Source organism: Nonomuraea sp. NPDC023979, assembly GCF_040639085.1.
Classification (GTDB): domain Bacteria; phylum Actinomycetota; class Actinomycetes; order Streptosporangiales; family Streptosporangiaceae; genus Nonomuraea; species Nonomuraea ceibae.
Genome location: NZ_JBEZZG010000003.1, coordinates 1 through 54184 on the forward strand (window position 1 = coordinate 1; position 54184 = coordinate 54184).

At 73.1% G+C, this 54184-nt stretch carries 60 protein-coding genes (1 of these 60 cut by a window edge); 24 read left to right on the forward strand and 36 right to left on the reverse strand.

Annotated features, from left to right (window positions below; translation table 11 throughout):
* Positions 1-235 precede the first annotated feature (235 nt).
* The 4 genes from AB0G11_RS06285 to mshA are packed head-to-tail and all read right to left on the reverse strand — an operon-like array spanning position 236 to position 3475.
* Positions 236-979 (reverse strand): phosphoglyceromutase, encoded by a 744-nt coding sequence (locus AB0G11_RS06285; RefSeq protein WP_219517858.1) that lies wholly within the window; start codon positions 977-979, stop codon positions 236-238.
* 10 nt (positions 980-989) lie between these two features.
* A complete protein-coding gene (locus AB0G11_RS06290; protein ID WP_357584333.1) occupies positions 990-1682 on the reverse strand; it encodes an SAM-dependent methyltransferase in 693 nt (230 codons plus the stop codon).
* 11 nt (positions 1683-1693) lie between these two features.
* Positions 1694-2176: a YbjN domain-containing protein gene (locus AB0G11_RS06295; protein WP_219517856.1), complete on the reverse strand. Its 483-nt coding sequence runs from the start codon at positions 2174-2176 to the stop codon at positions 1694-1696.
* A gap of 21 nt (positions 2177-2197) precedes the next feature.
* A complete protein-coding gene (gene mshA / locus AB0G11_RS06300) occupies positions 2198-3475 on the reverse strand; it encodes a D-inositol-3-phosphate glycosyltransferase (RefSeq protein ID WP_308126190.1) in 1278 nt (425 codons plus the stop codon).
* A 93-nt stretch (positions 3476-3568) separates the two neighbouring features.
* On the opposite strand from mshA, the gene AB0G11_RS06305 reads away from it, so the two are divergent.
* Both AB0G11_RS06305 and AB0G11_RS06310 read left to right on the forward strand, forming a co-directional pair.
* The gene (locus tag AB0G11_RS06305) at positions 3569-4312 is read left to right on the forward strand and encodes an SDR family NAD(P)-dependent oxidoreductase (RefSeq protein ID WP_357584335.1); all 744 of its coding nucleotides are present in this window, start codon (positions 3569-3571) and stop codon (positions 4310-4312) included.
* Entirely contained in the window at positions 4305-5090 is a 786-nt protein-coding gene (locus AB0G11_RS06310) for a class I SAM-dependent methyltransferase (RefSeq protein WP_357584337.1), read from the forward strand. The genes AB0G11_RS06305 and AB0G11_RS06310 overlap by 8 nt, the downstream gene beginning before the upstream one ends.
* 7 nt (positions 5091-5097) lie before the next feature.
* On the opposite strand, the gene AB0G11_RS06315 is transcribed toward AB0G11_RS06310, so the two are convergent.
* Positions 5098-5607 carry an O-acetyl-ADP-ribose deacetylase gene (locus tag AB0G11_RS06315; RefSeq protein ID WP_357584339.1) on the reverse strand — a complete coding sequence of 170 codons (510 nt, stop codon included), beginning with the start codon at positions 5605-5607 and terminating at the stop codon, positions 5098-5100.
* A gap of 54 nt (positions 5608-5661) precedes the next feature.
* On the opposite strand from AB0G11_RS06315, the gene AB0G11_RS06320 reads away from it, so the two are divergent.
* From AB0G11_RS06320 to AB0G11_RS06340, 5 genes are all read left to right on the forward strand, one after another.
* Entirely contained in the window at positions 5662-6018 is a 357-nt protein-coding gene (locus tag AB0G11_RS06320) for a BlaI/MecI/CopY family transcriptional regulator (protein ID WP_219517847.1), read from the forward strand.
* A complete protein-coding gene (locus AB0G11_RS06325) occupies positions 6015-6920 on the forward strand; it encodes a M56 family metallopeptidase (RefSeq protein ID WP_357584341.1) in 906 nt (301 codons plus the stop codon). The genes AB0G11_RS06320 and AB0G11_RS06325 overlap by 4 nt, the downstream gene beginning before the upstream one ends.
* Positions 6921-6980: 60 nt before the next feature.
* Positions 6981-7466 carry a helix-turn-helix transcriptional regulator gene (locus AB0G11_RS06330; protein ID WP_219517844.1) on the forward strand — a complete coding sequence of 162 codons (486 nt, stop codon included), beginning with the start codon at positions 6981-6983 and terminating at the stop codon, positions 7464-7466.
* A gap of 3 nt (positions 7467-7469) precedes the next feature.
* The gene (locus tag AB0G11_RS06335) at positions 7470-7889 is read left to right on the forward strand and encodes a hypothetical protein (protein WP_219517842.1); all 420 of its coding nucleotides are present in this window, start codon (positions 7470-7472) and stop codon (positions 7887-7889) included.
* Positions 7890-8002: 113 nt separating this feature from the next.
* Entirely contained in the window at positions 8003-8371 is a 369-nt protein-coding gene (locus AB0G11_RS06340) for a DUF2516 family protein (RefSeq protein WP_219517841.1), read from the forward strand.
* Here the strand turns inward: AB0G11_RS06340 and AB0G11_RS06345 are convergent.
* Positions 8356-8976, reverse strand: coding sequence for an SGNH/GDSL hydrolase family protein (locus AB0G11_RS06345; RefSeq protein ID WP_219517840.1), 621 nt, complete (start codon positions 8974-8976; stop codon positions 8356-8358). The genes AB0G11_RS06340 and AB0G11_RS06345 overlap by 16 nt on opposite strands.
* Positions 8977-9105: 129 nt before the next feature.
* On the opposite strand from AB0G11_RS06345, the gene AB0G11_RS06350 reads away from it, so the two are divergent.
* Positions 9106-9840: an alanyl-tRNA editing protein gene (locus tag AB0G11_RS06350; RefSeq protein ID WP_357584343.1), complete on the forward strand. Its 735-nt coding sequence runs from the start codon at positions 9106-9108 to the stop codon at positions 9838-9840.
* Here AB0G11_RS06350 and AB0G11_RS06355 read toward each other — a convergent pair.
* A complete protein-coding gene (locus tag AB0G11_RS06355; protein ID WP_357584345.1) occupies positions 9824-10486 on the reverse strand; it encodes an ankyrin repeat domain-containing protein in 663 nt (220 codons plus the stop codon). The two genes, AB0G11_RS06350 and AB0G11_RS06355, sit on opposite strands and share 17 nt — an antisense overlap.
* A gap of 40 nt (positions 10487-10526) precedes the next feature.
* On the opposite strand from AB0G11_RS06355, the gene AB0G11_RS06360 reads away from it, so the two are divergent.
* Complete coding sequence (locus AB0G11_RS06360) at positions 10527-12134, forward strand: DUF2207 domain-containing protein (RefSeq protein WP_357584347.1); 1608 nt, start codon at positions 10527-10529, stop codon at positions 12132-12134.
* Here AB0G11_RS06360 and AB0G11_RS06365 read toward each other — a convergent pair.
* Positions 12131-13033, reverse strand: coding sequence for an asparaginase (locus AB0G11_RS06365; RefSeq protein WP_219517836.1), 903 nt, complete (start codon positions 13031-13033; stop codon positions 12131-12133). The genes AB0G11_RS06360 and AB0G11_RS06365 overlap by 4 nt on opposite strands.
* 49 nt (positions 13034-13082) lie before the next feature.
* Here AB0G11_RS06365 and dtd point away from each other — a divergent pair, with 49 nt between their 5' ends.
* Positions 13083-13508 (forward strand): D-aminoacyl-tRNA deacylase, encoded by a 426-nt coding sequence (gene dtd, locus AB0G11_RS06370; RefSeq protein WP_219517835.1) that lies wholly within the window; start codon positions 13083-13085, stop codon positions 13506-13508.
* Here the strand turns inward: dtd and AB0G11_RS06375 are convergent, their stop codons facing one another.
* The 4 genes from AB0G11_RS06375 to AB0G11_RS06390 form a co-directional block, all read right to left on the reverse strand.
* Complete coding sequence (locus AB0G11_RS06375) at positions 13509-14447, reverse strand: glycine cleavage T C-terminal barrel domain-containing protein (protein WP_357584349.1); 939 nt, start codon at positions 14445-14447, stop codon at positions 13509-13511.
* 10 nt (positions 14448-14457) lie between these two features.
* Positions 14458-14871, reverse strand: coding sequence for a Fur family transcriptional regulator (locus tag AB0G11_RS06380; RefSeq protein WP_219517831.1), 414 nt, complete (start codon positions 14869-14871; stop codon positions 14458-14460).
* A 288-nt stretch (positions 14872-15159) separates the two neighbouring features.
* A complete protein-coding gene (locus tag AB0G11_RS06385) occupies positions 15160-15456 on the reverse strand; it encodes a DUF2470 domain-containing protein (RefSeq protein ID WP_357584351.1) in 297 nt (98 codons plus the stop codon).
* On the reverse strand, positions 15456-15944 hold the full coding sequence (locus AB0G11_RS06390) for an FABP family protein (RefSeq protein WP_219517829.1): 489 nt from the start codon (positions 15942-15944) through the stop codon (positions 15456-15458). Before AB0G11_RS06390 ends, AB0G11_RS06385 begins: the two co-directional genes overlap by 1 nt.
* A 44-nt stretch (positions 15945-15988) precedes the next feature.
* Here AB0G11_RS06390 and AB0G11_RS06395 point away from each other — a divergent pair, with 44 nt between their 5' ends.
* Entirely contained in the window at positions 15989-16351 is a 363-nt protein-coding gene (locus AB0G11_RS06395) for a DsrE family protein (protein ID WP_219517828.1), read from the forward strand.
* Positions 16352-16370: 19 nt separating this feature from the next.
* Here AB0G11_RS06395 and AB0G11_RS06400 read toward each other — a convergent pair whose 3' ends face one another.
* From AB0G11_RS06400 to AB0G11_RS06420, 5 genes are all read right to left on the reverse strand, one after another.
* Positions 16371-19631, reverse strand: a complete 3261-nt coding sequence (locus tag AB0G11_RS06400; protein WP_357584353.1) for a protein kinase — start codon at positions 19629-19631, stop codon at positions 16371-16373.
* A 55-nt stretch (positions 19632-19686) separates the two neighbouring features.
* Entirely contained in the window at positions 19687-20400 is a 714-nt protein-coding gene (locus AB0G11_RS06405; RefSeq protein WP_219519238.1) for a glutamine amidotransferase, read from the reverse strand.
* Positions 20390-21619 carry a MurT ligase domain-containing protein gene (locus AB0G11_RS06410; protein WP_219519248.1) on the reverse strand — a complete coding sequence of 410 codons (1230 nt, stop codon included), beginning with the start codon at positions 21617-21619 and terminating at the stop codon, positions 20390-20392. Before AB0G11_RS06410 ends, AB0G11_RS06405 begins: the two co-directional genes overlap by 11 nt.
* 40 nt (positions 21620-21659) lie before the next feature.
* Positions 21660-24635 carry an ATP-binding protein gene (locus AB0G11_RS06415; protein ID WP_357584355.1) on the reverse strand — a complete coding sequence of 992 codons (2976 nt, stop codon included), beginning with the start codon at positions 24633-24635 and terminating at the stop codon, positions 21660-21662.
* 72 nt (positions 24636-24707) lie between these two features.
* Positions 24708-26645: a hypothetical protein gene (locus tag AB0G11_RS06420; RefSeq protein ID WP_357584357.1), complete on the reverse strand. Its 1938-nt coding sequence runs from the start codon at positions 26643-26645 to the stop codon at positions 24708-24710.
* A gap of 139 nt (positions 26646-26784) precedes the next feature.
* Between AB0G11_RS06420 and AB0G11_RS06425 the strand changes: the two genes are divergently transcribed.
* From AB0G11_RS06425 to AB0G11_RS06435, 3 genes are read left to right on the forward strand one after another with little or no spacing between them, the layout of a single operon-like run.
* Positions 26785-27441 (forward strand): hypothetical protein, encoded by a 657-nt coding sequence (locus tag AB0G11_RS06425; RefSeq protein ID WP_357584359.1) that lies wholly within the window; start codon positions 26785-26787, stop codon positions 27439-27441.
* Positions 27441-28079 carry a hypothetical protein gene (locus tag AB0G11_RS06430; protein ID WP_219519258.1) on the forward strand — a complete coding sequence of 213 codons (639 nt, stop codon included), beginning with the start codon at positions 27441-27443 and terminating at the stop codon, positions 28077-28079. The genes AB0G11_RS06425 and AB0G11_RS06430 overlap by 1 nt, the downstream gene beginning before the upstream one ends.
* A 3-nt stretch (positions 28080-28082) precedes the next feature.
* Complete coding sequence (locus tag AB0G11_RS06435) at positions 28083-29231, forward strand: hypothetical protein (RefSeq protein WP_357584361.1); 1149 nt, start codon at positions 28083-28085, stop codon at positions 29229-29231.
* On the opposite strand, the gene AB0G11_RS06440 is transcribed toward AB0G11_RS06435, so the two are convergent.
* The 12 genes from AB0G11_RS06440 to AB0G11_RS06495 all read right to left on the reverse strand — a co-directional run bounded on the left by AB0G11_RS06440 (position 29221) and on the right by AB0G11_RS06495 (position 37274).
* Positions 29221-30480: a hypothetical protein gene (locus AB0G11_RS06440; protein WP_219518541.1), complete on the reverse strand. Its 1260-nt coding sequence runs from the start codon at positions 30478-30480 to the stop codon at positions 29221-29223. The genes AB0G11_RS06435 and AB0G11_RS06440 overlap by 11 nt on opposite strands.
* Positions 30481-30597: 117 nt before the next feature.
* Positions 30598-31533: an ADP-ribosylglycohydrolase family protein gene (locus tag AB0G11_RS06445; RefSeq protein ID WP_357584363.1), complete on the reverse strand. Its 936-nt coding sequence runs from the start codon at positions 31531-31533 to the stop codon at positions 30598-30600.
* Positions 31534-31627: 94 nt separating this feature from the next.
* Positions 31628-32374 (reverse strand): methylated-DNA--[protein]-cysteine S-methyltransferase, encoded by a 747-nt coding sequence (locus AB0G11_RS06450; RefSeq protein WP_357584365.1) that lies wholly within the window; start codon positions 32372-32374, stop codon positions 31628-31630.
* Positions 32371-32931: an RNA polymerase sigma factor gene (locus AB0G11_RS06455; RefSeq protein ID WP_308126233.1), complete on the reverse strand. Its 561-nt coding sequence runs from the start codon at positions 32929-32931 to the stop codon at positions 32371-32373. The genes AB0G11_RS06450 and AB0G11_RS06455 overlap by 4 nt, the downstream gene beginning before the upstream one ends.
* 88 nt (positions 32932-33019) lie before the next feature.
* Positions 33020-33322: a DUF1416 domain-containing protein gene (locus tag AB0G11_RS06460; RefSeq protein WP_219518549.1), complete on the reverse strand. Its 303-nt coding sequence runs from the start codon at positions 33320-33322 to the stop codon at positions 33020-33022.
* The gene (locus AB0G11_RS06465) at positions 33322-34161 is read right to left on the reverse strand and encodes a sulfurtransferase (protein ID WP_219518553.1); all 840 of its coding nucleotides are present in this window, start codon (positions 34159-34161) and stop codon (positions 33322-33324) included. Before AB0G11_RS06465 ends, AB0G11_RS06460 begins: the two co-directional genes overlap by 1 nt.
* A 225-nt stretch (positions 34162-34386) precedes the next feature.
* On the reverse strand, positions 34387-34500 hold the full coding sequence (locus tag AB0G11_RS06470; protein WP_357584367.1) for a putative leader peptide: 114 nt from the start codon (positions 34498-34500) through the stop codon (positions 34387-34389).
* Positions 34501-34503: 3 nt separating this feature from the next.
* Positions 34504-34836, reverse strand: coding sequence for a thioredoxin family protein (locus AB0G11_RS06475; protein ID WP_246646931.1), 333 nt, complete (start codon positions 34834-34836; stop codon positions 34504-34506).
* 34 nt (positions 34837-34870) lie between these two features.
* Positions 34871-35731: a zf-HC2 domain-containing protein gene (locus AB0G11_RS06480; protein WP_357584944.1), complete on the reverse strand. Its 861-nt coding sequence runs from the start codon at positions 35729-35731 to the stop codon at positions 34871-34873.
* Entirely contained in the window at positions 35731-36243 is a 513-nt protein-coding gene (locus AB0G11_RS06485; protein ID WP_219518558.1) for a sigma-70 family RNA polymerase sigma factor, read from the reverse strand. Before AB0G11_RS06485 ends, AB0G11_RS06480 begins: the two co-directional genes overlap by 1 nt.
* A 49-nt stretch (positions 36244-36292) precedes the next feature.
* Positions 36293-36958 carry a DUF2993 domain-containing protein gene (locus tag AB0G11_RS06490; RefSeq protein WP_219518561.1) on the reverse strand — a complete coding sequence of 222 codons (666 nt, stop codon included), beginning with the start codon at positions 36956-36958 and terminating at the stop codon, positions 36293-36295.
* 64 nt (positions 36959-37022) lie between these two features.
* Positions 37023-37274, reverse strand: coding sequence for a MoaD/ThiS family protein (locus AB0G11_RS06495; RefSeq protein WP_219518564.1), 252 nt, complete (start codon positions 37272-37274; stop codon positions 37023-37025).
* Between the two features lie 174 nt (positions 37275-37448).
* Between AB0G11_RS06495 and AB0G11_RS06500 the strand changes: the two genes are divergently transcribed.
* From AB0G11_RS06500 to AB0G11_RS06510, 3 genes are all read left to right on the forward strand, one after another.
* Entirely contained in the window at positions 37449-38141 is a 693-nt protein-coding gene (locus tag AB0G11_RS06500; RefSeq protein ID WP_219518567.1) for a response regulator transcription factor, read from the forward strand.
* A gap of 87 nt (positions 38142-38228) precedes the next feature.
* Positions 38229-41666: a tetratricopeptide repeat protein gene (locus AB0G11_RS06505; protein ID WP_357584369.1), complete on the forward strand. Its 3438-nt coding sequence runs from the start codon at positions 38229-38231 to the stop codon at positions 41664-41666.
* 84 nt (positions 41667-41750) lie between these two features.
* On the forward strand, positions 41751-42122 hold the full coding sequence (locus AB0G11_RS06510; RefSeq protein ID WP_219518574.1) for a hypothetical protein: 372 nt from the start codon (positions 41751-41753) through the stop codon (positions 42120-42122).
* Position 42123: 1 nt separating this feature from the next.
* On the opposite strand, the gene AB0G11_RS06515 is transcribed toward AB0G11_RS06510, so the two are convergent.
* Positions 42124-43317 (reverse strand): aromatic acid exporter family protein, encoded by a 1194-nt coding sequence (locus tag AB0G11_RS06515; RefSeq protein ID WP_219518577.1) that lies wholly within the window; start codon positions 43315-43317, stop codon positions 42124-42126.
* Between the two features lie 58 nt (positions 43318-43375).
* Between AB0G11_RS06515 and AB0G11_RS06520 the strand changes: the two genes are divergently transcribed.
* The gene (locus tag AB0G11_RS06520) at positions 43376-43984 is read left to right on the forward strand and encodes a dienelactone hydrolase family protein (RefSeq protein WP_357584371.1); all 609 of its coding nucleotides are present in this window, start codon (positions 43376-43378) and stop codon (positions 43982-43984) included.
* Here AB0G11_RS06520 and AB0G11_RS06525 read toward each other — a convergent pair.
* Entirely contained in the window at positions 43971-44495 is a 525-nt protein-coding gene (locus tag AB0G11_RS06525) for a GNAT family N-acetyltransferase (RefSeq protein ID WP_357584373.1), read from the reverse strand. The genes AB0G11_RS06520 and AB0G11_RS06525 overlap by 14 nt on opposite strands.
* An 11-nt stretch (positions 44496-44506) precedes the next feature.
* A complete protein-coding gene (locus AB0G11_RS06530) occupies positions 44507-45124 on the reverse strand; it encodes a DedA family protein (RefSeq protein ID WP_246646405.1) in 618 nt (205 codons plus the stop codon).
* Positions 45125-45262: 138 nt separating this feature from the next.
* On the opposite strand from AB0G11_RS06530, the gene AB0G11_RS06535 reads away from it, so the two are divergent.
* From AB0G11_RS06535 to AB0G11_RS06555, 5 genes are read left to right on the forward strand one after another with little or no spacing between them, the layout of a single operon-like run.
* Entirely contained in the window at positions 45263-45856 is a 594-nt protein-coding gene (locus AB0G11_RS06535; RefSeq protein ID WP_357584375.1) for a biotin transporter BioY, read from the forward strand.
* Positions 45857-45863: 7 nt separating this feature from the next.
* Positions 45864-47216, forward strand: coding sequence for an AMP-binding protein (locus AB0G11_RS06540; RefSeq protein WP_357584377.1), 1353 nt, complete (start codon positions 45864-45866; stop codon positions 47214-47216).
* The gene (locus AB0G11_RS06545; protein ID WP_357584379.1) at positions 47216-48349 is read left to right on the forward strand and encodes a thiolase family protein; all 1134 of its coding nucleotides are present in this window, start codon (positions 47216-47218) and stop codon (positions 48347-48349) included. Before AB0G11_RS06540 ends, AB0G11_RS06545 begins: the two co-directional genes overlap by 1 nt.
* A complete protein-coding gene (locus tag AB0G11_RS06550) occupies positions 48350-49024 on the forward strand; it encodes an ABC transporter ATP-binding protein (protein WP_357584381.1) in 675 nt (224 codons plus the stop codon).
* A complete protein-coding gene (locus tag AB0G11_RS06555; RefSeq protein ID WP_357584383.1) occupies positions 49021-49635 on the forward strand; it encodes an energy-coupling factor transporter transmembrane protein EcfT in 615 nt (204 codons plus the stop codon). Before AB0G11_RS06550 ends, AB0G11_RS06555 begins: the two co-directional genes overlap by 4 nt.
* Here the strand turns inward: AB0G11_RS06555 and AB0G11_RS06560 are convergent, their stop codons facing one another.
* Complete coding sequence (locus tag AB0G11_RS06560) at positions 49636-50136, reverse strand: MarR family transcriptional regulator (RefSeq protein ID WP_219512509.1); 501 nt, start codon at positions 50134-50136, stop codon at positions 49636-49638.
* 91 nt (positions 50137-50227) lie between these two features.
* Between AB0G11_RS06560 and AB0G11_RS06565 the strand changes: the two genes are divergently transcribed.
* Positions 50228-51112 carry an EamA family transporter gene (locus AB0G11_RS06565; RefSeq protein WP_357584385.1) on the forward strand — a complete coding sequence of 295 codons (885 nt, stop codon included), beginning with the start codon at positions 50228-50230 and terminating at the stop codon, positions 51110-51112.
* A 6-nt stretch (positions 51113-51118) separates the two neighbouring features.
* Here the strand turns inward: AB0G11_RS06565 and cpt are convergent, their stop codons facing one another.
* The 3 genes from cpt to AB0G11_RS06580 form a co-directional block, all read right to left on the reverse strand.
* Positions 51119-51691, reverse strand: coding sequence for a chloramphenicol phosphotransferase CPT (gene cpt / locus AB0G11_RS06570; RefSeq protein WP_357584387.1), 573 nt, complete (start codon positions 51689-51691; stop codon positions 51119-51121).
* 37 nt (positions 51692-51728) lie between these two features.
* Positions 51729-53909, reverse strand: a complete 2181-nt coding sequence (locus AB0G11_RS06575; RefSeq protein WP_357584389.1) for a cellulose binding domain-containing protein — start codon at positions 53907-53909, stop codon at positions 51729-51731.
* A 101-nt stretch (positions 53910-54010) separates the two neighbouring features.
* Positions 54011-54184, reverse strand: partial view of a carboxylesterase family protein gene (locus AB0G11_RS06580; RefSeq protein WP_357584391.1) — the final stretch only. The gene runs 1302 nt beyond the window's last position; the window shows 174 of its 1476 coding nt (coding positions 1303-1476); the start codon falls outside the window, past its right edge — the gene reads right to left on this strand; the stop codon is at positions 54011-54013.

Consider the following 54184-nt stretch of genomic DNA (forward strand, 5'->3'; position numbering starts at 1 on the left):
TTTCCCCCCCCCCCCAAAAACCCCCCCCCCCCCAACCCCCCCCCCCCCCCCCGGGGGGGGGGGGGGGGGGGGGCCCCCCCCCCCCGGGGGGGGGGGGGGGGGGCCCCCCCCCCCCTGAACACAGCCCGAGTGCCGGAGGCGCGAAGCGCCTGACAACGAGGACCACGCCGTTGGGCGCGGGACGCGCCCCGCAAAACAGCACAGCCCAAAGCCGACAACGAGGACCGAACGCGCGTCAGCGTCCCTGGTTGGCCACGGCCTCGATGGCCGCCTTGGCCGCGTCCGGGTCCAGGTACTCGCCTCCACGCCGCACCGGCCGGAACTCGGCGTCGAGCTCGTACCGGAGCGGAATCCCCGTGGGGATGTTCAGCCCCGCGATCTCCTCGTCCCCGATGCCGTCGAGGTGCTTGACCAGGGCGCGGAGCGAGTTGCCGTGGGCGGCCACGAGGACGGTCCGCCCGGCGGACAGGTCGGGCACGATCGCGTCGTACCAGTAGGGCAGCATCCGGTCCACGACGTCCTTGAGGCACTCGGTGCGCGGCATCAGCTCGGGCGGGAGCAGGGCGTAGCGCCGGTCGCCGGCCTGGGAGTACTCGTCGTCGTCGGCGATGGGCGGCGGGGGCGTGTCGTAGGAGCGGCGCCACAGCATGAACTGCTCGTCGCCGAACTCTTCGCGCGTCTGGGCCTTGTTCTTGCCCTGGAGGGCGCCGTAGTGGCGTTCGTTGAGCCGCCAGGAGCGCTTGACGGGGAGCCAGAGCAGGTCGGCCTCGCCGAGGGCGTACTGGGCCGTCTGGATGGCCCTGGTCAGCAGGCTCGTGTGGACGACGTCGGGGTAGACGCCGGCTTCGGTGAGGAGTTTGCCGCCGCGGCGGGCCTCGTCCTCGCCCTTCGCCGACAGGGAGACGTCCACCCAGCCGGTGAACAGGCCCTTCGCGTTCCAGTCGCTTTCGCCATGCCGTAGCAGCACCAATGTCGCCATGCGGCCAATCCTATGGTTTGCGGGCGACCCCGCAGAGAAAGTGGGGGGTGGGCGGCCGGACGAGGTCTTCGGGGCGCCATTCGGGCACGGTGACGACGCCGGGTGGCAGCAGGTCGAGGCCGGCGAAGAGGGGGCGCGGGTCGGTGGTGCCGTCGGAGACGTGGGAGAGGACGAGGTGGCTGCCGGGGGCGAGGGGGGCCATGAGTTCGGTGATGAGCGGCTGGGGGTCGTCGGCGACGTAGTGGGCGATGGCGAGCAGGAGGACGGCGACGGGCCGGTCGAGGTCGAGGTGCTGGCCGACGGCCGGGTTGTTCAGGATGTCGCTGGGTTTGCGCAGGTCGCCGCGGACGGCGAGGGCTTCGGGGACGCCGTCGAGGAGGGTGCGGGCGTGGCTGACGACCTGGGCGTCGGAGTCGACGTACACGGTGGTGCGGCCGGGGACGACCTCGTGGACGCTGCGGCAGGTGGGCAGGCCGGAGCCGATGTCGAGGAACTGGCCGATGCCGTCGTCGGCGAGTGCCCGTACGGCGCGGCCGAGGAAGGCGCGGTTGGCCCGGGCGTCCTCGCGGATGCCGGGCACGATCTCGAGGACGTGGGCGGCGGCCTCGCGGTCGACGCGGTAGTTGTCGTGGCCGCCGAGGAAGTAGTCGTACATGCGCGCGACGTGCGGAACGTGCGGCTCCATACCTCCTGTGTCACTCACGCCCCAGGATCTTACGCGCGTTCCGGGTCGGCGAACCGGGCGAACGCCTGCAGGTTGGCCAGCGATTCGCCGCGTTTGGCGCGCCATTCCCATTCGCGCCTGATGGAGGAGGCGAAGCCGAGTTCCAGGGCGCGGTCGAACCAGTCGTCGGCGTAGGTGAGCACGCAGCCGAGCAGGCGGTCGATCTCGTCGGCGGTGACGGCGGCGAGGGGGATGCGGCCGACGAGGTAGACGTCGCCGACGGGGTCGACGGAGAAGTGGACGCCGTACATGGCGCCGTTCTTGCCGAGCAGCCATTTGTAGAACTCGGCGTGGTTCTCGTCGGGCTGGCGGCAGAAGAACGCCTCCACGTGGAGGACCCGGTCACCGACGATGAGCCAGGTCATGGTGGCGAGCTTGTGCTGTCCGGGCAGTTTGACCAGGAACGCTCCGGGCCGCGGCTCGTCGTAGGTGACGTCCGCGGCCTTGAGCGCGGCTTCGACAACGTCGCGCATCAGTACACCCTAGGAGACGGCCTACGAGTTGACCGCCACCGGCACCCGGTGCAGGTTGGCGATGGCGGCGGCGTAGACCTCGGTGAGGCGGGAGGCGGTGGCCTGCCAGCCGAAGGCGGCGGCGTGCTCGCGGGCGCCGGCCGACAGCATCTCGCGCCATCGGGGTTCGGTGACGAGGCGGCGCAGGGCGGCGGCCCACTGGTGCGGGTCGTGGCCGTCGACGAGGAGGCCGGAGACGCCGTCGCGGACGGCGGTGCGCAGCCCGCCGACGGCGGCGGCGACGACGGGGGTGCCGCACGCCTGCGATTCGAGGGCGACCAGGCCGAACGACTCGCTGTGCGAGGGCACCACGGTGACGTCGGCGGCGCGGTACCAGTCGGCGAGCTCGTGCTGCGGCGCGGGCGGCACGAGGCGGACGACGTCGGCGATGCCGAGTTCGGCGGCCAGGTCGGTGAGCAGGGACGGGCGGGCCAGGCCGTTGCCGGAGGGGCCGCCGACGCAGGCGACGACGAGCCGGCCGCGCAGGGAGGGGTCGTCGATGAGCATCCGGGAGGCGGCGCGCAGCAGCACGTCGGGGGCCTTCAGCGGCTGGATGCGGCCCACGAACAGCAGCACGTGGGCGTCCTGCGGCAGGCCGAGCCGCTGCCGGGCGGCGCCCTGTGAGGCGGGCTGGAAGACGGTCAGGTTGACGCCGGGGTTCACCACGGCGACGCGTTCGCGGGGCGCCCCGTACAGCTCCATGAGCTCGCCGGCCTCGTCGGCGGTGTTGGCGACGAGGCGGTCGGCGATGCCCACGACCTGTTCCTCGCCGACCTCGCGGGCGGGCGGCTCGGGCTTGTCGTCGGCGGCCAGGAAGCGGTTCTTGACCTTGGCCATGGTGTGCATGGTGTGCACGAGCGGCACGCCCCAGCGTTCCTTGGCGAGCCAGCCGACCTGGCCGGACAGCCAGTAGTGCGAGTGGATGACGTCGTAGCGGCCGGGTTCGTACATGGCCTCGGTGCGCAGCACCTCCGACAGGAACGCGCAGAGCTGGCCGGGCAGGTCGGCCCGGTCCATCTCCTCGTACGGCCCGGCGGTCAGGTGGCGGACCAGGATGCCGGGTTCTAGCTCGGCGACCGGTGGCAGGTCTCGCGCCGTGGCGCGGGTGAAGATCTCCACCTCGACGCCCAGGCGCGCCAGTTTCCTGGCCGACTCCACGATGTACACGTTCATCCCCCCGGCGTCGCCCGTTCCGGGCTGGTCCAGCGGGGACGTGTGCATGCTGATGGTCGCGACCCGGTTGACCCGTCGTCGCCTCACCCGACACCACCTCCAAGCGGATTACAACTGCTCAGATCATCCCGACATTCCCGGCAGAAGGTCACAACCGGGGGGCCTGGCAGGATGTTGGCCATGAAGAGAACGGCTGTGGTGACCGGCGCGAGCAGCGGGATCGGCGAGGCGACCGCCCGCCGGCTGGCCGCCGAGGGGTACGACGTGGTGGCCGGCGCGCGCAGGCGGGACCGGCTCGACAAACTGGCCGCCGAGACGCCGGGAATCAGGGCTGTCACGCTCGACGTCACCTCCCAGGAGTCGGTGGACGCGCTGGCGGCCTCCCTCGACCGCTGCGACGTGCTCGTCAACAACGCCGGAGGCGCGCTCGGGCTGGAGCCGGTGGCCGGCGGCCGGCTGGACGACTGGCAGCGGATGTACGACACCAACGTGCTCGGCTCCCTTCGCCTGACCCAGGCGCTGCTGCCCAAACTCGTCGACTCCGGCGACGGCGTGCTGGTCATGCTCACCTCGACGGCCGGACTGGTGTCGTACGAGGGCGGCGGCGGCTATTGCGCGGCCAAGCACGCGCAGACGTCGATGACCGAGACGCTCCGCCTGGAGCTGGTCGGGCAGCCGGTGCGGGTGGTCGAGATCGCGCCGGGCATGGTGAAGAGCGAGGGCTTCGCGGTGACCAGGTTCCGCGGCGACGAGGCGGCGGCGGCCAAGGTGTACGAGGGCGTGCCCGACCCGCTGAGCGCCGACGACGTGGCCGACGCCATCGCCTGGTGCGTCACCCGGCCGGCGCACGTCAACGTGGACCGGCTGGTCATCCGGCCGCGCGCCCAGGCCGCCCAGCACAAGGTGCACCGCGTCAGTGGCTAGGCCGGTCGGCGCGATCACCCGGGGCACGACCGGGCACAACCGGCTGCGCCGCGCCGACCGCTGGACCGCCGCCGTGCACGGCCCGCTGCTGCGCCGCGCCTCCCGCCCGCTCGTGGTGGACCTCGGCTACGGCGCGTCGCACACGACGACGCTGGAGCTGTTCACCCGGCTGCGGCGGGTCGCGCCGGACGTGGAGGTCGTCGGCGTCGAGATCGACCCGGCCCGGGTCGCGCTGGCCAGGCCGTACGAGCACGAGGGGCTGAGCTTCCGGCTCGGCGGCTTCGAGCTGCCGGTCGAGCGCCCGCCGACGCTCGTGCGGGCCTTCAACGTGCTGCGGCAGTACGGCGAGGCCGACGCCTGGCACTACTGGGAGCTGCTGCGCGGCAAGCTGGCGCCGGGCGGCGTCCTGGTGGAGGGCACCTGCTCGGAGACCGGCCACCGGGCCGTGTGGGTGGGGCTCGACCGCGACGGGCCGCGCACGCTCACGTTCTCGGCCCGGTTCGACGCCTTCGAGCGGCCCTCCGACCTGGCCGACCGGCTGCCGAAGACGCTGATCCACCGCAACGTGCCGGGCGAGCGCATCCACGCGTTCCTGCGGGACTTCGACCACGCCTGGGCGGTGAGCGCGCCGTACGGGGCGCACGGGCTGCGGCAGCGCTGGCTGGCCGCAGTCGGCGTGCTGGCGGGCTCGTGGCCGATCCCCCGCCACCCGCCGCTGGGCGGCCGGGCGCGCTGGCGGCTCGGCGAGGTGACGCTGCCGTGGTCGGCCGTCGGCTGAGCCGGGACTACCGCCCGAGCTCCCGCTCGAAGGCGGCGTACGCTGCGGCGTCGAACAGGACGAACCGCACGTCCTTCACCGGCGCGTCACTCCCCCGCACGGCCGCGACCGCGATGCGGGCGCCGTCGTCGAGCGGCCAGCCGTAGATGCCGGTCGAGATCGCCGGGAACGCCACCGAGGCCGCGCCGAGCTCGCCGGCCACCCGCAGCGACTCCCGGTAGCAGGACGCCAGCAGCTCCGAGCGGTCCTCCGTACGCGAGTGGACCGGGCCGACGGTGTGGATCACCCAGCGCGCGGCCAGGTCGCCGGCCGTGGTCGCGACCGCCTGGCCGGTGGGCAGGCCCCTGCCGTAGCGGGAGGCGCGCAGCTCGCGGCACTCACGCAGGATCGCCGGGCCGCCCCTGCGGTGGACGGCCCCGTCGACGCCGCCGCCGCCCATCAGGGAGGAGTTGGCCGCGTTCACGATCGCGTCGACCACCTGCTCGGTGATGTCCCCCTGGACCAGGGTGATGTCCATCTCACCATCATCCCGAATTCCAGCTCGACACGTCGTAGAACTAGTCTGGAGGACGTGAAGGGTCTTGGCGAGCTTGAACGCAGCATCATGGACATCCTCTGGGCGCAGAGCAGCCCGCTGACCGCACGCGAGGTCGGCAGGCTCATCGCCGACCGCGACCTGGCGCCGACCACGGTGATGACCGTGCTCGACCGCCTCACCCGCAAAGGCTTCCTCCAGCGCACTCGTGACGGCCGCGCCTGGCGGTACGAACCGGCCGAAAGCCGTGACGGCTACATCGCTGACCTTATGCTGGAAGCACTCGGCATGACCGGCGACCGTTCGGCCGCCTTGACCCGATTCGCCCAGGCCGTCTCCGGGCCCGAGGCGGAGATCCTGCGCAAAGCCCTTACGGAGCTGGAGGAAGAGTGACCACGGCAGCGGTGCTGGCCGCGCTCGCCACGGCGTGCGCGATCGGCTCCTGGCGTTTCACCACCGCCCGGTGGACCTCGCGCGCGCCGCGGGTCGCCATCATTCTCTGGCAGTCTCTCGGCCTGGCCTGGGGCCTGGCCACGACCGGCGCCATGCTGGCCTACGCCGTCGACCCGTACGGGATCGGCGTGCTTCCCGGCCTGCTGGCCTTTGCCCGCGGGCAGGCGCCGCTGCAGCCGTGGGACGCGCTGCACGTGCTCGCCATGATCGCCGGGCTGACCGCGCTCACCGTGCTCGTCGTGGTGCTGCTCACGGCCGGGGTGCAGGCGTTGCGCGCCCGGCGGCGGCACCGCACGCTGCTGCGGCTCATCTCTCGCGACGACCCGATCGTGCCGGGCGTGCGGGTGCTCGACCATCCGAGCGCGGCCGCCTACTGCGTGCCCGGGCTGCGCTCGCAGGTCGTGGTCAGCGAGGGCGCGCTCAAGCTGCTGTCGCAGGACGAGCTGACGGCCGTGCTCGCCCACGAGGCCGCGCACGTGCGCGAGCGTCACGACCTGGTGCTGCTGCCGTTCGCCGCGCTGCGCCGGGCGCTGCCCTGGTCCAAGATCGTGTGTGACGCGCAGGCCCAGGTCGAGCTGCTGGTCGAGATGGCGGCCGACGACCGGGCCCGCCGCTACTGCTCGCCGCGCCGGCTCGCCACGGCGCTGCTCAGGTTCGGCACCGCGGGGGCCATGCCGACGCCCAGCGGGATGCTGGGCGTGCACGCCCAGCACGTCATGGCAAGGGTCGACCGGCTGATCAAGCCGGCCCCCGAGATCCACCTCGGCCTGCGCTACGGCGTGCTGGCCCTGTCGGTGAGTTTGGTCACAGCCACGCCGTTCCTGTGGGTCATCCAGCTCTGACGCTTGCTGGAGTTAACCATTCCGTTTGCAATTGCAAGCAGGGGCGGGCACACTGGAGACATGGCACTACCGAAGGTCGGCTCGATCGGCGAGTACATCCGCGAGCAGAGGCAGCAGGCGAAGATCTCCCTCCGCCAGCTCGCCGAGCAGGCGGGGGTCTCCAACCCCTACCTGAGCCAGATCGAGCGCGGTCTGCGCAAGCCCAGCGCGGAGATCCTCAACCAGATCGCCAAGGGTCTGCGCATCTCCTCGCAGGCGCTCTACGTGCAGGCGGGCCTCATCGAGGACCGCGAGCCGCCCAGCGACGTGATCAGTGCGATCAGAGCCGACACGCATCTCACCGAGCGGCAACGCCAGGTGTTGATCGACATCTACGAGTCGTTCCGCAAGGAGCGGCCCGGGGACGGGCAGACCTCCCAGAATGCCGACCCCGGGCCCTCCACGGACGACGAGCAGCCGCTGCCGCCGGAGCTTGTCGCCGCACTTGAGCCCTACGCGACGAGCGACGGCAACGGCACCGTCAACCAGGAAACCAAGGAAGGTTAACCCATGACGCTGGCCACCGAGGTCAAGAAGCTCACCGATTCCAAGCCGTTCTACGCCGTCGCCGGTGTCGGCGACTTCGCCGTGGAGAAGCTGCGCGAGCTGCCCGACCAGCTCCAGAAGCTCCAGGCCCGCCGCGCCGAGCTGGCCAAGGACCTGCCCGGCCGCGCCCGCGACTACGCCGGCAAGGCCGAGGGCTTCGCCAAGGAGTTCCCCGAGAAGGCGCGCGAGTACGCCGACCAGCTGAGCCACCGGGCCGTCGAGGTCTACGAGGACTTCGCCACCCGCGGCCGCAAGGTCGTCAGCCGGACCACCGGCGAGGCCGCGCTGGAGCTGGAGGAGGTGTCGGAGGCCGCCGAGCCGGCCGTCGCCACCCCCGTCAAGAAGACCCGCACCACCAACCGCACCACCAAGGCCCAGGCCTGACCGACCCGAAGGCCCGCCCCGTCCTGGGGGCGGGCCTTTTCGCCGCGCGGAGTGCCCGTGGCGGCTATTAGGCTGGGGCCGACTTCATCGCGGCACTGGGCGGAGCCAAACTCATGGAATTCATCAACCTCGGGCTCAACTTCCTCTTCCTGGCGCTTGCCGTGATCATTCTCGGCATGTCGGCCTACGCGCTGATCCACGCGCTACGGGTGCCGACCGGCGCGTTCGTGTCGGCGGGGAAGCTGCAGAAGAACATCTGGCTGATCATCCTGATCCTGGCCACGCTCTTCTCGGCGGCGGGCGCGTGGTCCTACCTGAACGCCTTCCTGTTCCTGGGGGGCGCGCAGTTCATCGGCATCGGTCTCGGCATCTTCTCGATCGCCGCCGTCATCGCCGCCACGATCTACATCGTCGACGTCAAGCCCGCCGTCAAGGGCATGGGCGGGCGCGGCGGCAACAGCGGCCCCTACGGTCCCTGGTGAGGTAGCCGGGTCAGGCTCCTGGCGAGCCACCGGCCCATCAGGGCGTGCCCGGCGCGGGTCGGGTGCACGCCGTCGGGCAGCACCGCCTTCACCTCCGCCTTGCCGCCGCCGGAGGACCACGGCCTGCGCAGCGCGTCGAGAAAGGGCACGGCCTGACTCGACGCCACCCGCGCCAGCGCGTCGCGCACGCGGTAGGCCTTGGCGGGCGGCGTCGGGTCGAGCCAGATCGGGCCGACCATGACGATCTGCGTCTTGGGCCAGGTCGAGCGGGCGGTGTCGAGGAGCCGGTCGGCCGCCTCGCCCACCCGCTCGGCCGGCCACCGGCCGTCGTTGTGGCCGCCGGAGATCACCAGCACGTCGGGTGCGGGCCGCCACGCCAGCTCCGCCTCGAACGACTCCTGGAACGTACGGCCCACGCGCCCGTCGCTGACGAAGCCGGTGCCGCCCGCTCCGGCGATGACCGGCTGCCAGCCGAGCAGCCGGGCCGCCTCGGCGGCGTAGGTGTGCCAGCGCGGCACCGGCCCCGACCCCACGGTGAAGCTGTCGCCGACGAACATCACGACCGGCGGGCGCCGCTCAAGGGGCGGCTGGGGCGGCGTGGCCACCGCCGCCGCACATCCCGATAAAGTGCAGCAAATCGCCGCCATCGAGGCGGCCGGGCCGGCGAGAGTTCTCCTGAGCGGGCTACGCAGCCTCGCGCGCATCTACCACCTCGAAAGCTCTAGGCTGCCGACATGACCACCGATCTTCACGGGCGAACGCAACGGCTCGAACTGGCGGACCAGAACCTTCGCGACTTCGAAGCCGTGGTCCTCGACGCGACCCCCGAAGGGATCGTGCTCAACAGGTCGGCATTCTATCCAGGAGGCGGCGGCCAGCCGGCCGATCACGGAGTTCTCCTCTGGCAGGGCGTGGAAACCCGCATCGCCGGAGTACGCAAAGGCGACGATCTCTACCTGATCCCGGCAGAGGGCGACCCGGTCCCCCCGGTGGGCGCCGTCGTCCGGGCGGCCGTCGCCGACGAGCGCCGCTCCGCGCTCATGCGCACCCACTCGGGGCTCCACGTCCTGTGCGGGGTGGTCTTCCGCGAGTTCGGCTGCCCGGTCACCGGCGGCAACATGGAGCCGCTGACCGCCCGCATGGACTTCAACCTGCCGGAGGTGCCGGCCGGCTTCAAGGAGTCGGTCGAGGACCTGTGCAACGCCGAGATCGTCGCCGACCGGCGCATCGACGTGCGGGTGCTGCCGCGCGCCGAGGCGTTCGCGATCCCCGACATCATCCGCACCGCGACCAACCTGGTCCCGCCGGAGGTCGAGGACGTGCGGATCGTCGACATCGTCGGCCTTGACACCCAGGCCGACGGCGGCACCCACGTGGCCTCGACCAGGCAGATCGGCCGCATCAAGGTGGCCAAGGTCGAGAGCAAGGGCCGCGGCTTCCGCCGGCTGCGCATCACGATCTCCGACTGACCGCGCCCCGCTCCCGCAGCCATCCGGCCAGCTCCGCGAACCCCTGCCGCAGCGCGGCCTCCATCGGCGTCACCGGCTCCCAGGGCGGCTCCCGGTCCACCGCCGCCCCGCGCTCCAGCAGCAGCTCGGCGATCCGCCGCTGGCCGCCGTGGCAGGCGTACCAGAAGGCCGTGTCCAGCTCCTCCTGACCGGTGACCGTCACCTGGTCGGGCAGGCCGAGCGCGGCGGCGTGGCGGAAGCCGACGGCGGCGCCGCGCGCCACCAGGCGGCGGGCCGCCTCCCACTGCCCGAAGGCCACCGCGTCGTCCAGCGGCGTCCCGCCCGCGATGACCGCGCCCGGCGCGTCGATGCGCGCCCCCGCGTCGAGCAGCGCGTCGAGGGCCGCCACGTCCCCGCTGCTGGCCGCCCAGTGCAGCGGCGTCTCGGCGTGCTCGCCGCGGAAGCGGGCGTCCACGTCGGCGCCCGCCTCGACCAGCGCGGCGATCGTCTCGGCGACCGCCGGGAAGTGCCCCGGCCAGTCGGTGGCGACGTGCAGGAGCGTACGGGCGCCGTCGGGGCGGGCGGTGGCCCGCGAGGGGTCGGCGGCGAGCAGGGCGCGCAGCGCAGCCACGTCGCCCGACCGGATCATCTCTCGGGCATCGGCCATCAGGTCCTCCTCAACCGGGATACCGATACGATTCACGGCCATGACGGGTATCAGGCACACGCTAGCCGCTCTCGGAGCCGTCGCCCTGGCGCTGACCGCGACTCCCGCCCTGGCGGAGGCCGGGATCACCACCGAGGTGACGATGACCCTCGGCAAGGGCGGCACACTGCACGTGGTCGAGAAGATCAGCGGCGGTTCCGGCGAGCTCCAGCGGACGTTCCTGACCAGGACGCGCTACGACGACACCAGCGACCGCGTCTACCGGATCGCCAACCTCAAGGGCGGCACGCTGGCCGGTGACGTGCTGACGGTCAAGTCGCCCGCCACCGTCGAGTACGACGTCCAGGGCGCCGTCACGCCCACTGGCGGCGTCGAGGAGCTGCGCTGGTTCGCCGTCAACGGCTGGAACACCGCCGTCGACAAGGCCACCGTCAAGGTCAGCGGCCCCGGCCAGGTGCAGAACCTGTCATGTTTCGCCGGCGAGCTGACCTCCGCCATCGGCTGTACCGCCGCCGCGATGGACCACACGGCCACCCACGCCGACTTCGAGCAGGCGGGCATCGCCCCCGGCCAGGCGCTGACCGTGGTGGTCGGCTTCCCGGCGGGCGCGAGCGGCGGCGAGCCGATCCTGGAGAAGCGGTTCTCGCTGGCGGCGGCGTTCACGCTCAGCCCCGTCACCGGCGGCGCGCTGGCCGGCCTGCTCGTGCTGCTGCTCGGCGGCGTCGCGCTGCTCTACTGGACGCGCGGCCGCGACGCCCGCATCGTCGACCACGAGCGCGGCGCGGTCGACCCCGTCCAGAACGGCCACTTCAGCCCGCCCGACGGGGTGCGTCCCGGCCAGATCGGCACGCTCGTGGACGAGCAGGCCGACGTGGTGGACGTGACGGCCACGATCGTGGACCTCGCCGTCCGCGGCTACCTGCGCATCGACGAGCAGCCCCGCCAGACGTACGACGCCCCCGACTGGATGCTGGTACGGCTGCCGAACGCGCCCGTCAACGCGCTGCTGCCCTACGAGCGGGCGCTGTACGAGGCGATCTTCGAGGGCCGGGACGCGGTGCTGCTGTCGCAGTTGTCCGGCTCGTTCGCCACGCATCTGGGCAAGGTGCGCGACGCCCTCTACACCGACGTCGTCACGCAGGGCTGGTTCGCCCGCCGCCCGGACGCCGAGCGGACGCGCTGGACCACGATCGGCGTCGTGCTCATCGGCGTCGGCGTGCTGGCCACGGGCGCGCTGGTCTGGTTCACCACGTACGGGCTGATCGGGCTGGGCGTGATCGTCGCGGGCGGGGCGCTGGCCGTGGGCGGGCAGTACATGCCAGCCAAGACGGCCAAGGGCTCGGCCGCGCTGGCCCACACGCTCGGCTTCCGCGAGTATCTCTTCTCCGGCGACCTGGGCGAGGTGCCGGAGCAGCACCGGGTCGAGCTGTTCTCCCGCTACCTGCCCTATGCGGTGATCTTCGACGGGGTGGAGCACTGGTCGCGGGTCGTCGCCTCGGTCACCGGCAACGGCTCGCCGAGCGACAACCTCTACTGGTATCACGGGCCGGCCGAGTGGGACCTGTCGAAGTTCGCCGGGTCGATGCGCACGTTCACCACGACGACGTCGGGCGCGATCTCGGCCACCCGGCAGTTCCGCACCCTCTAGTCGGGGTGGATCCGCAGCTCGCCGACCGGCCGGCCGCCGCCGTACACCCGCTGCACGCCCAGCTCGTCCAGCTCCGGTGAGGTGAGCCCGAGCGAGCGCAGCGCGGCCACGGTGAGCGTGGTCCTGGCGCGCGCCGCGCCGTCCTCGACCTTGATCGCACCCGCGCGCCCGTCCTCGTACGCGAACGCCTGGAAGCCCTCGGCGCCCACCTTGACCATCAGGCCGGGCAGCGCCCGCATGAGCGCGGTCTCCGGCCGGTGGGTGCCGGACGTCCACTGCGGATGGGCGCGGACGGCGTCGAACACGCCGCCCTCGCCGCTCACCGCGAGCGTGCGGAACGCCCTGGCCACGCCCAGCATCGAGACGAAGAACAGCGGCGCCCCGCACCCGTCGACGCCGGAGGCGGGCATCCGCTCGCCCGTCAGCTCCTCAACCGTGGCGCGGATCGCCCGCTGGAGCGGGTGCGGCGGCTCCAGGTAGGACTCCAGCGGCCAGTCGTTGACCACGCAGGTGGCGAGCATGGCGGCGTGCTTGCCCGAGCAGTTCATGTAGACGCGGCCCCGGTCGGTCACCGCCCGGTCCTCCGGGTAGTCCTCGGGGCAGCGCAGCGCCGACTCGTCCAGCCCGGCCCCGGCCAGGATCTTGCGCACGCCGTCGACGTGGAACGGCTCGCCCGCGTGTGACGCGCACGCCAGCGCCAGCAGCTCGCCGCTCAGCCGCAGCCCGCTGCGCACCATGCCGAGCGCCTGGAGGGGCTTCATCGCCGAACGCGGCGACGCCGGCTCCGCGACCGCGCCGTGCGTCTCGGCCGGGCGGCCCGCCGCGTCCAGGGTCAGCATCCGCGCCAGGTGCCTGGACTCCACGAACCCCGACCGCACGACCTCCACGACCAGCGCCATCGGCTCCTCCTTTTCTCACGAGTGTATTTCTGGGCCACAATGTGGTCCCATGCGAGCTGTAGTGCAGCGGGTGAGCTCCGCGTCCGTGGCCGTCGACGGGCAGCCTGTCGGCGCGATCGACGAGCCGGGGCTGCTCGTGCTGGTCGGCGTCACCCACACCGACACACGCGACCAGGCGGCCAAGCTGGCCGCCAAACTGTGGGGGCTGCGCGTCCTGCACGGCGAGAAGTCGTGCTCGGACGTGGCCGCGCCGCTGCTGGTGATCAGCCAGTTCACGCTCTACGGCGACACCCGCAAGGGCCGCCGCCCCACCTGGCAGGCGGCCGCCCCGGGGCCCGTCGCCGAGCCCCTGGTCGAGGCCGTCGTCGAGGAGCTGCGCGCGCTCGGCGCGCACGTGGAGACCGGCCGGTTCGGCGCCGACATGAAGGTCTCGCTGGTCAACGACGGCCCGATCACCCTGGTGATCGACGTCTAGTCAGCGGATGCGACGGCGCAGGCTCGGGTCGATGCTGACGTTGCGCCCGGCGTCCGGCGGCACGATGACCTCCTGCGAGGCCGCGACGCCGCCGGCGAGCAGCGGCGCGTCGACCGGCACCGTGCGCTTGACCACGGCCAGCGCGATCGGCCCCAGCTCGTGGTGGCGGGCCGCCGAGCCGACGGTGCCCACCTCCTGGCTCTCGAAGATCACCGGAGCGCCGTGCACGGGCAGCGTGTCGACGCTGCCGTCGAGGTGCAGGAACACCAGCCGCCGCGGCGGATGCCCCAGGTTGTGCACCCGCGCCACCGTCTCCTGCCCCCGGTAGCAGCCCTTCGACAGGTGCACGGCCGCACCGATCCAGCCCACCTCGTGCGGGATCGTCTTGTGGTCGGTCTCGAAGCCCATGCGGGGCCGGTGACCCTCGATCCGCAGCGCCTCGTACGCCCACAGCCCCGCCACCGGCCGGCCCAGATGCTCGGCCAGCTCGGCGCGCGGCACCAGCAGGTCCTCCGTCGCCGTCGACAGCACGGCCAGCTCGTCGGCCGCCGAGACCTCCACGCGCAGCATGAACCGCATCCGGTCCAGATAGTCGATCAGGCTCGCCGAGGCGCCGGGCTCGACGTGCGCCAGCACCGCCTCACCGTCGTCGACCAGCGTCAGATGGTGCTCCACCCGGCCCTGGAGGTCGAGCAGGAGCGTCTGGGTCCACTCCCCCGGGGCGAGCGTGTCGAGCTTCTGCGACGTCAGGTCGTTGAGCCATTTCAGCCGGTCGGCCCCCGCGATCCGGACGATCTCACGGTTGCTCCGGTCGACGACCGCCTCGCCCTTGGCCAGGGCGCGCTGCTCGGCGAACAGGTCGCCGTAGTGCGCCGCCACGTCGGCGTCGGGGCCGTCGGCGGGGACGGCGCCGGGCAGGTCAAGCAGAGGGCTACGCATGCCCTCCAGGTTAACGGCACTCCCGGCAGAGCCCGAAGACGGTCAGGTGATGGACGTCGGCCACGAACCCCAGCTCGTCGTCCAGCCCCCTGACCAGGCCCTCCGCCATCTCCGGCCGCACCTCGCCCACGTCGCCGCAGCCCCGGCACACCAGGTGGACGTGGTCGGCGTCGGACGCCAGGTGGTAGGTCGGGGCGCCGTGGCCCAGGTGGGTGTGAGTGACCATGCCGAGCTCCTCGAGAAGCTCCAGCGTGCGGTAGACGGTCGAGATGTTGACCCCGCGGGCCGTCTGCCTGACCTTGACGCAGATCTCGTCAGGAGTGGCGTGCTCCAGCTCCTTGACCGCCTCCAGCACGAGCTGGCGCTGCGGAGTGACCCGGTAACCCTTGGCGCGAAGCTCCTCATGCCACTGCGTCTCCGTCATGCCCCCGAGTCTACGACCGGACGTTAATTCACTTGCCCCCTCCGACGGCGACCGCATAACTTCATGAGTACGCGGAAAGGAGGTGGTCCAAACAATGGTGATTCATAGTTGGACTAGCGAGGTGGTTGTCCGCTGACGTCGCGGACTTAGTTGTCTCGTGCTCGTCAGCGAATTCGAGGCAACCACCGGGGCCCCTGGCAGCCGGAGGGCGGGATCCGATCCCGTCTTTGGTCCATCCGGCCCGCCTGCTCGGCAGGCGGAGCGCCGCCCGGGGCCCTCTTTTGCTTTTCAGTGCTCTCCGCGCGCGGGGACGCCGAGCGCCTGGCAGGCGTCGCGGTAGAGGCGGACGACCGCCATCCGCACCTGCGCCCGCTCCGTCAGCGTCTCGCCCCACGGCACCCTGACCCGCTCGCCGCCGTCGATCGTGAACTCGATCGCCTCGCCGTCGACGTCGCTCGTCACCGCCGTGGTCGCCGCCGGCCGGCCGCCCAGCCCGCGCACGATGATCAGCGAGTCGGCCGCGTGGTCGTCGTTCATGTGACGCTTGATCGCCTCGACGGCGTCGTCGGTGAACGGGGCGCCCATCACGCCACCTTCTTCAGCTCGGCCGACATGTGCGACGTCAGCGGGTGACCGACGGCCGCCATGTCGTAGGCCCACATCAGATTGCCCTTGACCAGCCCGTACAGCCGCCTGCCCGCGGTGTACTCCTTCGCGGACGCGGTGCGCGCCACCACGTCGGTGTGCAGGTCGATCTTGTGGAAGACGACCTCGCCGACGTAGATCTCCACGATGCCGGTCGGATGCGACAGCACCACCTCGAGCTGCCGCTCGGGCTGCACGCGCCAGTAGCCGGACTCGGTGGCCAGCGGCCTGACCCGGCCGCCGTCCTGGTCGAGCAGCCACGTGCGGCTCACGTACGTGAGAAACGGCTTGCCGTTGTGGCCGAACTCGATCTCCTGCCCGAAGTTGAAGCTCTCGATCGTGGGGTAGCCGCCGACCCCGGCACCCTCCCACCGGCCGAGCAGGAAGGCGATCGGCTCCAGGTCGGGGTGCACCTCAGGTTCCTCCATGACCCCCAACCCTAGTCCCGCCCGAGGCGGGCTAGGGTGACTGCATGGCACGATCACTGGTGATCAAGGTGACCGCCGGGGCCGACGCGCCCGAGCGGTGCAACCAGGCGTTCACGGTCGCGGCCGCCGCCGTCGCGAGCGGGGTCCCCGTCTCTCTCTGGCTCACGGGCGAGTCGTCCTGGTTCGCGCTGCCGGGGCGGGCCAAGGAGTTCGAGCTGCCGCACGCCGTCCCGCTGCCCGACCTGCTGGAGGCGATCCTCGCGGGCGGGCGTGTCACGCTGTGCACGCAGTGCGCGGCCCGGCGCGAGATCACCGTCGACGACGTGATCGACGGCGTCCGCATCGCCGGCGCGCCCACGTTCGTCGAGGAGGCCACCGCGGAGGGCGTGCAGGCGCTCGTCTACTGAACCCGTCCACTGAGCTGCTCTACTGGGCCAGACTCCACAGCCGCACGGTGCCGTCGAACCCGCCCGTGACGGCCACCTTCGTGCCGCCGACCTCGGCCAGGGCGGCCCCCAGCACCGGTGCGCCATGCCCGGCCAGCGGGCCGCCCACCTGCCGGCCCGCCTTCAGGTCCCACACGCGGACCAGACCGTCGTCCTGGGCGGCGACCGCGACGGTCCTGCCCCCCGCCTGACCCGCCGCCACTGCCCGGACGAACGCGTCGTGCTCCACCGGGGCGCCGATCGGCGCACCGGTGCGCGCGTCCCACAGCCGGGTGACGGCCTCACCCGCGGTGATCACCGCGGGAGTGTCGCCGAGCGTCACGAACGCGGCCGTCGACAGCTCGTGCCCGGCCCGGAACGACCGCACGCGCTGCCGCGTGTCGAGCCGCCACAGGTGAGCCTCCTCCTCGGCGGTGACCAGCGCGACCGGCACGCCGTCGAGCGTGCCCAGGGCCACCGAGGTCAGCTCCGTGTCGCCGGTGATCGGGGCGCCGAGCTGCCTGCGTGTCCTGAGGTCCCACACGCGCACCGACCGGTCGCCCGCCGTGACGGCCACCGGCGTGCCGCCGAGCGTCCCCGTCGCCACCGAACGGACCACGTCGGTATGACCGGTGAGCGGGTCGCCGGCCTGCCGGCCCGTGTCGAGGTTCCACACCCGTACGGCGCGATCCTCGCCGCCGCTGACGACCACCGGCACGCCGTCGACCGTGGTCAGCGCGACTGCCGACACGCTGCCCGCGTGCCCCGTCAGCGGTCCGCCGCGCGGCCGCCGCGCCGCCAGGTCCCACACCCGCACCGTCCGGTCGTGGCCGCCGGTGACCGCCACCGGCGTGCCGCCGAGCGTGCCCGTCGCCACCGCCAGGACCTTCCCCGGATGCCCCGGGAGCGGGTCGCCGCTCCTCTCCCGCGTGTCGAGGTCCCACACCTGGACGGGCCCGAACGAGGTGGCGGCGACGGCGTACGGCTCGCCGTCCCTCTCCCCGTACGCGACGGCCGTGACCGGGCCCGGAGCCTCCATCGTGCCCATCGGCTTCTGTGAGGCCACGTCCCACATGCGCAGCATGCCCTCCGCGCCCGCCGTCACCGCGACCGGCGAGCCGCCGTCCACGCTGCCGAGCGCCACGGCGTTGACCGAATCGGTGTGCTCCCCGAACACGCCCACCTGCTTGCGCGACTCCAGATCCCAGACGCGCGCCGTGTTGTCGTACGCCGTGGTGACCACCCGCGGGCGGTCGAACGCGGTGAAGGCCACCGAAGTGATCTTGTCGCCGTGGCCCGTCAGAGGGGCGCCGTGCTCGCGGCGGGTCCTGAGGTTCCACACCTGGGCCACGTGCTCCGACCCGGCCGTCACCACCACCGGCACGCCGCCCACCTCCCCCACGGCCACGTCCGTCACGTAGTCGCCGCCCACCTGGAACGCCTCCCCCAGCGGCGCCCTCCTGGCCAGATCCCAGACGCGCACGGTGTTGCCCGTGCCCGCCGTCACCGCCACCGGCACCCCGTCCACCTCGCCCAGGGCCAGCGTCGTGATCGAGTCCTCGTGGTCCAGAGCCGCGCCGAGCTGGCGGTGCGTCCTCAGGTCCCACACCCTGGCCGTGTCGTCATGGCTGCCCGTCACCGCGATCGGCGTGCCGTTCAGCTCGCCCAGCGCCACCGCCGTCACCTCGTTCTCGTGCCCGGCCAGCGGGTCCCCCAGCTGCTTGCCGGCCGCCAGGTCCCATACGCGCGCCGTGCCGTCGTCGCCGCCCGTCACGGCGATCGGCGCACTGTCCAGCGTCCCGGTGGCGACCGCCTTGACGTCGCCCCGGTGACCGGCGATCGGCTCCCCCACCGCCTGCCCGAACGCCACCTTCGAGGGGCTTTCCGGCAGGTTCGCCACCACCAGCGCCACCACCACGACCGCCGCCGCCACCGGCCCCCCGACCTTCCCCCACCACCCGAGCCCCCGCGAGGACGCCCCTCCGGGATTGGACCCACCTACGGGAACGGACGCCCCTCCCGGCTCGGGCGCCGCCTCCAGGACGGGTCTGCCTTGAGGGCTGACCGCGCCTTCGGGGGCGGGCGCCCGTACGCGGGCGCGTGCCTGCACGGGGTTGGGCGCCCCCTCGTGGGCGGCTGTGGCAGCCGGGGCGGGGGCGCTCCCGGGCGGGGACTCCGGTACGGGCCCTTCCCCACCGATGGAGGCGCCTGCTCCGGACGCCCCGCCGACGGCGGCCTCGCTCCTGGAGAAGGGCAACCCTCCAGCGGAGGGCGAGCCTCCGGGAGAGGCCGGGCCCTCGGGGGTGGGCCGGCGTCCGGGAGAGGGCGGGCCCTCGGGGGAAGGCCGGCCCTCGGGAGGGTGTAGGTCCCCACGCGGGGACGGCCCTCCGGAAGAGCGCGAGCCCTCCGGCGAGGACGCACCTCCAAGAGAGCGCGGGCCCCCCGCAGAGGGCGCGTCCCCCGGAGGGGGCGTGTTCCCAGGGGCGTCCCGGAGGAGGGTGGGGGCGGGGTCGGGGGTGGCTGTGACGAGGAGGCGGAGGGCGGCGTCGGGGGTGGGGCGGGCGGCGGGGTCCTTGGCGAGGCAGGCTTCGACGAGGGGCCGGAGGGCGGCGGGGAGGGCGGTGAGGTCGGGAGCGCCGGTGAGGATGCGGTGCATGACGGCCGGGAGGCTGTGGTCGCCGAAGACGGCGCGGCCGGTGGCGGCGAAGGCGAGGGTGGCGCCCCAGGCCCACATGTCGGAGGCCGCCGTGGCGCGGCTGCCGGCGAACAGTTCAGGCGCCATGTACGAGGGCGTCCCGACGAGGCCGCCGGCGGTGGAGGTCTGGTCGAGGACGCGGGCGATGCCGAAGTCGATGACGCGGGGCCCGTCGGGCCCGAGCAGGACGTTGCCCGGTTTGAAGTCGCGGTGCACGATGCCGGCGCGGTGGATGGCCGACAGCGCGGCGGCGGTGCCGATGCCGATGCGGATGACGGCGCCGGGTTCGCGGGGCCCGTCGCGGGTGACGAGCTGTTGCAGTGACTCTCCGGGCACGTACTCGCTGACGATGTACGGGCGTCCGCCGGTGAGGTCGGCGGCGAGCATCCGCGCGGTGCTGAACTGGGCGACGCGCCGGGCGGCGGCGACCTCGCGCAGGAACAGCTCGCGGGCGTGGGCGTCGGTGGGGGCGAGCGGGTGTAAGACCTTGATCGCGACCCGTTGCCCGGCGGCCGTCTCGGCGAGGTAGACGACACCCTGGCCCCCTTCGCCAAGACGGCCGAGCAAGCGGTGACCGCCTACGGATGCCGGATCCCCCGGCCACAGGGGAGCGGACACGCCGTCAGGAGGCCAGGACCGTGCTCAGGCGCTCCTGGCGGAGCTGCTCGTAGCGGGTGTCGTCGAGCGGGGCGAGCTCGCCGACGCGCCATGACAGCAGCAGGTCGGCCAGCGCGGGGTTGCGGGCGAGGGCGGGGCCGTGCAGGTAGGTGCCGATGACGTGACCGGCGTAGCAGCCCTCGAAGCCGTCGCCGTTGCCGACGCCCTTGACGGTCTTGGACAGCGGCCGGACGCCGGGGCCGAGCCGGGTGACGCCCATGTGGTTCTCGAAGCCGGTCAGCGTGGGCAGGCCGAGCGCGGCGTCGACCTCGGCCACGAGCTCGCCGACGGCGCGGGCGGGGCCGCGGGCGCTGGAGATGTCGAGCAGGCCGATGCCGTCGACCGGCTGGCCCTCCTCGCCGCCGAACGTGCTGCCCATGATCTGGTAGCCGGCGCAGACGGCGAGCATGGCGGCGCCGCGGGCCACGGCGCGGTGCAGGCCGCCGTCGCGGCGCAGGCGTTCGGCCGCGAGGATCTGCGGCCGGTCCTCGCCGCCGCCGATCAGGTAGATGTCGCCGGTCTCGGGGACGGGGTCGGCGGACCGTACGTGGATCGTCTCGGTCTCGATGCCCCGGCGCTGCGCCCGGTGCTCCAGGACGAGCGCGTTGCCCTGGTCGCCATAGGTGCTGAGCAGGTCGGGGTAGATCCAGACGATGCGAAGGGCGCTGTCAGACGGCACGGCCGAACTCCGATCGGATCAGCTGGAAGGCGGTGTAGTTGGCGATCACGTCGACCCGGCCGGGCGGCTGCATGGCCAGCGCCTCGGAGAAGGAGGAGCACAGCGCGAACGGCACGTCGGCGACCTCCAGCCGGAGCGCCAGGTCGAGCCGCCGCTCGCCGGTGACGAACACCGGGCGGCCGCGCAGGATGCGGTAGTCGACGTCCCACAGCCAGGAGGTGTCGCGCCCGTCGGGGCCCTGGGCGTTGACGGACAGGATGATCGGCAGGCTCGGGTCGGTGACGTCGAACGCCTCCAGCCAGCCCGCCGGGTTTTTGGCGAGCAGCAGCCGGGCGTGGCGGCCGTCGCGCTCGACGGTCGTGTAGCGGCCGGCGACCGAGGTGACCTCGCGCAGCCGGGGCAGCGCCCGCTCGACCGGCAGCCCGAACGCCTCGGAGACGGCCAGCGCCATCGCCGCGTTGGACCGGTTGGCCAGGCCGGGGAGCTGGATGTCGAGCAGCCAGCGCTGCCCGCGCGGGTCGATGACCGCGTCGTCGTCGAGCACCCACTGCGGCTCCGGCCGGTGGAAGGTGCATTCGCGGCAGGCCCAGTCGACGCCCTTGCGCTCCAGCGGGCCGCCGCATTCGGGGCAGCTCCAGGAGTCTTCCTTCCAGCGCTGCCCGCCGGCCACCCAGGTGACCTTGGCGGCGGTCGAGGCGCCCCAGGTGACGAGCGGGTCGTCGCAGTTGGCGATGACGTGGGTGGGTTTGCCGGACAGCGCCCTGCGCCACTTCTGCGCCAGGAGCCAGATCTCGGCGGCGCGGTCCATCTGGTCGCGGCTGAGGTTCATCAGGCAGACGACGCCCGCGCCGGTGGTGTCGAGCACCTCGGGCAGGTATTTCTCGTCCACCTCCAGCACGCCGTAGGGGGCGCTCTTGTGCTGCGACAGCGCGGAGACGTGGCCCGCCGGCATGTTGGCGCCATAGGCGTTGGTGGCCACCTCGCCCAGCTCCAGCAGGGCGGAGGTGATCAGCCGGGTGGTGGTCGTCTTGCCGTTGGTGGCGCTCACCAGGGCCAGCTTGCGGTCGCGGGCGAGCTGGCGGAGCAGGTCGGGCTCGAGCATCAGGCCGACCCTGCCGCCGATCACCGAACCGTCACCCCGCCCGGTCATCCTGGACAGCGTCGCGGCACTGCGGCCCAGAGCGCTCGCGAGCTGAGCCCGCAGTGGAAGCTGGGTCATGAACAAGAATCCTAGTCGGCCCGGGGCATCCCGGGCCCTCCTACTCGCCGCCCGACTCCACGAACGCGATCTCCGGGGCGCCGCCGTCCTCGAACGGCAGCACGAACCGGCGCGGCCACGACAGCACGCCTTCCAGCCATCCGGCGCCCATCGTCTGGCCGACGTGGCGGAGCCTGGCGGGCGCCTCGACGCCGATGGCGACCGAGTTGACGTCGCGCTGGACGCCGTCGCCCTCGTCGTCGCCGAGGATGACCCGCCACGCCAGCGCCCTGTTGTGCGCGACCTCCATCGACAGCGGGTGGTGGCGCAGTGCCTTGGCCCGGTGGCCGAGCAGCTCGGCGTGCATCAGGTCGGCGGAGCCGTTGCCGTTGGCCTGCTGGCGGAACAGCGCGTACTCCAGGGGCGGGGCGGGGCTGCGCAGGTCGGGCGCGGGCCTGCCGTACGGGAAGAGCCTGTCGACCTCGTGCAGCCAGCGCACCTGCGGGATCACCCACGACGCGCCGGGACGCTCGCCGCCCGGTTCGAGCGAGCCGAGCAGGCGGGTGGCGGTCTCGGCGGCCTTCTCGGTGAGCAGGGCGGGGTCGAACCAGCTCCGCAGCGACCAGGCGCGGCGCTGCACGGCCCGTTCGACCAGGGTGGCGAGCAGGCACTCGCGGCGGCGGGCCGGCAGGTCGGACCAGGCGCCCGCAAGGCTGCGCGGGACGCCGGGCAGCGGCCGGTTGCTGACGAACGCGAGCACGACCGTGTCGCACCAGATGCGCAGCCACGCCCAGTCGGGGGCGTCGGCGAGCACGTCGGCCTCGCGCAGCTCGACGAGCGTGCACGCCTGCCCGGTGCGGCACTGCGCGCCGCAGGCGGCCGAGCGGCGTCCGCGGATCGGCGGCGGCGGGCTCGCCAGCAGCTTCTCGCGTGACTCGCCGAGCGGCACGCGGACGCGCAGCGGCCGGTCCATCCCGTCGGCGAACACGGCGGCGTCGCCCGGCGGCAGCGACACGACGTGGCGGGACTGCTCGTCGCTGAGGTTCATGGCGGCGCCGACGAGCCGGCGGTCGTCCTCGGCGGGCAGCCGGTGCACGACCTTGAGCGCGGTGTTCTTGACCACGTCGGGGACGAGCTTGGTGGGGATCTGCTCGGCCACGACGATGCCCTCGCCGTACGCCCTGATTTCGGCGAGCATGCCGGCCAGGAGCTCGACGGCGTGGGTGGCGGCCCGGCCGGCGCCCCGGTCGCGCAGCAGCCGGTGCGCCTCCTCGATGACGATGACGTGCCGCAGGTCGGCGGTCTTCTCCTGGCGGGCGCGCATCCGCAGGTGCTCGACGATGCGGATGATCAGCGTGCCCATGAGGAACGCCTTGTCCTCGTCGTTGGCGACGTCCTCGATGGCGAGCACGACGTTGCGGCGCATGAGGCCGCCGATGTCGGCGGGGTGGCCGCCCTCGAAGAAGCGGCCCGCCGAGCCGACGCGCAGCGAGCGCAGCCGCAGCGAGATGAAGCCTTCTACGTCGGCCTGCACCTCGCGGCCGTAGCCGATCTCCTTGATCACGTCCATGGCGTGCTGCTGGAGCTGTTCGAGTGTCGGCACGCTGGGCGGGACCTTGGAGCCCGGCACCGCGCCGCCGGTGACGACGTCCCAGCCGGTGGCCTCGTAGACGCGCTGGAGGGCCAGCGACATGATCTGCGGGAACGGCTCCTCGGCGTCGAAGGCGGCCATGAACAGCGCCCTGACCATGTCGATGTGCGCCTGGACGGGGTAGCCGGGCTCGGGCTCCAGCGGGTTGATGCTGAACGGCACGCCGCCGGGCGCCGACGGGTTGATCACCGTGACGGGGCCGATCGACTCCACCCGGCCGGCCATGGCCGCGTACTCGGACTTGGCCGCCTCGATCGCGAGCCACGGGATGCCGGCGTGGCTGAGCTGTTCCAGCAGGTGCCTGACCGTCTGCGACTTGCCCGAGCCGGTCGCCCCGGTGACGAAGGCGTGCCGGTTGAGCGTGGCCAGCGGCACCCGGAACGAGCCGACGCCGCGGTCCTGGCCGTCGAGGATCTCGCCCAGCTCCAGCTCGCCCTCGCCCGCCTCGGAGGTCACGTCGAAGAACCCGGAGTCGAGCACCCGCACGCCCGGCACCTCCCGCCTGGGCAGCCCGGCGAGCGCCGCCAGCGCCCCCGCCGTGGCCGCGAAGGGGGCGGCGGCGCCGTCGGCGGGGTCCTGCATGGTGATGGCCAGCGCCTCGGGCAGCGCGTGCACCGAGCCCTGGGCGCTGCGCAGCCGGTACGGGTGGTGGCTCATCTCGACCGAGCCGACCAGGACGGGCGCGATCTGGCCCAGTTCCTCGGCGGTGGCGGCCCCGGCCAGCACCCGTACGTTCCACAGCCCGGCCTCGCGGAAGGCGTCGAGCTCCTGCATCCGGCGTTCGGCCCGCTCGGCGTCGAACCGGGACCGCTCGGAGGCGTCGCCGTACTGCCTGAGCACGTTGAGCTGGGTGCGCAGGTGGGCCACCTCGGCGTCGAGCAGGTCGGTCGGCTCGGCCACGACCAGCCAGGCGAACGGCCGCGACATGAGCGTCACCAGCGTCGACTCGAACAGCGTGGGCCGCTTCAGCTCGTCCGGGTCGAGCCCGGCGGAGTCGCGCCGGCCGCCGAGCGGCGGCGCCTGGCGGCCCGGGCACGGCGTCCACACCAGGTCGGCCAGGTCGGCCAGGTACTCCTCGTCGAGCTCGACGCCGCGCGCGCCGCCCGGGAAGAGCAGCGGCTGCGGCCCGGCGGGCCGGCCGAGCGCGTCGGGCGAGCGGCGCGGCTGGCGCGGCGGCGACAGCGGCCCGGCGTTGGTGATCAGTTCCAGCGGCGCGCCGGAGCCGCGCGACAGCCAGCCGATGACGAACGGCCGGTCCCGCTGGGCTGCCGACAGCACGGCGGGCAGCACGGTGACGAAATCCCACTCCGCCGACGAGCTGCGCGAGGGTGCTGCGATGGACTGGATCCGGTACCAGGGCCCGCTCAGCGACACACTCGGCTGCATTTCATCCCCCCACAGACGGTCGTTCAGTAAAACTCCGCCCCCCGCCAGCGCGGCACCTCGGCATTGACCATGTCATTGCCTGTCCTTGCGCCAGTCCAGGCGCGGCGGGGGCGGGCCCAGATTCGGCGGCGGCTCGCCGTCGCCGTTCTCCTGGTGTCCGGCGCCGAGGACGGCGTCGCGGACGTCCTCCAGCTCGCCCAGCGTCGTCTTGGGGAAGGTGAGGATGGCCGGGTTGGCGTCGGCCAGGCGGACGCGCCGGCCCTGCGCGGTGGCGTCGGTGACGATCACCGACGTGGTGGGGAGCTGCTGGAGCTGGTGCGGTTCGACGAGGAACTCGCGCGAGCGCTGGAGCACCCGCTCGGTCTCGGAGATCTTGTCGGCGGTCCTGCCCCACTCGGTGGACTCCGTGATGTCCTCGGCCAGGTCGGCGTGGCTCTCGGCGCGCTCCTGGCCGCCGTCGTCGAGCTGGTCGATGGTGGAGGTGTAGCCGCCGTCCAGGCGCGGCAGCGAGTCGCTGATCGTCTCGGTGAGCTGGGCCAGCTCCAGCCGGTGCTCGGTGCCGACGTGCTCGCTGGCGACGCGGGAGTCCTCGGCGTTGCCGAGCCGCATGAACGCCACCGCCGCGTGCCCCCGGCCCAGCCGCTCGCGCACGGTCGGGGTCAGCGACCGGTACGTGAGCACGAGCCCCGTACGGGAGGTCTCGCAGGCGTCCATGAGCCGGTCGAGCACGTCGCCGCGGAGCTTGTCCGCGCCCGCCACGATGATCGTGTGATACCAGGGCCGGTCGGAGGCGGGCGACTGGCGCAGGATGTGCGTGAGCGCCGTCGCGACGTACGTGCCCAGCACCCGGTTGCCGAAGACGCCCGCCTGGCGGTCCATGCTGACGACCCGCAGCCTCGCCGGGGGCAGCCGCACCGCCTGGGTGCCGAGCGTCTCCAGCTTGCGTAACTGCGACTCCAGCGCCCAGGCGCGCTCGATCACCACCCGGTCGCTGACGCCCCGCCCGAACAGCGTGCCGATGCGCTCGAGCTGCGACGCCGTGATCAGGCCGAACCGCAGGTCGTCGCGCGGGTCGCCGACCTGGGCGAGCGCCCGCAGCGCGGCCGTGACCTGGCTGATCGTGGCGTTCTCGCCGAGCACCTCCAGCACCCGCTCCAGGATCGCGTTGTCGAAGCTGAGGTCGCGGGTGGTGCGGTGCTCCTCGCTCACGCTGACCACGTGCGCCAGCACGTCGGCGAACGCCTCCGGCTTGAGCGTCGCGCCCAGGTCGAGCCGGGGCAGGTCGACGGGCAGCACCCAGACCAGCGGATCGTCGCCGCCCTTGCGGGCCAGCTCGATCAGGTCCTTGGCGATCGCGCCCTCCGACAGGTCGAGCACGGTCAGGTGACCGCCGCTGTAGAGGCGGGTGGCGCCCAGCAGCGTGATCAGCGCCGACCAGCCGGGCAGCGTGCCGCCCGCCACGTCGACGCGGTCGATCTCGTCGGGGACGGCCACCGCGTACCAGTTGAGCTGGCGGTCGTGGCGCTCCTTGACCTCCTGCCACTCCCGGTAGCGCTGGGCGTGCTCCTCCTGGGCGCGGAACAGCTCCCGGTCGCGCTCCTGACGCTGCCGGTCGGCCCGCGCCTGCTGCTCGGACACGCGGTATTTCACCGCCCGGTCGCCCTGGAGGATCGCGTACGCGCAGATCGCCGCCACACCGCCGGCCGCCGCTATCCCGAGGAGCGCGAACGACCAGTCCAGGTAGCCGGCGACGGCCACCACCAGCAGCAGCGCGGTCAGCGCCAGCATGAACATGCGCACGAACCGCACCGGCCGGTTGAGCATGTCCTCCTGGAGCCGCTCGCGGCGCAGCAGCTCGGGGTCCGGCCCGTCACCGGCCGCCGGCGCCTCCTCGGCGGGCGAGGGGCGCTTCGGCGGCGGGCCCGGATCGGGATGGAGCAGGAGGTACTGCCAGCCCAGATAGATGCGGTCCGACTGGAGCTGTGCGTGATCGGGATGCACGTCCGCCACGTGACCCCCTCCGGCTGCCCTGTGTCATGACAGCGTAAAAGCTACAACCCCTGCTGTGGCAGGGTTCGCGGCAATTCGGCCAGCGCAATGGGCGCATTGGGGTGAGTGGGATGAGTGTGACCTATTACCATCCATACCCATGACGGAACCCTCCGGCGGCAGCGACAAGCCGAGACGCCCGGTAGCGGTGCCCGCCCTGGCCCTGGTGGCGCTCACCGCCATCGGCGTCACCGCCCTGCTCGGCGGCCTCAACGAGGCGCCCGAGGCCCCGCCGCCCAAGGTCAAGACCGGGCACAGCTTCGACCAGGGTCAGTTCGAGACCCAGTTCGTGGAGTCGAAGGTCACGCTGCAGCGGGCGCAGATCGGGTCCGCCGAGAACAAGCGCTTCCTCGACGTGCTCTTCAAGGTCACCAACAAGACCGACGAGACCATCTCGGTCGGCCACCTGCCCACCGACAAGGGCAGCGGCTACAGCTTCGGCGGCGCGCTGCTCAAGATGACGCCCGAGATCAGGACGAAGTCCGGCGGCCGGCTGTTCGTCACCTCCAAGGGCGCCGAGTCCGCCCAGCTCCACCCCGGCGTCCCCGTCACCGTGGTCGCCCGCTACGAGCTCGACGCCGCCGCCGAGCCGCCCGCGGAGGTCACCTACGAGCTCGGCGTGTACGAGTCCGTCGAGAACCCCCTCACCGGCGAGACCAGCTGGATCCTGCCGAGCGAGGACGACCCCCTCGGCAAGCCGGGAGCGACCGAGGTGGCCGCCACGGTCACCCTGCCCGTCAAGCGTGAGGACGCCTGATGACCGCGCAGACCGTGGCCCCGCGCCGCTCCCGCCGTCAGGCCCCGCGCCGCCGCGGCGCCGGCGCCGTCCTGCTCAGCACCCTGGCCGGGATCGTCCTCGCCGCCGGCGCCGTGGGCGTCCAGTCGCTGCGGCTCTCCGTCGAGGAGACGGGCGCCCCGCTCACGTACGCGGGCGCCAAGGGCGAGATGGTCGACGCCGGGCGCTTCTCCGTCCGCGTACGCGACGTCACCACCGCCAGGACTGTCAGGAACCAGGACGAGGCGGTGACCGCCGAGCAGGTGTTCCTCGTCGTCGAGGCCGAGGCGACCGTGCCGAAGGAACCCCTTCACCTGGGCCCCGCTGTGCTGCTCGCCGCCGACGGCAAGAAGTACACCGCCACGGACAAGGTCGACAAGATGGCGACGCTGGCGTACCCGTGGATCCAGCCGGGCTGGACGACCTCCGGGCGGTTCGTGTTCGAGGTGCCCGCCTCGGCGCTGGAAGGCGCGCAGGTCGTGTTCCGGCTGCCGATCGCCGGGCTGTACGTCGAGCCGATGCCGCCGGAGGCGCAGATCGACCTGGGCATCGACGCGGCGACGGCCAAGAAGCTGAGTTCCGCGCCCGCGGACGTTGTCGACCTGGGCGAGAAGAAGTAGACGATGAGCACTGACGACCGCGACTGGTTCGCCCCGGCCCCCGGCCGCCCGGCCCGGCCCGACGACCGGCCCCCCGCCGCCCCGCACCCGGGCGGTCCGCCCCAGGGCGGCTCGCCGTACCCGGAGGGCCCGCCCCAGAGCGGTCCGCCGTACCCGGAGGGCCCGCCCCAGGGCGGTCCCCCGTACCCCGGCGGGGCGCCGCAGGGCGGCCAGCCGCTCCCCGGGCGGCGCCGCCGTTCCAGGCCGGTGCCCCCCGGCCAGGGCACGCCCGGTCACGCCGCACCGGCCCCAGGTCAGGGCAGGCCCGGGGCGCCTCCGGGGCAGCAGCCGTACCCGGGGATGCAACGGCGCGTCGGCGTGCACCCGGACCAGCAGGTGTGGCCGCCCATGCGCCGGGAGTCCACCAGCTCCACGCAGCCGATCCCGGCGATCCCCAGCGCGGGCCCGCTCCCGCCCGGCGCGGCCCAGCCGCCCGGCCTCGCGCATCCGCCCGGCGCCCACGCGCAGGGTCCGCAGGCCCGGCCCGGGGCGGCCTCCGGCGACGCCGAGCCGCCGGGCGACGACGCCCGGACGGCGGCGCAGCCGCCCAAGCGCCCGCGTACGGTGCTGCTGGGGGTCGGCGCGGTGCTGGCGCTGGCGCTGAGCATCGGCCTGCCGACGGCCGACCGCTACCTGTTCTACAAGAGCGGCCAGCCGGGCGAGACCGTCCACGTGGTGCCCGCGGACCAGGAGAAGACGTTCGAGCACGTCACGTGGAAGTCGTCGATCGAGCCGATGGAGGCCCCGCCCGGCGGCAGGCACAACACGCCCGACAAGCAGTGGCTCAAGATCGTCGTCACGCGGAAGGCGGCCGACGAGACCGGCGCGGTGCTCACCGGCGTGCCGGAGCTCACGCTGGAGGACAAGCGGGAGCGCACCTGGCGGGTGGAGATCGTGGAGAACGACCTGCCCACGGACAAGCACGAGGTCGGCGTCCCGTACTCCTACACGGCGGGCGCGGTCGTGCCGAAGGCGGTGGCCGCGGAGGTGGAGCTGCATCTCGCGCCGGACATCACCTACCGCTCCGACACCCCGGTGGACAAGCTCATGGCGATCAGCCCGGAGGACGAGGCGAAGGCCGCGCGCAACGACGTGCTGGTGTTCAGGCGGTGATGTCCTCGCCCTGCAGCCGTGCCCTGGTGGCCGCGATGTCGAAGGCCGCGGCCAGCACGCTGTAGGTCAGCACGGTCACCAGGAGCTCCTTGACGAACGTCACCGGGTAACCGGCGTAGAGCCACATGAACGGCACGTCCGACCCGACGAGCGTGCGCACCGCCCGTTCCAGGTAGTCGGCGCCCACGTGGATGCCGGTGTAGAGCAGGCACATGAGCCCGAACAGCGCGGCCCCGCCCTTGATGGTGATGCGGAAGGCGTTGACCACGGGCACCCAGCGCTCGATGAAGCCGCCGGCGACGCGGTCCACGGCCGACTGGGTGATGGTGTGCGACTTCTCCAGCCGGTCGACGCCCCGCTCCAGCTTGGTGCCGCGCAGCGCCCTGCGGGTGTCGTCCACGCTTCCGCCGAACACGAGAATGGCCACGGCCAGCCAGGTCAGCGGCACGGCGAGCGCTTCGGTGATGTGCGGCCAGACCTCGCCGAACCAGTTCCAGAACGCCTCCCAGCCGGGCACGCTCTGCTTGGCCTGCTCCCAGAAGCTCTTGGTGCCGTCGACGACGGCCCGGTGCTCGGCCCATTCGCTGCGGGCCAGCGCGATGTTGTAGAGGGCGTTCAGCGCGCAGAACACGAAGGAGAACTCGGCGAAGGCGGCGGCGATGCCGGAGTAGCGGCCGGTGCCCCGTTCGACCATCCGGCCGAACAGCAGCCGCAGCCCGAACGTCACGACCATCGCGGCGAGCGAGACCCGCCAGTCCAGGCTGACCAGCCCGAGCCCGTACGTGACCTCCTCGTTCGTGCCGTTGGCCACGTTGTTGAGTATGGGCGTGTAGAAGTTGTCGTCCAGGTTGTGGAACAGGTCCATCTGCTGGAAGTCGGCGGCGTCCTCGTAGAACAGCGACCAGGCCATGTAGATGACGGCGAAGGCGGGCGCGACCCGGTTCAGCGAGTACCAGAACTGCTCGTCCGGCTGCCCGTCCGCCCGTCTGGCCCGGGTCTCCATGAGCGCGCGGCGCAGCGACAGGAACATGCCGGTGATCACCGTCATCGAGACGAGGATGATCACGGTCAGGAGCACGTAAGCGAGGATGAGCCGCGGCTGCCTGAAGCTGCCGTGCTGGACCTCGGTGGCGGCGTAGAGGAGTCCCCAGCGCAGCAGCTCGCCGACGGAGAACCACAGGATCAGAGGCAGCGCGCACCGCCCTGCGAGCCTGAGCGCGTGCAGGGGCAGCGAGAACGGCGACGGCACTCGCTGAGCCGGTTCGGGCCCAGGCCGGGGCGGTGCCATCACACCTGACGATCCGGACATCTGCTGAATCGTAGCGGTCTGCCCCAAGTGCCGCAGCAGCAACTACGGAATGCGGCCTCAGGCCCCCGCGTCCAGCCGGCGGGCCAGGTCAGCCAGCTCCGGCAGCCGCAGCACCCGGTCACCCGCGCCCGGCAGCGGCACGTGCAGCGGCTCCGTCCAGCCCGCCGGAATCGCGCCGGACCCGTACACCGCGCCCGCCAGGCCGCCCGTCACCGCGCCCACCGTGTCGGTGTCGCCGCCCACGTCCACGGCCGCCCGCAGCGCGTCCTCGAACCCCGACGTGGTGCGCACCGCCCACACCGCCGACCCCAGGCACGGCCACACCGCGCCGTTGAACTCCGTCGCCTGGTCCGGATGCCAGCCGGGCGCCAGCACCACCGCGTAGCGCTCACGGTGCTCCGCCGGCACGTGCGCGAGCGCGTCGCCGATCGCCGCGAGCGGGTCGCCGCCGTCCAGCGCCACGCGCAGCAGCTCGTGGTAGATCGCCGTGCCCGCCCACGCCGCCGGGTCGCCGTGGGTCAGCGCCGCGATGCGCCGGGCGGCGTCCATGCTCGCCTCACGGCCCTGGCGGGCGAAGTAGACCGCCGACGTGGTCGCCCGCATCAGCGACCCGTTGCCGGCGGCGCGGCGGGTGGTCTCGAAGTGGAACGCGGCCGCCAGGTCCCACGGCATGCCGTTCGTCAGCACCTGCTCGGTCTGCAGGCCGATGTCCTTCGGCTCGGCCGCCGCCCACCGCTGGAAGCGCGCGAACACGTCCGGCAGGTCCAGACCGCCGCGCTCCAGCAGCGACTCGCCCAGATGGACGGCCATCTGCGTGTCGTCGGTCGCCTCGCCCGGGCCCCAGCCGCCGCCACCGCACATCTCCCCCTGGCCGCCCGCCTTCGGGAAGCGCGCGCTGAACGCGCCCGCGGGGCCGAACTCGAACGGCGCCCCCAGCGCGTCACCCACCGCCGACCCGACAACCGCCCCGACAACCCGTTCCGTACGCTCCATCCCGGCAGCCTACGACCCGCCCCTGCCCTCCTGGGAGACACTGCCCCTCTTGAGAGGCCATGCCCCCTTTGAGAGGCCATGCCCCGTTACCGCCTCAGGCGGCCGGGCGGCAGGAGCGGCAGGGGCGGTAGCCGGCGGCGCGGGCCTGGGGAAGGGTGCGGAAGCCGTGCCGGTGCGCCGGCGTGATGCGCCGGGCGTTGTGGCAGGTCGGGAAGCAGACGATGCCGGTGGTGTCGCTGGCCAGGTAGAAGACGCGGGAGCCGGCCAGGGCGCGGAGCCGGTCGAGGTCGACGCCCTCGGCCGCGAGCAGGCGTTCCTTGGCCTCGGCGCCGAAGACGTACTCGCCGGTCGCGCCGTCGGAGCGGATGACGCGGTGGCACGGGACGAGCAGCGGCACCGGGTTGCCCGCCAGCGCCGTGCCCACGGCGCGGACGGCGGTGGGGCGGCCGATGCGGGCGGCGATCCAGGCGTACGGGCGGACCTCGCCGCGGGGGATCGCCCGGGCGGCTTGCAGCACGTCGCGCTGGAAGGGGGTCAGGTCGCGCAGATCGAGGGCGAGCGTCGCGGCGCGGCCGGTGCGCAGGGCGGTCACGAGCCCGGCGGGCGGCCGGGCGGCGGGCAGCAGCGGCCGGGAGAAACGGTCGTGGAAGGCCGCGGCGAACCCGTCGTGGTCCTCGCGCACGTACGCGATGCCCTGGTCGGTGAAGGCGACGGTCACGTCGCCGACGGGACCGGGCACGCGCAGCCAGCGGGCGGCGACGCGGTCGAGCAGCCCGGCGGGGGCGTCGACGCCGAGCCCGGCCAGCCGGGCGAGGAGCGGGTCGGTGGCGTGGTGGGTCATCGGGCACCTCCCAGGGCGCGCAGGCGCTTGAGTCCGCGCGAAATGTGCGACTTGACCGTGCCCTGCGGGATCTTGAGCACGGTGGCGATCTCGGCGACGGGCAGGTCGACGACGTGCCGGAGCACGACGGCGGCACGCTGGTCGGCCGGCAGGAGGCCCAGCAGGGCGTGCAGTTCGTCGCCCGTCTCGCGGCGGACGGCGCTCTCCTCGACACCCTCGCGCGGGTCGGGCGTCTCGATGGGCTCGTCGCGCAGGTCGGGCGGCGGCTTGCGGGAACGGGTGCGGGCGCAGTTGCGCCAGAGGTTCATCAGGATCGTCAGCAGCCAGGCGCGAGGCTGAAGCGCGGCGATGCGGTCGGAGTCGTAGCCGGTCAGCGCCCGGTACGCGCGCAGGAACGCCTCGGCGGTCAGGTCCTCGGCGTCACTCCAGGCCCCGCTGAGCCGCAGCGCGGTGGTGAAGACCACGCAGCGGTGCGCGGAGTAGAGCTCGGCGAAGCCCTCGTCGAGGTCGTCGAGCAGTGCTTTGCGCACCGGGTCGAGGCAGTCGGTCTGGCTCACGTTCAGTAGAACACCGGCGAGCGCGATTCGGTTGCACGCGAGAAGCCCGCGCCCCCGGGAAGGGGACGCGGGCTTCGCGTGACCTGGGTCAAACCGCTACGGCCAGCTCGGAGACCTCGCCCAGCCGGGCTTCCACCTGGACGTCACGGGTGACGCCGCCGCCGGCGATGATGCGCACGGTCCAGTCGCCGGGCGCCGCGAAGAAGCGGAAGACGCCCTCGTCGGACACGACGACCTCACCGGTGAACTCGCCGGAGTGGTCGAGCAGCCGCGCGTAGGCGGTGCCGGCGCCGGTCACCCGGCCCTGGATGACGGCCTGGTTGGACAGATCGATCCCGGCCGGCAGCGCGATGGTCTGCTCCGGCGCTCCGCAACCCTGTGCAGTGCTCATCAGCGGGCCTCCCCCAGCTCGATCGGAACGCCCACGAGCGAACCGTATTCGGTCCACGAACCGTCGTAGTTCTTCACGTTCGCCTGGCCGAGCAGCTCGTGCAGCACGAACCACGTGTGCGCGGAGCGCTCGCCGATGCGGCAGTAGGCGATGGTGTCCTTGCCGAAGTCGACGCCGGCGGCGCCGTAGAGGGCGCGCAGGTCGTCGTCGGACTTGAAGGTGCCGTCGTCGTTGGCCGCCTTGGACCACGGGATGTTGCGCGCGGTGGGCACGTGGCCGCCACGCTGCGCCTGCTCCTGCGGCAGGTGGGCGGGGGCGAGCAGCTTGCCGGTGAACTCGTCGGGCGAGCGCACGTCGACCAGGTTGAGCTTGCCGATCGCGGCGACGACGTCGTCACGGAAGGCGCGGATGCTGTCGTCCTGGTTGGACACCACGTAGGCGGTCTTCGCCCGCTGGGGGACGTCCTTGACCAGCTCGCGGGAGTCGAGCTCCCACTTCTTGCGCCCGCCGTCGAGCAGCTTGACCTGGTCGTGGCCGTAGAGCTTGAAGTACCAGTAGGCGTAGGCGGCGAACCAGTTGTTGTTGCCGCCGTAGAGGATGACGGTGTCGTCGTTGGCGATGCCGCGCTCGGAGAGCAGGGCTTCGAAGCCGGTCTTGTCCACGAAGTCGCGGCGGACCGGGTCCTGGAGGTCGGTCCTCCAGTCAATCTTCACGGCGCCACGGATGTGGCCCTTGTCGTAGGCGCTGGTGTCTTCGTCGACCTCGACGAGAACGACACCGGGGGTGTCGAGGTTGGCCTCGACCCAGTCGGCGTCCACCAGGACGGCGGAGCGGCTCATTGGGAAACCTCCAGTTTGGCGGCGGGCAGGAGACGGCGGGTCAGCGGATTTCTGTCGCAGCCGAGGCGCATTCCCCAGGCTGCAGTGAGGAGAGCATCCCGATGACACCCCTCGTGGGGGTGGTGATGGCAGGCGCCACGCCGGAGCACGGCAGATCGGCACGCATCAATGGGATGCTCCTGAAGGGTCGGGTGGGGGCGCGGTTGGAACGCGCGTAGACCGTCCTCAGGCAGCGCGACAGAGCGCGGTGGCGACGCGGCAGAAATCAACCGCGCGCCGCTTCGTCAGCAGCTCTGTCGATGGGTTCACAGCGACGACATTACATCGCCGTCTCGCCATCTGTCACATCTCGTCCGAGTCATGAGATGGATCGTGAGACAAAGCGCTGGCCAGCGCGTGCAGCACGTCGGCCTTGCGCGGCTGCCCGGCCGCCTTCTTCACCACTTTTCCCGCGGAATCGAGCACGAGCACCGTCGGCGTCGCCGTCACGCCGATCCGCCGCACCAGATCCAGCCGCGACTCGGCGTCGATCTCCACGTGGGCGACGCCGGGCACCAGGGCGCTCACGTCGCTCAGCACCCGGCGGGTGGCCCGGCACGGCTGGCAGAACGCGGTGGAGAACTGGACGAGCGTCGCCCGCTCCCCCAGCGCCGCGCCCAGCTCGGTCTCGTTCAGCAGCACGTCCGGTGCAACCAGCGCGGGCCTCCGGTCAATTCCTCGGCACGGCGCTCACGTACAGGTCGCCCTTGACGCCGACGACGTCGAGCCGGGCGATCTGATCCAGCGGGATGCGCGTGCGCACGGAGAACTGCGGCGCGGAGCCGGTCCAGGACCCGGCGGTTTCGCGCCCGCCGTCACGGCCGCGGACCACGATGCGGCCCTCCGCGTCCGGCGGCAGGCCGGTGACCACGACGTGGAGCTCGGCGCCGTCCTCGGCGGGCTGCGCCCGCACGGTGACGTCGCGGCCCTGCCGCGCGCCGGCGAACTCGCGCTCCTCCGCCGATTCCATGAAGAGCGACGGCGCCTCGGACTCGCGCGCCGACGGGGTCGCCTTCACGCGCTCGCTGGACGACGGGAGCGGCTCCGCCTGGTCGAGCTCGGTGGACGACGGCAGCGGCATCGCGCGCTCGGGCCTGCCCGTCGACGGGAGCGGCATCGCCTTGTCGGCCGCCTCCTCGCTCGTCAGAGGCTGGTTCACCGTCGACTGCGCGGCGGGCGCCGAGGCGGCCTGTTCCGTGGCGCCGCCCTGCTGGGTGACGCCCCACACCGTGCCGCCCACGACGAGCGCCGCGGCCGCCGCGGCGACGACGGTCAGCCGCCTGCCGCGCCGGTGACGCCTGGCGCGGTCGTCGAGCAGCCGGTCCAGCACCGCCCGGGGCGGGCTGGCGACCAGCTCCACGTCACGTTCCGACACCTTGCCCAGGAAGCCGGCGACCCCCTCCAGGTCCAGCAGCTCGGCCCCGCACGCCTCGCACGTGGCCAGATGGGTGTCGATCTCCTCGGCCTCGTCCGGCTCCAGCGCGCCCAGCGCGTGCGCGCCGAGCGACAGCCGCACCTCCTCGCACGTCATCACGGCGCCAGCCCCCGCTCCTCCAGGGCGAGCTTGAGCGCCCGCAGCGCGTAATAGGTGCGCGACTTGACGGTGCCCGGCGGGATCCCGAGCTTCGCCGACGCCTCCTTCACCGATCTCCCCCGGTAGTAGACCTCCAGCAGCACGTCCTTGTGCTCGGGCCGCAGCTCGGCCAGCGCCTCGGCCACGGCCCACGACTCGACGGCGCGCTCCAGGTCGTCGTCCGCCGGCAGCACCGCCAGCGCCTCGTCGCCGATCTCCGGCGGGCGCGCCTTGCGGGCCCGGTGCTGGTCGACGACGAGGTTGCGGGCCACGGTGAACAGCCAGGCCCTGATCGGCCGGTCGGCGAGCGCGTCAGGATGCCGCCATGCCCGCAGCAGCGTCTCCTGCACCACGTCCTCCGCCCGTCCCGAATCGCCCGTCAGCCGCAGCACGTATCCGTACAGTGGCCCTGCGTGCTCGTCGAACAGGCTTCTCACAAGCTCCTCGTCGGCGGTGCCAGCTGGACTCACACCCTCTTCACGTACGGGGCGCCGGACCGGTTCAGCGTCGTCCACGGAATCATCCACGCAGCGGCACGTCGGTCCCCTCGGCGGAGATCTGCAGCCCGCCGGCCACGCTCTTCACCTCGGTGACCTTGACGTCGAAGGGCAGTTTGCCCTTGAACGGGACCGTGTAGTTGACCAGCCGGGCGAGCTGGTCGGGCACGCCCTCGATCTTCTCGGCCTGGAGCCGGATGCCGCCGTCGGCGAGCTCGGCCCGCATCTCGGCGGTGAACTTCACCTTCTGCGCCCCCACCATCAGCTCCCCGGAGGCGACGAACCTGTCGCCCTTGCCGCTGACCTTGACGCCCTGCGGGGCGAAGCGGTCGATCGTGGCGCTGGACACGGTGCCGGTGACGGCCAGGCGGCCGGCCCGGATGTCGGCCCGGTTCTGGATGACGTCGGTCAGCGGGGCGGTCACGTCGTAGGCGGCGCCCTTGAGGTTCTCGATCGGCACGCCGCCGTAGCTGAGCGTGCCGAGGTCGAAGCGCACCTCCGGGTAGTGGCCCGAGATCGCCTGGGTGAGGAAGGGGATGCCCTCGATGGTGACCTCGGGGGTGCCGGTGACGTCGGTGGCGGCGGCGATGCGGTTGGCCAGGTCGCGCTGCACGCCCGCGACCGCGACCCGGTCGAGGACGACCAGGAGGACGATCAGCAGCATCAGGAAAACGAGCAGCTTGCGCATCGGGCTCCCTGTCTCACGCGGGGGGTCATGAGCTTATCGACTGATTCCCCGCCAAAGCGCGCCATCACCCACCGGCGAACGGCGGCAACACCTCGACGGTCACGCCGTCGCCGAGAGGCACCTCGTCATGCGGCCTCTTACCGACGGGAGAACCATCGATCAAGAATGACGACCTGCTCACGATCCGAGCGAGTTCGGCGCGGTTTTCTGTGATTTTCGTCATGAGTTCGCCAAGCGTGGCGGCCTCGAACGTTTCTTCCGCCACCCCGGCCGCCTGCTTCGCCGCCGCCCAATAACGCACTTTTCCCAAGGCCATCAGTACCTCACCGTAGATTCTCCACCATTGTGCACGTTCGTTAACACGGATGTTTCATGAGAGCCGTTGTTCACCCCCTGGACGCGCAATGTCCGCGACAAAGCCGTGGGATATCCTCGCCTACGGGACCTGGGCGACGTAGCCCCCGGGTCCCTGCGCGTTTAGGAGGCCGAGATGAGCAACCTGCTCCTGCTGACCAACGCCCTCGAACCGTCGTCCGAGGTGCTGCCGGCGCTCGGGTTGCTGCTCCACTCGGTCCGCGTCGCGCCCGCCGAGGCGTCCGCGCTCATCGACGCCCCGCCGTCCGACGCCGTGCTCGTCGACGCCCGCAAGGAGCTCGTGCAGGCCAAGAGCCTGTGCCGGCTGATCCGCACCACCGGGATCGACTGCCCGCTGCTGGTGATCGTCACCGAGGGCGGGCTGGCCGCGATGACCGCCGAGTGGGGCGTGGACGACGTGCTGCTCGACAGCGCCGGGCCGGCCGAGGTGGAGGCGCGGCTGCGGATGGCCGTGGGCCGCATGTCGCAGGGGTCGGCCGAGGAGGTGCCCGACGAGATCCGCAGCGGCGACCTGTCGATCGACGAGGCCACCTACACGGCCCGGCTGCGCGGCCGGGTGCTCGACCTCACGTTCAAGGAGTTCGAGCTGCTCAAATACCTGGCGCAGCACCCCGGCCGGGTGTTCACCAGGGCGCAGCTCCTCCAGGAGGTCTGGGGCTACGACTACTTCGGCGGCACCCGCACGGTCGACGTGCACGTGCGGCGGCTGCGGGCCAAGCTCGGCACCGAGTACGAGTCGCTGATCGGCACCGTGCGCAACGTGGGTTACCGCTTCGTTCCCGATCGGGCCGATTCCGCGCACGTATGAACCGTTGACACTTGCCTTGATCGGAGTTCAACTGATCTGACAAGTGTCGAGTCGTGGACGCCGCCGTCCCGGGGAATGGTGGTGGCGGTGAGCCCTTTCCGGTCGCTGGCCGACGAGAAGGCCCGGATCTACCGGCGCAACGAGCACATCTGCTCACCGCTGCGCCCGGCGAGCCGGGTGCACCTGATCGACTACGGCTTCGCCCGCGAATACCTGCCGGGCGGCGACCGCGAGGTCATCCACGACCTGCGCTCCGCCGGTGACCTCGTGGGCGAGCTGGCGTTCTGGAGTCCCGGCGAGCGGGTCAGGATCGACGCGCTGACCGAGGTGCGGGCCTGGCCGATCGACCTGCGGCGGCTGCGCGAGCACGTGGCGGCCAGCAGCGCGGCGGCGACGGCGCTGGTGCAGGAGCTGTTCGCGCGCAACGTGGCCGCCCGCCGGCACGAGGCGCTGGCGCGGGCGCCGGTCGCCGCCCGGCTGGCCGTGTGGCTCTTACAGCTCGACGAGCGTTACGGGCTGGCCTCCGAGGCGGCGCCGCCGCTGTCCATGGAGACGCTGGCCGACCTGGTCGGCAGCTCCGCCGACGTGGTGCAGCGGCAGCTCGCCGACTGGGCGCGGCGCGGCTGGCTGGTGCGGCCGGGCTACCGGAAGCTGGTGATCGCCGACCCGGTCGCGCTGCGGGCCGCCGCCGGAAGCTGGGAGCACCTGGCCGAGCCGTGGACGGGCCGGGTGACGCCGTTCCTGGCCAAGCCGGACGCGCCGCTCGTCGCCGGCGAGGTGCCCCGGCCGGCGCAGCTCCCCGCCGACGTGCCCGACTTCACCGGCCGCCAGCAGAGCCTCGACCTGCTCACCTCCTGGCTGGAGCGGCCCCGCCGGACGAACACGCTGGTGGTCCAGGGGCTGCCCGGCGTCGGCAAGACCGCGCTGGTCACGCACTGGGCCCACCTGCACGCCGGCCGGTTCCCCGACGGGCAGATCGTCATCGACCTGCGCGGCCAGTCGCCCAGCCAGCCGCCGATGAACCCGGCCGAGGCGCTGGGCCAGATCCTGCGCTCGCTCGGCGTCGGCGAGCACATGCCCGCCTCCGACGAGGCCGAGCTGATGCTGCTCTACCGCAGCAGGCTGGCCGGGCGCCGGCTGCTGCTCATCCTGGACAACGCCGCCGACCCGGCCCAGGTGCGCGCGCTGCTGCCCGGCAGCAAGGACTGCGTGGTGCTGGTGACCAGCAGGACCAGGATGGGGCCGCTGCGCGCCACCGGGCATGCCGACCTGATGGACGTGCCCGTGCTCGACCCGGGCAACGCGGTGGCGCTGCTGGTGGCGGTGCTGGGCGAGGAGTCGCCGCGCGCCGCCGACCGCGACGGGCTGGCCGAGCTGGCCCGCGTGTGCTCCTACCACCCGTTCGCGCTGCGCATCTCCGCCGCCAAGCTGGCCGAGAACCCGGAGCTCAGCGTCGCCTCCCGGGTGCGCGAGCTGCGCCGGCCCGACCTGCGGCCGACGTTCTCGGGCGACCCGGAGGAGGCGTTCCGCTCGGCGCTCGACCTGGCGTACGAGTCGCTGGATCCGGCGCAGCGGCGGGCCTTCCGGCACGTCGGGCTGCTGCCGGGCGGGGCGTTCACGCCTGAGGTGCTGGCCGCGACGCTCGGCGTGCCGGTGAGCGAGGCGGTGACGGCGCTGGCGGGGCTGCACCGGGCGTATCTGGTCGAGCCGCTGCCCGGGGCCCGCTACCGGGTGCACGACCTGGTCAAGGGGCTGGCCAGGGAGCTGGGCAGGCACGCCGAGGCGGGCGTGCGCGAGGCGAGGGTGCGGCTGCTGGACCACTACCTGGCCAAGGCGGCCGATCCGGCGACGCCGGGCGAGTGGTTCGAGGCCGAGCGCCGGGCGCTGGTCTCGGTGACGCGGCTGGCGGAGGAGACCGGCGCGCACGGCATCGCCTGGCGGCTGGCCGAGGCGGTGTTCGAGCCGTTCAGGCGATTGCGCTACTACGAGAACAACCTGGAGATCCAGCAGGCCGGGCTCGACTGCGCGCGGCAGGTGGGCAACCGCCGGGCGATCGCGGTCATGCGCAGCCATCTGGGCTCGATCCACCGCGCCATCGGGCCCTCCACGCGCGCCGCCCGCTACATCGGCGAGGCGCTGGCCGACTTCGACCTGCTCGGCGACCGGGAGGGCCGGGCCAGGGCGCTGAACGACCTGGCCGAGGTGCACGGCATCGCGGGCAACGGCGAGGAGGCGCTGAAGTGCGCGGGCGAGGCGCTGGAGCTCTACCGGGAGATCGGCGACCTGACCGGGGTGGCCGACAGCCTGCACACGCTGTCGCGGCTGCACCTGTCGCAGAACCGGCACGAGCTGGCCCTGGACCACGCCGGGCAGGCGCTGGAGGTGCGCGAGGAGCTGGGCGACCGCCGGGGCACCGCGCAGAGCCTGATCATCCTTGCCCGGGTGCAGCAGAGCCTCGGCGAGCCGAACGCCGCGCTGTCGGAGGGGCTGGAGGCGCTGTCCGTCTGCCATGAGCTGGGCGACGAGCACGCCGAGGCGGAGACGCTGCTCTGCCTGGCCGATGTGTACGACGCGCTGCGGCTGCCGCAGGACGCCCAGCGTGACGCGGAGCGGGCGCTGGCCGGCTACACGGCCACGGGCGACCAGCACGGCTACGGCCGGGCGCTGTGCACACTGGGCCGCATCGCGCGCAACGGCTCCCGCTACGACGAGGCGCTCGACCGGTACGAGCAGGCGCTGGCCGTACAGGTGGAGCTGCACCACGAGCAGGGCCGGGCCGAGACGCTGGGGGACATCGGGCTGGTGCACTGGCGGCTCGCCGACTACCTGCGCGCCGACGACTACCTGAGCCAGGCGCTGGCGATCAGCCGGGTGATCAGCGACCTGCCGGCCGAGGCGCGGATGCTGAACCGGCTGGCGCGGGTGCGGCGGCGTCAGGGGCAGCCGCAGGTGGGGTTCGTGTACGCGCTGGAGGCGCTGGACATCGTGCAGGGGCTGGGCAACCGGCGGGCCGAGGCGGACGTGCAGGAGACGCTGGCGTACACGTACCTGTCGCTGGACCGGCACCGGGACGCGCTGCGGGCGGCGCTGGCGTCGCTGGCGATCCGGGAGGAGGTCCGCGACGACCGGGCCAGCGCGCTGCTGTCGGTGGCGCAGGCGCTGCACACGGCGGGCCGGCCGGCGGCGGCGCTGGAGTACGCGGCGCGGACGGTGGAGCTGCAGCACGAGACGGGCACGCGGGACCGGTGGGCGGCGGCGCTCACCACGCTGGCGATGATCCTGCTCGACCTGGACCGGCCGGAGGAGGCGCAGGCGTACGCCGAGCAGGCGAGGGACGTGCACCGGGGCTGCGGGACGCGGCGTGACCTGGGGTGCGCGCTGCGGGCGCTGGGGCTGATCGCGCGGCGGCAGGGTGACGCGGTGGCGGCGGCGGAGCTGCTGGGCGAGGCGGTGCGGACGCTGGAGGAGGTGGGTGACGTGTTCGAGGCGCGGAAGGCCGCCGCAGAACTCCGCGAAATGTCGTGATTTTTTGGGCCTTAGGTCGCAGATCTTGGCCCGGGTTCCCCCGTTAGCTGGTCTCACCAGCTACTCCAAGCGGAGGTGATCCGGATGCTCAAGAACCATCTGCGTCAAGACCTTCAGTGGCTCAGGCGACAGGCGCGCAAGGACAGGCGGATCACGCTGACCGTGCTCGCCATGGTGTCGATGGCCTGGGGGCGCCAGCTCGTCCCCGGGGCCGCGCCGCCCGCCTCCGCGCCGCTGCTCGCACTCTCCGCCGGCCTGCTCGCCTTCTCGGCGGCCGGCTGGCTGGTGGCCGCGTTCTTCGTGGCCAGGGCCGGGCGGCGGCGCGGGCGCGAGCCCGTCGCGGCGCTGCGCTGGGCGGGGCGGATCTCCCGGGCCAAGGAGTGGGCGTTCGGCTCGCTCGCCGCCTACGTGGCCTGGCACGTGCTGCAGTTCGTGACCGCGCTGCTGCTCGCCTGAGTCACTTGCAGTCCGGCGGGAACGCGGCCCGGTGCGGCCCGTGGTCGGGGTCGAGCTCGTGCCTGATCCCGCGGCAGGCGTCGAGCATCGCCCCGTACAGCGACCACAGGCCGACGTGCTCGGTGTCCTTGAAGGTGTCGGCGACGGCGCGGTCCTCCTGCTCGCCGTCGCGCAACGCCTGGCGCAGGGCGGCGAGGTCCTCCTCGGTGCCGCAGCCGACCTGAAGGCCGCCGAACGCGGAGAAGGCGCGCGAGATGGCCTCCAGCTCGTCGCCCAGCGCCACCGGCAGCAGCGCCGCGTCCACGTCCGGCAGCCCGCGCGCGCCCACGACCAGGTCGTTGAGCGCCCTGGCGATGCCGCGCAACTGCTGGCAGGCGTGGTCCAGGGCGGTCATGGCCTCGGCGACCTGGTCCAGCCGCTCCTCGTAGCGGCGGGGCCGCACGCTCAGCCGTACGGACTCGACGGCCTGCTCGGCGACCTCCTCGCTGTCGTCGAGGTCGCGGGCCAGCTCCCGGGAACGGTCCAGCCACTCGCGCGACTCGTTCTCCCCCCACCGGCCGTACAGGCCCTCGGCGATGTCGCGGGCCAGCTCCGCCAGGTCGGCCGAGCGCGCGGCCAGGTCCTTCTGCGCCTCCTCGATGTAGCGCGGCGGCAGCACGAGCAGGTTGGCGCCGATCCCGACGCCGACGCCGAGCAGCAGGTCGGCCAGCCGGTACATGCTGTAGGTGCTGCCCAGCGCGAACACGAGCAGCGCGGTGATCGGGATCTGCACGTTCTGGTTGGGCAGGTTGAGCAGCCGGGTCAGCACCAGCCCGGCGGCCACCAGCAGGCCCAGCGTGACCGCGTTCGCGCCGATGAACATGATCAGCGCGATCGCCGCCGTCACCCCCACCACGACCGCGCCGATCTGCTGGGCCCCCCGCACGACCGTGCTGTAGGCGGTCACGGACACCGTGGCGAGGACGCCGATCGGGGCCAGCACCGGCATCGGCGTCTTCATCACCACGGCCGCCAGCCACCAGGCCACCATGCAGGCGACCGTCACCTTGACCGTCTGGGCCAGGGACTCCCGCTCGGTGCGCAGCCAGTCGCCGAGCCCCAGCCGCCGCGCCTGCTCCAGCACGATCCTGCCGTGCCGGGAGATGCGCTCCAGCGGCGGCAGGCTCCTGCCCCGTCTGCGCGATTCCTCCTCCACACCCGGGTCCTACCCAGCATCACAGTGGGTAGGAGCCTGGTGACTGGAGGTGTCACAGGTGGATGTCGAAATATCGGGGCAGCTCGTGGTGCCCGAACACGCCCTCGGCGTGGTGGTGTTCGCGCACGGCAGCGGCAGCAGCAGCCTGAGCCCGCGCAACCGCTTCGTCGCGGACGCGCTCAACGAGGCGGGGCTGGGCACGCTGCTGTTCGACCTGCTCACGCCGGAGGAGGCGGCCGACCGGGGCAACGTGTTCGACATCGAGCTGCTGGCCGGGCGGCTGCTCGCGGCGACCGCCCTGGTGCGCGAGGACCCGGGCGCGACCGGGCTGCCGGTCGGCTACTTCGGGGCCAGCACCGGCGCCGGGGCCGCCCTGTGGGCGGCCGCCGAACCGGACAACATCGTCGCCGCCGTCGTCTCCCGCGGCGGCCGTCCCGACCTCGCCGGGCCGCGCCTGGCGTCGGTACGGGCCCCGACGCTGCTCCTGGTGGGCGGCGCCGACGAGCCGGTGATCGAGCTGAACGAGGCCGCCCAGCGGGAGCTGAACGCCGAGAGCGAGCTGCGGATCGTCCCCGGGGCGACCCACCTGTTCGAGGAGCCCGGGGCGCTCGAGACGGTCGCCGACCTGGCCCGCGACTGGTTCACCCGGCACTTCACCGGCCGTTGACCGGGCTCCAGGTGTATTCGACGACGTCCAGCTCGAACCCGGCATTGAAGCGTTCCACGAACGCGCGGCCGGGCCTGCCGCCCATCCGCTCGTAGAAGGCCCTCGCCGCGGCGTTGTCGCGCAGAACCTCCAGGTAGACGGTCTTGCCCGGGTGGTGCTCGGCGGCCCAGCCGAGCCCCCGGTCCATCAGCCGGCGGCCCAGGCCGGACCGCTTGAGCGTGGGCCGCACGTGCAGGTTGTCCAGCAGCACCCGGCCGTCGCGCTCCGGCACCAGATACGCGAACGCGCTCACACCCGCCTCGTCCTCGGCCACCAGCAGGCAGGGCGGGTCACCGCCGTTGAGGTGGACCTCGCTCTCGGCCCTGGCCCGCCACAGCTCGCGATGGGTCGCGGGCAGCGGCCCCTCCAGGTAGGACTCCGGCATGATCCCGGCATAGGCGGTGCGCCAGCTCTCGGTGTGGAGAGCCGCGATGGCGTCGGCATCGGCCGCGACGCCCGTTCTGATGTTCACGGAAGCCGAGGCTACCGGCGGGCCCTGCGCCCCTCCGTCACCCGCTTCCACACGAACACCCCGACGGCCAGCACGATCAGCCCGATGACCACGTACGTGAGAATGCCCACATACCGCTCCACCAGCGACCACTGCTCGCCCAGCAGGTAGCCGGCCATGACCAGGGCGGTGTTCCACAGGAAGCTGCCCAGCGTGGTGAACAGCGTGAACGCCGGCAGCGGCATCCGCTCCACGCCGGCCGGGATGGAGATCAGGCTGCGGAAGATCGGCACCATCCGCCCGAAGAACACCGTCTTGCGTCCGTGGCGTTCGAACCACGCCTCGGTCTTGCGCACGTCGTCGACCTTGACCAGCGGGACCTTCTCGGCCAGCGCGTGCATCCTGTCGCGCCCCAGGGCCGCGCCGATGCCGTACAGCGCGAGCGCGCCCGCCACCGACCCGACCGTCGTCCACACCAGCACCTGCCAGAGCACCAGCTCCCCCCGGCTCACCGTGAACCCGGCGAGCGGCAGGATCACCTCGCTCGGCACCGGCGGGAACAGGTTCTCCAGCGCGACGGCCAGGCCCGCCCCCGGCGCGCCTAGCGATTCCATCAGACCCGTGACCCAGTCGACGATCCCGTCTGCCATGCCTTGTCTCTAGCCCGTGGAGGCGTGCCTATGCGCTACATCTTCGGCCGGGCAACGTTGTGGCAACCCTCCATAACCCCGGCGGACGTTCTGGTGTGGGATCGGACCCGGCAGCAAAAACCTAGCTGAGGAGCGGGAATGTACCGATTGCGCCTCCCCATCGTGGACGTGGCCCGGGTGGCCGTCTTCGCCGCGCTGATCGCCGCGCTCGGCCTCGTCCCGGGGCTCAACCTGTTCGGCCCGGTGCCGATCACGCTCCAGACGCTCGGCGTCATGCTCGCCGGGGCGATCCTCGGCTCCTGGCGGGCCGCCCTGGCGATCGCGGTGTTCATCCTGCTGGTCGCGGCCGGGCTGCCGCTGCTGGCGGGCGGGCGCGGCGGGCTGGGGGTGTTCACCGGGCCGTCGGTCGGGTTCCTGCTCGGCTGGCTGCCCGGCGCCGCCCTCATCGGGTGGATCGTCGAGCGCGGCGGGCGCTCCCCGGGCATCGGACGGCTGCTGGTAGCCTCCCTGGCCGGTGGCCTCGGGGTCGTCTATCTGGTGGGCATCCCGCTGTGGGCGCTCGTCGGCGGGCTGACGCTGGGGCAGGCGGCCCTGCTCACGCTGGGGTTCGTGCCGGGTGACGTGGCCAAGGCGGTGCTGACGGCGTTCGTGGCGCGCGGGACCCAGCGGGCCTACCCCGACGCGGTCCCGGCCGTGCACCGCGAACGGCTCCGAGCCGGAAAGGAACTCTGAACCTGGCATGCCAGTCGCAGCACAGGTATTGCGGCACGCCGCGTCCCGACCCGGCCGCCTCGCGCTGGCCGGGCCGTCGGGCGAGCTCTCCTACGGCGCCCTGGCCAGGCGGGCCGAACGGCTCGCCGCGGCCCTCGCCCCTCTCCCGGCAGGCGCCGCGACGCCTCTGGCCGTGATCCGCGCGGCCGACCCCGTCGACCAGCTCACCGCCGTGCTGGCGGTCGACCTGCTCGGCGGGACGCCGCTGCTGTGCGACCCGGCCCGCGAGGCGCCGCCCGAGATCCCCGCGGCCCTCACCGTCGACGCCGTCCCGGCCGGCCTGCCGGACGCCGCCTTCACCGGCCGCCCGGCCCGGCCCGGCGACCTGGCCTGGGCCTGCTTCAGCTCGGGCAGCACCGGCCGCCCGCGCGCCGTGGTGCGCACGCGCGGCTCGTGGACCGGCTCGTTCGAGCCGTTCAGCGAGCTCACCGGCATCACCGCCGACGACGTGGTGCTGGTGCCCGGGCCGCTGATCTCCTCCCTGTACGGGTTCGCGGCCGTGCACGCGCTGGCCGCCGGGGCGACGGCGCTGGTGCCCGGCCGCTGGTCGCCCGGCGCGCTGGCCGGGCAGCTCGCGAACGCGACGGCCGTGCACCTGGTGCCGCACCGGCTGCCCGAGCTGCTGGCCGCCCGGCCGGCGGCCAGCCCGCTGCGGGTGGCCGCCGTGGGCGGCGCGGCACTGGCCGAAGGGCTGCGCGAGCGCGCCGGGATACGGGTGGTGTCCTATTACGGGGCCACCGAGCTGTCGTTCGTGGCCGCGGACGCCGACGGCACCGGGTTGCGGCCGTTCCCCGGGGTGGAGATCGACGTCCGGGTCAAGCCGGGCCGCGACCTCGGCACCGTGTGGGCCCGCTCCCCCTGGCTGGCCGAGGGTTACGCGGCCGGGGCGAGCGGGCCGCTGCTCCGCGACGGCGACGGGTGGATGAGCGTCGGCGACCTGGCCGAGCCGTACCGGCCGGGAGAGGCGCTGCGGCTGCGCGGCCGGGGCGACGGCGCGATCCAGACCGGCGGGGCGACCGTGGTGCCCGAGGACGTCGAGGAGGTGCTGCGGGCCGTGCCCGGCGTGGGCGACATCGTGGTGATCGGCTCGCCCCATCCCGACCTGGGCTCGGTCGTCACCGCGATCGTCGAGGCGGCCGGCGCGCCGCCGCCCAGGTCCGCGCTGGAGGCCGTCGCGCGCGGCGGGCTCGACCTGGCGCAGCGGCCCCGCCGCTGGTACGCGGTCCAGGAGCTGCCGCGCACCGCGACGGGCAAGCCGGCCCGCGCGCTCGTCGCCGCCCGGCTCGCCGACGGCGACCCGGCCCTGCGGCGGCTGTCCTGATGGACGCGCCCGTGGTGGTGGCCGCGCGCCGGACGGCGATCGGGACGGCCGGGCACGCGTTCAAGGGCGTGGGCGCCGACCGGCTGGCCGCCCCGGTGATCGCGGCGGTCGTCCGCGACGCGGCCGGGCTCGGGCTGCCGGTGGACGACGTGATGCTGGGCAACTGCATGGGTCCCGGCGGCAACCTGGCCAGGGTGTCGGCGCTGGGCGCCGGGCTGGGCCACGAGGTGCCGGGGGTCACGGTCGACCGGCAGTGCGGGAGCGGCCTGGCCGCCGTCCTGCTCGCCGGGCAGGCCGTACGGAGCGGTGAGGCGGAGCTCGTCGTGGCGGGCGGCGTCGAGAGCGCGTCCACCGCGCCGCTGCGCACCCGCCGTGGCGAGGCCGAGCCGTACGAGCGCGCGCCGTTTGCCCCCGACGGCCATCCCGACCCGGAGATGGGCGCGGCGGCCGAGGCGCTGGGCGTGGCCAGGGGCGTCGAGCGGGACCGGCAGGACCGCTACGCGCTGGCGAGCCACGCCAAGGCGGTGGCCGCGCGGGAGGCGGGCCGGTTCGCGACGGAGATCGTTCCCGTCGAGGGGCGCGACAGCGACCAGCGGCCCCGGCTGCTGCGCGAGGGGTCGCTGGGGCGGCTGCCGGCGGCGTTCGTGCCGGGCGGCGCGGTGACGGCCGGCAACTCGGCGCCCAACAGCGACGGCGCCGCCGCGGTCGCCGTCGTGCCGGAACGGCTGCGGGCCGGGCTGCCCGGGCTGCGGCTGGTGGCCGGGACCGTCACCGGATGCGATCCGGCGCTGCCCGGATGGGGGCCGGTGCCCGCCGTCCGCCGCCTGCTCGCCCGTACCGGGGTGACGATGGAGCAGGTCGCGGCGGTGGAGATCGTGGAGGCGTTCGCGGCGCAGACGCTGGCGGTGACCGACGCGCTGGGGCTCGACCCGCTCGGCGCCGACGCCGGGCGGGTGTGCGCCGACGGCGGCGCGCTCGCGCTCGGGCACCCGTGGGGGGCGAGCGGGGCGGTCGTGGTGACGCGGCTGTTCACGCGGCTCGTCCGGGCGGGCGCGCCGGCGGGGACGCTCGGGCTGGCGACGGCGGCGGTCGGCGGCGGGCTCGGGGTCGCCGCCCTGTTCGAGGTGGTGTGAATGATCGACCTGGCTGACGTGCACGTCCGGCTCGGGCAGCGCGACGTGCTGCGCGGCATCACCGCCACGCTCGCGGAGCGGCGGATCGGCGTGGCCGGCGCCAACGGCTCCGGCAAGAGCACGCTGGCCCGGCTGTTCAACGGGCTGGCGCTGCCCTCGTCCGGCACCGTGACCGTGCTCGGCGACGACACGCGGCGGCACGCGGCGCGGATCCGGCGGCGGGTCGGGTTCCTGTTCACCGATCCGGACGCGCAGATCGTGATGCCGACCGTGGCCGAGGACGTGGCGTTCTCGCTGCGCCGCCACAAGCTGCCGGCCGCCGAGGTGACGCGGCGGGTGTCGGCCGTGCTGGCCCGCTACGGGCTCGACGGGCACGCCGACCACCCGGCCCACCAGCTCTCCGGCGGGCAGAAGCAGTTGCTGGCGCTCTGCTCGGTCCTGGTGCTGGAGCCGGAGATCCTGATCATGGACGAGCCCACGACGCTGCTCGACCTGCGCCACTCCCGGCTGGTCGCCGAGGTGCTGCGCGAGCTGCCGATGCAGGTGATCGTGGTGACGCACGACCTGCCGCTGCTCGACGGGTTCGACCGGGTGCTGGTGCTGGACGAGGGCCGGATCGTGGCCGACGCCACCCCCGAGTCGGCGCTCGGCCACTACCGGAAGCTCATGGCGTGAGCGGCGCGAACGGCCTGGCCGGCATCTACGTGCCCGGGAGCTCGCCGCTGCACCGGCTGCCGGTGGGCGTCAAGCTGCTGGGCCTGGCGGTGTGCTGCACGGTGCTCGTGCTGCTGCGCTCCCCGTGGGCGATGGGGGCGGCGGCGCTGGTGACCGCCGGGCTCTACGCGCTGTCCGGGGTGGGCGCGGCGGCGGCCTGGGCGCAGATCCGGCCGGTGCGCTGGTTCGCGGTGGCGCTGTTCGCCGTGCAGTGGGTGATGGCGGGGCTGCCGACGGCGGCGATGCTCACGTCCAGGCTGGTCCTGGCTGTGGCCCTGGCGGCGCTGGTCACGCTCACCACCCGCACCTCCGCCATGCTGGCGACGCTGGAACGCGGCCTGCGGCCGGCCCGGCGGCTCGGCGTCGACCCGTTCCGGCTGTCGCTGCTGCTGTCGCTGACCATCAGGACCGTGCCGGTGATGGCCGGGCTGGCGGTCCGGGTCAGGGAGGCCCAGCGGGCGCGGGGGGTCGAGTGGAGCCTGCGCGCGTTCGCGGTGCCGCTGGTCGTCAGCGCGCTGCGGCACGCCGACGCCCTGGGCGAGGCGCTCAGCGCGCGCGGCCTCGACGACTGATCAGTCGATCGCGGTGTCCCCGAGCGACTCCAGCAGCCCGCGCAGCAGGGCGACGAACGTGTCGCGGTCGGCCGGGGCCAGGCCGGACAGCAGGCGGGCCTCGTTCGCGACGTGCTCGACCAGGACCTTGTCGACGAGCTCCAGCCCGCGCGGGGTGAGCCTGATGCGGACCGAGCGCCGGTCCTCCACGTCGCGCACCCGCTCGACCAGGCCCTTGGCCTCCATCTTGTCGATCCGGTTGGTGATCGCGCCCGAGGTCACCATCGCCGCCTTGAGCAGCGTCCCGGCGCTCAGCTCGTACGGGGCGCCGGAGCGGCGCAGCGTGGCCAGCACGTCGAACTCGAAGCTCTCCAGCCCGTGCGCGCCGAACACCTCCTTGATCCCGCGCTCCAGCAGGCGCGACAGCCGCGACACCCGGCCGATGACCTCCATCGGCCACACGTCCACGTCCGGCCGCTCGCGCCGCCACTGAGCGGTGACCGCGTCCACCGCGTCGCCCATCGGTAATCCTCTCAATATTAAGAGACTTGACGTTCGCTGAATCAATGTGTTGTTATCTCAACGTTGAGATTATCAATGAGGAGGGAACGTCATGGCAACCATCGCCGCGCCGGCGACCGTCCACCCGGGCCGCGTCGGCGACCTCGTCCTGGCCGCCCTCGCCCCGATGAGCTGGGGCACCACCTACGTCGTGACCACCACGCTGCTGCCCCCCGACCGGCCGCTGCTCGCCGCCACCCTGCGCGCCCTCCCCGCCGGGCTCGTGCTCCTCGCCGTCGCCCGGCGCCTGCCCACCGGCTCGTGGTGGTGGAAGTCCGCGGTGCTCGGCATGCTGAACTTCGGGGCGTTCTTCCCCCTGCTGTTCTTCGGCGCCTACCGGCTGCCCGGCGGCGTCGCCGCCACCATCGGGTCCGTGCAACCGCTGGTCGTGGCGCTGCTGTCGATCCTCGTCCTGTCCGCCCGCCCCGCCAGGGCCGTCCTGTACGCCGCCCTGGCCGGCACCGGCGGCGTGGCCCTGCTGACGCTCACCTCCGAGGCCCGGCTCGACCCGCTCGGCATCCTCGCCATGCTGGCCGCCACCTCCCTCATGGGCCTGGCCATCGTGCTGGCCAAGAAATGGGGACGGCCCGAGTCGCCACTCGTCATGACCGGCTGGCAGCTCACCATCGGCGGCCTGGCCATCGCGCCGCTCACCCTGGCCGTCGAGGGGCTGCCCGCCACCCTCACCGGGCCCAACCTGCTCGGCTTCGCCTACCTGGGCGTGTTCGGCACCGCGATCGCCTACGCGCTGTGGTTCCGCGGCATCGACCGGCTCGCGCCCACCTCCGTGTCGCTGCTCGGCCTCACCAACCCGCTCGTGGCCACCGTCGCCGGGCTCGCCGTGCTCGGCCAGACGCTCAACGGCTGGCAGATCGCCGGCTTCGTCCTCGCGCTCGGCGCGCTCGTCGCCGGTCAGACCTTCGCCAGGAAGTCCTGAGGACGCTCACCGATCCCCGGGCAGCGCCCGGCCGCCGCGCTCCCGCTCCTCGACGAACCGGGCGATGACCCGAGCGCACTCCAGCGCCTCGGCCTTCGCGGTGTCGACCTCCAGGTCGTAGCGCACCCCCTGGTGCACGATCTCGGCCTGCGACACCGCCATCCCCGCCACCCGGTCGCCGCGCGCCGTCTCCCGCGCCGCCGCGACCGCCGCCTCGCACCTGACGCCCACCCACGCCACGTCGAGCCCGGCCAGGGCCCGCACCCACCGCTCCTGCGAGGCGGCCCCGCCCAGGAACACCTCGTCCACGATCACCCGCGCCCCCGCCCGCGCCATCGCGGCGACCCCGGCGATCCAGGCGGCGTCCAGCCTGCTGAACTCCGGCCCGACGCTGATCCCCCCGTCGGGCGCGAACTCGATCCCCGCCTCCGACGAGCGCATGGCGACGGGCATCGCCTCGATCATCGTGTCGACCCCGAGCGTCAGCCACGGCTCCGGCAGGATCGCCTGCAGACACCGCGCGATCCCGGACTTCCCCGAGCTGGACCCGCCATTGAGCACGATCACCTGAACAGCCATCGCGCCACGATACCGACCCCCGCCTCCCGGCGTGCGGTCAGCGGACGTACACGTCCGGGGTGGGTGGGGTGGGCATGGCGTTCCCGATGAAGAAGCTCGGGTGCGGGGGCTGGTTGTAGGCGGTGTTCTGCCAGGCGAGCGCGACCCGGTACTGCGGGTCGTGCAGCAGGGTGTGGATCTTGGTGGTGGTGACGTGCGGCGTCGCGTAGATGCGCAGGGCGCGGTTGTCGGTCGTCGGCCAGATGACCTCTTCGCGCCAGTCGCCCAGGATGTCGCCCGACAGCGACGGGGTGGCCTTGGTGCCGTTGTTGGAGTGGACGCCCGAGGCGGTCAGCAGCCTGGTCTCGCCGCCGGTGCCGTACTTGTCGATCCTGGTCTGGTCCAGCAGTTCACGGACGGGGTCGCCGTCCCACCAGGACAGGAAGTTGGCCGAGGAGGGCTGGCGGCCGATGACGGCGCCGGACGTGTTGCGCAGGCCGTCCTGGCCGGCGCCCGCGGCCCAGGACTCGGCGCCGGGGCTGCCCGCGTGGATGTCGCCGGCGACGCCGCGGCCGGGGCCCTCGCCGGAGGAACTGCCGGTGCGCCACAGCGCCGAGCCGGTGCGGGCGTCGAGCATGTAGAGGCCGGGCGGGGAGGACGATTCGGAGATCTTCACGTACTCCTGGCCGGGCCTGCCGGGGTCGAGGTCGCCGAGGTGGGCGGCGTCGCCGTGGCCCCAGCGGGTGTTCCACAGGCCGCGGCCGTCGTCGTTGACGGCGGCGGCGCCGTACACGATCTCGTCGCGCCCGTCGGCGTCGACGTCGCCGATGGTGAGCGAGTGGTTGCCCTGGCCGGCGTAGGCGCTGTTGCCGGAGCTGTTGGAGTCGAACGTCCAGCGCTTGGTGAGGCGGCCGTCGCGGAAGTCCCAGGCGGCGATGACCGAGCGGGTGTAGTAGCCGCGCGCCATGATGAGCGAGGGCCGTTCGCCGTCGAGGTACGCGGTGCCGGCCAGGAAGCGGTCGACGCGGTTGCCGTAGCTGTCGCCCCAGGAGGAGACGTCGCCGCGCGGCGGGTCGTAGGGCACGGTCGACATGGCGGCGCCGGTCTGCCCGTTGAACATGGTGAGGAATTCGGGCCCGGTGAGGATGTAGCCGCCGGAGTTGCGATGGTCGGCTCCGGCGTCGCCGATGACGGCGCCTCGGCCGTCGACGGTGCCGTCGGCGGTCTTCATCGCGACTTCGGCCTTGCCGTCGCCGTCGTAGTCGTACACCTGGAACTGGGTGTAGTGGGCTCCGGCGCGGATGTTGCGGCCGAGGTTGACGCGCCACAGCCGGGTGCCGTCGAGCTTGACGCCGTCGACGTAGACGGGGTCGGTCACGCCGGACTGGGAGTTGTCCTTGGCGTTGTTCGGCTCCCACTTCAGCACGAGGTCGAGGCGGCCGTCGCCGTCGAGGTCGCCGACGCTCGCGTCGTTGGCGTGGTGGCCGGAGGACGGCGGGCTGACGGGCACGTCGAGGTAGCCGTTGCCGAAGCGCAGCGACGGCTCGGACGCGGGCCCCTCGGCGCCCCCGGTGACGGGCCGGACGGTGTAGGTGGCGTCGGCGGCGGCGCCGGGATCCAGGTAGTTGGTGGAGTTCGTCACGGTGGCGATGCGGGTGCCGCCCCGGTAGACGTTGTAGGCGGTCTGGCGGGCCTCGGTGCCGAGCAGCCGCCAGGACACCAGGTTGCCAATGCCGGAGCGCACGCTGACCAGGCCCCGGTCGAGGTCCTCGACCTGCTTGCCGCCCTCGGGGCCGGGCGGCGGGGTGGTGACGGTGGGAGACGGCGACGGCTCGGCACCGGTGCAGGCGACGCCGTTCAGGGCGAAGGACTCCGGTACGGGGTTCGCGCTGCCGTTCCAGGACGCGTTGAACCCGAAGGCGACGCTGCCCCCGGCCGGGAGGGCGGCGTTGTAGCCCACGTCGGTCATGGTGACGGCGGCGCCGCTCTGGCTCGGCTGGGCGTTCCACGCCTGGGTGATCTGCTGCCCGGCCCCGTAAGTCCAGGTCAGCCGCCAGCCGTCGACGGCGTCGCCGAGGTTGCGGATGGTCACGTTGCCGGTGAACCCGCCGGACCACTGCGTGGCGACGGCGTAGTCCACGTCGCAGGCCACGGCGGCGGAGGCGGGTAACTGCCCGACCAGCGCGCCCGCGACCGCGAGCCCGGCCGTGGCGGCCAGGCAGGCTTTGAATCGATTCATCGTGAAGTCCCAACTGAGGGGAGGACTGAGACGTCTCAGACGCTAGAAGCCGCCCGCGCGGTGGTCAATCACGCGGGCGGCTGCCGTTGTATCGATTCAGGTCAGACCCCGGCCGGAGCTGAAACTTTCAGCGCGGCCCAGAAGGCGTACCGGTGCTCCCCGGCGAAGTCGACGGGCCCGGTCGCGTCCGGTGCGAGCGCCTGCACGTACGGCTCGGGCGCGGTGAAGGCGGGCCAGCCGGGGTCGCCGTCGCGGGCGAAGGCGGCCCAGCGGCC

Coding starts and splice junctions, on each gene's coding strand:
- AB0G11_RS06285 (WP_219517858.1), bottom strand. CDS start 979: ATGGCGACATTGGTGCTGCTACGGCATGGCGAAAGCGACTGGAACGCG.
- AB0G11_RS06295 (WP_219517856.1), bottom strand. CDS start 2,176: ATGCGCGACGTTGTCGAAGCCGCGCTCAAGGCCGCGGACGTCACCTAC.
- AB0G11_RS06305 (WP_357584335.1), top strand. CDS start 3,569: ATGAAGAGAACGGCTGTGGTGACCGGCGCGAGCAGCGGGATCGGCGAG.
- AB0G11_RS06315 (WP_357584339.1), bottom strand. CDS start 5,607: ATGGACATCACCCTGGTCCAGGGGGACATCACCGAGCAGGTGGTCGAC.
- AB0G11_RS06330 (WP_219517844.1), top strand. CDS start 6,981: ATGGCACTACCGAAGGTCGGCTCGATCGGCGAGTACATCCGCGAGCAG.
- AB0G11_RS06335 (WP_219517842.1), top strand. CDS start 7,470: ATGACGCTGGCCACCGAGGTCAAGAAGCTCACCGATTCCAAGCCGTTC.
- AB0G11_RS06340 (WP_219517841.1), top strand. CDS start 8,003: ATGGAATTCATCAACCTCGGGCTCAACTTCCTCTTCCTGGCGCTTGCC.
- AB0G11_RS06350 (WP_357584343.1), top strand. CDS start 9,106: ATGACCACCGATCTTCACGGGCGAACGCAACGGCTCGAACTGGCGGAC.
- AB0G11_RS06355 (WP_357584345.1), bottom strand. CDS start 10,486: ATGGCCGATGCCCGAGAGATGATCCGGTCGGGCGACGTGGCTGCGCTG.
- AB0G11_RS06360 (WP_357584347.1), top strand. CDS start 10,527: ATGACGGGTATCAGGCACACGCTAGCCGCTCTCGGAGCCGTCGCCCTG.
- AB0G11_RS06365 (WP_219517836.1), bottom strand. CDS start 13,033: ATGGCGCTGGTCGTGGAGGTCGTGCGGTCGGGGTTCGTGGAGTCCAGG.
- dtd (WP_219517835.1), top strand. CDS start 13,083: ATGCGAGCTGTAGTGCAGCGGGTGAGCTCCGCGTCCGTGGCCGTCGAC.
- AB0G11_RS06375 (WP_357584349.1), bottom strand. CDS start 14,447: ATGCGTAGCCCTCTGCTTGACCTGCCCGGCGCCGTCCCCGCCGACGGC.
- AB0G11_RS06380 (WP_219517831.1), bottom strand. CDS start 14,871: ATGACGGAGACGCAGTGGCATGAGGAGCTTCGCGCCAAGGGTTACCGG.
- AB0G11_RS06385 (WP_357584351.1), bottom strand. CDS start 15,456: ATGGGCGCCCCGTTCACCGACGACGCCGTCGAGGCGATCAAGCGTCAC.
- AB0G11_RS06390 (WP_219517829.1), bottom strand. CDS start 15,944: ATGGAGGAACCTGAGGTGCACCCCGACCTGGAGCCGATCGCCTTCCTG.
- AB0G11_RS06395 (WP_219517828.1), top strand. CDS start 15,989: ATGGCACGATCACTGGTGATCAAGGTGACCGCCGGGGCCGACGCGCCC.
- AB0G11_RS06410 (WP_219519248.1), bottom strand. CDS start 21,619: ATGACCCAGCTTCCACTGCGGGCTCAGCTCGCGAGCGCTCTGGGCCGC.
- AB0G11_RS06415 (WP_357584355.1), bottom strand. CDS start 24,635: ATGCAGCCGAGTGTGTCGCTGAGCGGGCCCTGGTACCGGATCCAGTCC.
- AB0G11_RS06425 (WP_357584359.1), top strand. CDS start 26,785: ATGACGGAACCCTCCGGCGGCAGCGACAAGCCGAGACGCCCGGTAGCG.
- AB0G11_RS06430 (WP_219519258.1), top strand. CDS start 27,441: ATGACCGCGCAGACCGTGGCCCCGCGCCGCTCCCGCCGTCAGGCCCCG.
- AB0G11_RS06435 (WP_357584361.1), top strand. CDS start 28,083: ATGAGCACTGACGACCGCGACTGGTTCGCCCCGGCCCCCGGCCGCCCG.
- AB0G11_RS06445 (WP_357584363.1), bottom strand. CDS start 31,533: ATGGAGCGTACGGAACGGGTTGTCGGGGCGGTTGTCGGGTCGGCGGTG.
- AB0G11_RS06450 (WP_357584365.1), bottom strand. CDS start 32,374: ATGACCCACCACGCCACCGACCCGCTCCTCGCCCGGCTGGCCGGGCTC.
- AB0G11_RS06460 (WP_219518549.1), bottom strand. CDS start 33,322: ATGAGCACTGCACAGGGTTGCGGAGCGCCGGAGCAGACCATCGCGCTG.
- AB0G11_RS06465 (WP_219518553.1), bottom strand. CDS start 34,161: ATGAGCCGCTCCGCCGTCCTGGTGGACGCCGACTGGGTCGAGGCCAAC.
- AB0G11_RS06470 (WP_357584367.1), bottom strand. CDS start 34,500: ATGGCGAGACGGCGATGTAATGTCGTCGCTGTGAACCCATCGACAGAG.
- AB0G11_RS06480 (WP_357584944.1), bottom strand. CDS start 35,731: ATGACGTGCGAGGAGGTGCGGCTGTCGCTCGGCGCGCACGCGCTGGGC.
- AB0G11_RS06490 (WP_219518561.1), bottom strand. CDS start 36,958: ATGCGCAAGCTGCTCGTTTTCCTGATGCTGCTGATCGTCCTCCTGGTC.
- AB0G11_RS06495 (WP_219518564.1), bottom strand. CDS start 37,274: ATGGCCTTGGGAAAAGTGCGTTATTGGGCGGCGGCGAAGCAGGCGGCC.
- AB0G11_RS06500 (WP_219518567.1), top strand. CDS start 37,449: ATGAGCAACCTGCTCCTGCTGACCAACGCCCTCGAACCGTCGTCCGAG.
- AB0G11_RS06510 (WP_219518574.1), top strand. CDS start 41,751: ATGCTCAAGAACCATCTGCGTCAAGACCTTCAGTGGCTCAGGCGACAG.
- AB0G11_RS06530 (WP_246646405.1), bottom strand. CDS start 45,124: ATGGCAGACGGGATCGTCGACTGGGTCACGGGTCTGATGGAATCGCTA.
- AB0G11_RS06535 (WP_357584375.1), top strand. CDS start 45,263: ATGTACCGATTGCGCCTCCCCATCGTGGACGTGGCCCGGGTGGCCGTC.
- AB0G11_RS06540 (WP_357584377.1), top strand. CDS start 45,864: ATGCCAGTCGCAGCACAGGTATTGCGGCACGCCGCGTCCCGACCCGGC.
- AB0G11_RS06545 (WP_357584379.1), top strand. CDS start 47,216: ATGGACGCGCCCGTGGTGGTGGCCGCGCGCCGGACGGCGATCGGGACG.
- AB0G11_RS06550 (WP_357584381.1), top strand. CDS start 48,350: ATGATCGACCTGGCTGACGTGCACGTCCGGCTCGGGCAGCGCGACGTG.
- AB0G11_RS06560 (WP_219512509.1), bottom strand. CDS start 50,136: ATGGGCGACGCGGTGGACGCGGTCACCGCTCAGTGGCGGCGCGAGCGG.
- AB0G11_RS06565 (WP_357584385.1), top strand. CDS start 50,228: ATGGCAACCATCGCCGCGCCGGCGACCGTCCACCCGGGCCGCGTCGGC.
- cpt (WP_357584387.1), bottom strand. CDS start 51,691: ATGGCTGTTCAGGTGATCGTGCTCAATGGCGGGTCCAGCTCGGGGAAG.
- AB0G11_RS06575 (WP_357584389.1), bottom strand. CDS start 53,909: ATGAATCGATTCAAAGCCTGCCTGGCCGCCACGGCCGGGCTCGCGGTC.